Origin of the sequence: Streptomyces sp. NBC_00464 (genome assembly GCF_036013915.1) — a bacterium.
Lineage (GTDB): Bacteria > Actinomycetota > Actinomycetes > Streptomycetales > Streptomycetaceae > Streptomyces.
On record NZ_CP107899.1, the window covers coordinates 1,378,856 to 1,436,526 of the forward strand.

Sequence of the window (57,671 nt, forward strand, 5' to 3'; positions counted from 1 at the left end):
GTCAATGTTGATTCAATCAATATGGATACGGTGGACAGCATGACGGATCAAGCAGGCGCAGCCGGCTTCACCGAGCCCCCGGCGCAGCGGCTCACCACCCGCGAGACGGCCGAACGTCTGGGCGTGAAGCCCGAGACGGTGTACGCGTACGTGAGCCGGGGCCAGCTCAGCAGCAACCGCGCCCCGGGCGGTCGCGGAAGCACGTTCGACGCGGCGGAGGTCGACGCCCTGGCCCGGCGCACGGGACGCAGGGAGCCGGCCGCCCCGGCCGGCGCGCTGTCCTTCCCCACCGGCATCACGCTCATCGGGAGCGACCGGTACTTCTTCCGTGGCGTCGACGCCACGGAGCTGGCCCGGCGCCATGCGTACGAGGAGGTCGCGGAGTGGCTCTGGACCGGGGAACTGCGGCCCGGCATCCGTTTCACGGCGCCGGCCGAGGCAGTCACCGCGGCCCGCAGGGCGGTCGGTGCGCTGCCACCCCACTGCGGTTCGACGGACCGGCTGCGGGTGGCGGTGGTTGCTGCGGCCGCGGCCGATCCGCTGCGTTTCGACCTGTCGCGCGAGGCGGTGCTCGGCGGCGCCCGGAGCCTGATCCCGACGCTGGTCGCGGCACTGCCGACGGTCGCGGAGGACCGCGGAGCTGCTGACGGGGCGGCGCCGCCCCGCCTGGCACGTCAGCTGTGGCCGAAACTCACCGGCCGTCCGGCCGACGAGGCGTCACTGGCCGTACTGGACACCGCGCTGGGACTGCTGATCGACCACGATCTGGCCGCATCCACCCTGGCGGCGCGGGTCGCCGCCTCTGCCCGCGCCCATCCGTACGCCGTGGTCTCGGCGGGGCTCGGGGTGCTGGAGGGCCCTCTGCACGGCGCCGCGAGCGGGCTGGCACACCGCATGCTGGCCGAGGCCCTGGAGCGGGGCGGGGCCGCTCCGGTGGTCGCGGACCATCTGCGTACCGGACGCCGGGTGCCGGGGCTCGGGCACCGGCTCTACACCGGCGAGGACCCCCGGGCCCACACCCTCTTCGAGCTGCTCGCCGAGATCCCGCAGGCCGCGCCCGCCCTGGCCGCCGCCCGTGATGTCGTCGCCACGACCGCCCGCCACGCCCCGCTGCACGCCAATGTCGACCTGGCGCTCGCTGTGTTCTCCGTCTCCTCGGGCATGGCTGCGGAGGCGGGAGAGACGGTGTTCGCGATCGCCCGCACGGCCGGCTGGATCGCGCATGCCCTGGAGGAGTACGGGGAACGTCCGCTGCGGATGCGCCCCAGCGGGCAGTACACCGGCCCGCAGCCTCCTCAGCCGCTGCCCACCGTCGTATCGCAATAGGCGATTCCCTCAGCGCAAATTAGCGACGGTCAGCGGGAAGCACCGCGCGGCGGCTGGGCCGTTGAACCCCGCACCACCAGCTCCGGCTCGAAGAGCAGCTCGTCGGACGGCACCGTACGGCCCCCGATCTGCACGGAGAGCAGCTCGACGGCGGCCCGCCCCATGGCCTCGATCGGCTGGCGGACGGTGGTGAGCGGCGGCTCGGTGCAGTTCATGAACGCCGAGTCGTCGTACCCGACGACGGAGACGTCCGCGGGGACCGAGAGGCCCCGGCGGCGTGCCGCGCGGACCGCACCCAGGGCGAGCGGGTCACTGGCGCAGATGAAGCCGGTGACGCCCTGGTCCAGCAGCCGCATGGCGGCCGCCTGCCCGCCCTCCAGCGAGAACATCGCCCTGGCCACCCACTCGTCCGGAATGGTGGTGCCGGACGCCTCGGCGAGCACCCGGGCGGCGGCCAGCTTGCGCTGCGAGGGCATGTGGTCCGAGGGGCCGAGCACCAGGCCGATACGCTCGTGCCCCAGCGAGACCAGGTGACGCCAGGCCTGCTCGACGGCCACCGAGTCGTCGCAGGACACACAGGGGAAGCCGAGGTGGGCGATGGCCGCGTTGATCAGGACGACCGGGATCTTGCGGTCGGCCAGCACCTTGTAGTGATCGTGCGGGGCATCGGCCTGGGCGTAGAGGCCACCCGCGAAGACCACGCCCGAGACCTGCTGCTGCAGCAGCAGCTCGACGTAGTCCGCCTCGGAGACCCCGCCCTTGGTCTGGGTGCACAGCACCGGGGTCAGCCCCTGCTGCGCGAGCGCACCGCCGACCACCTCGGCGAAGGCCGGGAAGATCGGGTTCTGCAGCTCGGGCAGGACCAGCCCGACCAGCCGGGCCCGTTCGCCGCGCAGCTGGGTCGGGCGCTCGTAGCCGAGGACATCCAGCGCGGACAGAACGGCCTGCCGCGTGGCGTCGGAAACACCCGGTTTGCCATTGAGTACCCGGCTGACCGTGGCCTCGCTGACTCCAACCTTCTGCGCCACCTGGGCAAGTCGTCGCGTCATGCACGCAAGATTAGCGCAAAAAACGCAAGCTGATTGCGTGGATCTGGAAACGAGACGAATTTCGGAAAGCACCGGAATGCCCTCTACCGTCTCTACGATGAGCGCCCCACCGCCCACGGTCAGGAGACCGCGCCGACTCGGCTGGCCCCAGCGCGTCTTCTCGCAGGTGCTGCTGATGCAACTGGCCATCGCCACCGGCGTCACCGTACTCGCCACCGGCCTCTTTCTGGCACCCCTCAGCGCCCAACTCGACGACCAGGCGATGCGCCGGGCCCTGTCCATCGCGCAGAGCACGGCTGCCCAGCCGCAGATCGCCGAGGCACTGCTCACCACGGCCCCGGCGGCCCAGGGCCCCGTCCAGTCCGCCGCGGAGCGGATCAGGCGCGCCACGGGCGCCGAGTACGTCGTCGTGATGGACCGCCACGGGGTGCGCTGGTCGCATCCCGACCCTGCACGGATCGGACGGGTCGTCTCCACCGACCCCGGCAAGGCGCTGGCGGGCCAGGACGTGCGGGAAATCGACAGCGGCACGCTCGGACGCTCGGCCCGGGGCAAGGTGCCGTTGCGCGACGGGTCCGGGCACATCGCCGGTGCGGTCTCCGTCGGCATCTCTTACGACAACGTCCGCGCCCGGCTCCTCGCGGCGATCCCGGGCCTGCTCGCCTACGCGGGCGGGGCACTGGCCGTCCGAGCGCTGGCCGCCTATCTGATCTCCCGACGCCTGCAGCGGCAGACCCACGACCTGGCCTTCTCCGATATCGCCGCGCTGCTGACGGAGCGCGAGGCGATGCTGCACAGCATCCGGGAGGGGGTGGTCGCGCTCGACCGGAGCGGCCGTATCCGGCTTCTGAACGACGAGGCGCAGCGGCTGCTCGGGGTGGGGGCCGAGGCGTCGGGCCGTCCGCTGGCCGAGGTGTTCGGCACCGGGCGGACCACCGATGTGCTGGCCGGCGACGTGGCGGGCGAGGACCTGCTGACCGTGCGCGGCAGCCGGGTGCTCCTCGCCAACCGCATGCCGACGGCCGACGGAGGCGCCGTCGTCACTCTTCGCGACCGCACTGAGCTCGAACACCTCGGCCGGGAGCTCGACTCCACCCGGGGACTGATCGACGCCCTGCGCGCCCAGGACCACGAGCACGCCAACCGGCTGCACACGCTCCTCGGCCTGCTGGAGCTGGAGCTGCACGAGGACGCGAGGGAGTTCGTCACCGAGGTCGTCGGCGTCCACCGGGCCACCGCGGAGCAGATCACCGAGAAGGTCCGGGATCCGCTGCTTGCCGCACTGCTGGTCGGCAAGGCGACGGTGGCCGCGGAGCGCGGTGTCGCCCTGCGCATGGCGCCCGGCACCCTGCTTCCGGACCGGCTCGTCGACCCTCGCGGGCTCGTGACGATCGTCGGCAACCTGGTCGACAACGCACTGGACGCGGCTTCCGGATCGAAGGGAGCCCTGATCGAGGTGGGTCTGCGGGCCGAGGGCCGTACGGTGGTGCTGCGGGTCCGCGACAGCGGCCCCGGCGTCCCGCCCGGCCAGCTCGAATCGATCTTCACGGAGGGCTGGTCGACCAAGGAACTCCCGGCGCACGGCAAGCGCGGCCTCGGGCTCGCGCTGGTACGCCGGCTGGCCGAGCGGCAGGGCGGCAGCGTGGTGGTGAACACGGCGGACGAGGGCGGGGCCGTATTCACCGTCGTACTCCCCGATGCCCTGACCGCAGCGGAATCCGACATGGCGGGAGCAGCTCAGTGATCGAGGTCCTGGTCGTCGACGACGATGTCCGTGTCGCGCGGATCAATGCCGCTTACGTCTCGAAGGTGCCCGGCTTCCGGGTGGCCGCTCAGGTGCACTGCGCCGCCGACGCGCTCGCCGCGGTCGAGGCGGGGCCCGTGGACCTGATCCTGCTGGACCACTACATGCCCGACCGCAGTGGCCTTGCCGTGGTGCGGGAGCTGCGCAGTCGCGGCCACCGCACCGACGTGATCATGGTGACGGCGGCGCGCGACGTCGCCACGGTCCAGGAGGCCATGCGCCAGGGCGCCCTCCAGTACCTGGTCAAGCCGTTCACGTACGCAGGGCTGCGGACCAAGCTGGAGGCCTACGCCACGCTGCGGCGCACTCTGGAAAGCGGCGGCGAGGCCGAACAGGGCGAGGTGGACCGGCTCTTCGGCGCCCTGTGGGCGGCGGGCGAGCCCGATCTGCCCAAGGGGCACTCGACCACGACGGCCGAACTCGTCCGCAAGGCGCTCCGCGGCTCCGACGGCCCGCTCTCCGCCCAGGAGATCGCGGAGAGCGCCGGGATGAGCCGACAGACGGCCCAGCGCTATCTGAAGCTGTTGGAACGGTCGGGGCGCGTCCGGCTGACCTTGCGGTACGGCGAGACGGGGCGCCCCGAACACCGCTATGTGTGGGCTGCCAACGGCGCGTGACCGTGATCCCTACGGGCGGGGGTGCTCCGCGTCGTAGGACGACTGGCTCAGCTCGATGCCCGGGTTGTGGTCGACTGCCCACTCGGCCAGCTTCACAGCGGGCTCGATCAGAGTGCGTCCCCTCGCGGTGAGTTCGTACTCGACCCGCGGCGGGACCTCGGGGAACACCGTGCGGGACACCAGTCCGTCGCGCTCCAGCTGCCGGACGGTGCGGGTGAGCATGCGCTGCGAGATCCCGGGGATACGTTCCCGGAGCTCGGTGAAGCGCATGCGTTCGCCATCGAGGGTGGCCACCACCAGCAGGGTCCATTTGTCGCCGATGCGGTCCAGGATGCCGCGGATCGCCCGGCCTCCGTCGCCTCGGATGAGGCAGCTGTGGCGGTACTTCGACATCGGCGTCCCCTGTTCGCAAGGCACACCCGTGTGCCTTTTGTAAGCGTTCCGATAGTCACCGACTATGTGCCTGCTTACAAGTCGTCACCATGACGGAGGACACGAACATGGAGATCGCCTACTGGATCGTCGCCGGGCTCCTGGCGGCCTTCTACCTGTACGCGGGTGGCAAGAAGGCCGCACAGAGCCAGGAGCGGCTGGCGCCGATGATGGGCTGGGTGGACACGGTTCCGATGTGGCTGGTCCGGGTCATCGGCGCCGTCGAGATCATCGGCGCCGCCGGTCTGCTGCTGCCGCCGCTCACAGGGATCGCGCCCTTCCTCGCGATGGCGGCAGCCCTGGGCCTGCTCGCGCTCCAGGTGCCGGCGACCGCCCTGCACCTGTCCCGGGGTGAGGTCAAGGAGACCGGACTCAACGCCGCCCTCATCGTGCTCGCCGCGGTGACGGCATGGCTCGCCACGATCTGGTGAGGTGTGGGAGGAGGCCGTGGGCTCCTGTCACACCGCGCCGGCTCCGGTGAGTGCACGGACCTCGGTCTCCGCGTGCTTGGCCTCGTCGGGCGGCTCGGCCGAAGTCACCGTGCCGATCCAGCCGGCCAGGAAGCCCAGCGGGATGGAGACCAGGCCGGGGTTCTCCAGGGGGAAGAGCTGGAAGTCCACGCCCGGGAAGAGGGAGGTGGGACTGCCCGAGACGACCGGGGAGAGCAGGACGAGCAGAACGGCGGGAATCAGACCGCCGTAGACCGACCAGACCGCCCCGCGCGTGGTGAACTTCCGCCAGAACAACGAGAAGAGCAGCACCGGCAGGTTCGCCGAGGCGGCGACCGCAAAGGCCAGACCGACCAGGAATGCCACATTCAGGTCCTGGGCGAGCAGGCCGAGCCCGATGGCTACCACTCCGATCCCCGCCGCGGCGACCCTGGCCACGGCAACCTCGCTGTGCTCCCGGGAGCCGGGTCGCCTGAGCGAGGCGTAGAGGTCATGGGCGACGGACGCCGATGAGGCGAGGGTGATGCCGGCGACGACCGCCAGGATGGTCGCGAAGGCCACGGCGGCTACCACGGCAAACAGAATCGTTCCCCCGGTCGAGCCCTCACCGCCGCCGAGGACCAGGGCAAGCAGCGGAACGGCCGTGTTCCCGGCGGGGTTCGACTCCCGTACGTCGGCCGAGCCGACCAGCGCCGCCGCCCCGAACCCGAGCACGATCGTCATCAGGTAGAAGCTGCCGATGAGGCCGATGGACCAGACGACCGACCGGCGGGCGGCACGGGCCGTGGGCACGGTGTAAAAGCGCGACAGGATGTGCGGAAGTCCCGCCGTGCCGAGCACCAGAGCCAGGCCCAGGCTGATGAAGTCGACGCGCGCCGTCCAGCTCCCGCCGTAGCGCAGGCCCGGCGAGAGGAACTCCTTGCCGTACCCGCTCCGGTCGGCGGCCGAGTTGAGCAACTCGTTGACGTTGCCGTGGAAGTGCACGAGGACCAGCACGGTGAGCACCACGGTGCCCGCCATCAGCAGGACGGCCTTGACGATCTGGATCCAGGTGGTGGCGCGCATTCCGCCGAGCGATACGTACACCACCATGAGCGCACCGACACCGATGACCGTCCAGGACCGCGCGGCGCCGCTCGTCCCGCCGAGGAGCAGGGCGACGAGGCTGCCCGCCCCCACCATCTGCGCAACCAGATAGAGCACGGAGACGGTGACGGAGGAGGTCCCGGCAGCGATCCGGACCGGGCGCTCCGCCATCCGGGCCGCCACCACGTCGGCGAGGGTGAACCGGCCGCAGTTACGGACGAGTTCCGCCACGAGCAGCAGGACGACGAGCCAGGCCACCAGGAAGCCGACCGAGTAGAGCATGCCGTCGTAGCCGTAGAGGGCGATCACTCCGGAGATACCGAGGAACGATGCGGCCGACATGTAGTCGCCGGCGATGGCGAAACCGTTCTCCATGGGCGAGAACAGTCGGCCGCCCGCGTAGAACTCCTCGGCCGAACCCTGCCGGTTGCGGCTCACCCAGGTCGTGATGCCCAGCGTGACGGCGATGAAAGCGCTGAACAGCAGGAGCGCCAGAGTCTGGTGGTTCCCGCTCAACGCCCGATCCCCCGCGTCATCTCCTGAGTGTCCCAGCGCAGATCGAGCGCGGCCCGGTCCCTGCGCAGCCGCGCATGCCGTGCGTACGCCCCGGTGAGCAGGAACGTGGTGAGGAACTGGCCCAGTCCCGCGACCATGGCGACGTTGACCGCCCCGGCCACCGGACGGGCCATCAGACCGGGTGCGGTGACCGCCGTGACGACGTAGGCGAGGTACCAGACGAGGAAGGCGAGGGTGGCGGGGACGACGAACCGCCGGTACCGCCGGCGCACCTCCTGGAAGGCCTCGCTGCGCTGCACCTCCAGATAGATCTCCGCCGCACTGCGACCGCTCCGGGGTGCGACGGGGCCAGGCACCGCGGCGGGCGCGAAGCTCCCCGTGCCGTCCAGTTCCCCCCATCCGGAGGCCAGCGCGTCGTACCACGGGTCTTCGAGTCGCGTCGCCGCGGCCTCGCGCCCTGCTTCCTTCTCCACCGAACAACTCCCCTGGTCCACGGACCACTTCGGCCGCGTACCCAAGAATGGGCAGATCGGGAAGATCCCGGGCACTTCATTCCCCGGACTTCACCTCTTCAGGTGAAGGATGTCCCGGGCGGCTGTGCGAGTCCTCGAACGTACGCATAGCGAACCGCCTGGGCCCGGTCGCGAAGCCCCGCCTTGGCGAACAGGTTGTTGATATGGCTCTTCACCGTGGCCTGCGAAATATGCAGGCTCCGAGCGATCTCCGCGTTGGACATCCCTTCGGCGATCAGCACGAGCACCTCGGCCTCACGAGACGTCATCCCGTCGGGCAGCCCGGCCTCAGCGCCGCCGGCGGACGGCTGGGGCCCCGTGGTGACCTGCTCCAGCAGACGGCGCTGGATGGTGGGCGAGAGACCCGCCTCGCCCGAGAGCACCGCCTGAATGGCCCGCACGATCTCGTCGCCCCCGGCGTCCTTGGTGAGGTAGCCGCGGGCCCCCGCCCGGAGCGCGGGGAAGAGCGAATCGTCGTCGTCGAAGGTCGTCAGCACCACGACCTGGGTACCGGGAAAGTCCCTGCGGATACGGCGCGTCGCCTCCACGCCGTCGCAGCGGGGCATTCTCAGGTCCATCAGGACGACGTCCGGGGCGTGTTCGGCCACAAGGGCGACAGCCTCCTCCCCGTCCTTCGCCGAGGCGACCACCTCGATCCCGGGCAGCAGGCCCAGGAGCATGACGATTCCCTCACGCACCACCGACTGATCGTCGGCGACCACCACCCGCGCGCTCACGCGGGCACCCGAAGACTCACCACGAACCCCTCCTCGCCGGGACCGGCCTCCAGCGTTCCGCCCAGCAGTTCGGCGCGCTCCCTCATCCCCAGCAGACCGTAGCCGGAGCCGCTGACAGCGAGCTCGTCACCGGCACCGATACCACCCGAATCGCTGACCTCCAGGGCGATCACATCCGGCAGATACTCCAGCCGGATCAGCACCCTGGCCCCCGGTGCGTGCTTGCGCACATTGGTCAGTGCCTCCTGCGCCACCCGCCGGACCGCCTGCGAGGCCTCGGCGGTCAGCATCCGCTGCTCCCCCTCCACCCGGACCTCGGCCGGCTCCGCCACCACCAGCTGTCGCAGGAACTCCTCCACCGGCGACACCTCGCCACGCAGGGCCGAGAGCGCCTGACGGGTCTCCGCGAGGCCCTCACGGGCCATCGAACGGGCGGCGACCACCCGCTGCAGCACCTGGTCCCTGAACTCCCCAGCGGGCTCCCTCTCGATGAGCAACCGCGCTGCCTCCAGGTGCACCAACTGCGCGGAGAGGCTGTGCGCGAGCACGTCATGGATCTCCCGGGCGATCCTGGACCGTTCGTCCAACGCGGCCGTCTCGGCCTCCGCCACCCGGGCCGCCCGCTCCTGGGCCAGCAGCCGCTGCGCGCTTCCGCGAGCTTCGGCGTCCAGACGCAGGACATACCCCCCGAGGCAGAGCCCCGCCGTGGTCAAGGCCGTGCTCAGCCAGCTGTCGGTGTTCACGACGGCATACGCGCCGAGCGCCGCCGCCGTCACGGGGACGCCCGCCGCGAGCGGCAGCCGCTCCAGCGCGGTGACGGCGCAGCCGCACCAGAGCACCGCGGCAGGCACACCGGCCCCCGCCTGTTGCGCACCGAACGCCGCGAGCATCAGCAGGACCAGCAGCCCGAGCGAGGGCCACAGGCGGTTCTCCAGGCTGGTCCGGAAGAAGGCCACGGCGACCGCCGCGCAGCCCGCCACCCCGGCCAGACCGACCACGATCTCCCACGGGCCGAACAGCCCGCCGGTGAAGGTCCCCCAGAGCATCAGGGTGAGCAACCCGCCCCGTACGAACCAGCCGATCACGGCCCGTGCGCGGGTACGGCTCTCCCGCACGAGGGCCTCCCTCGACGGCCAACTCGTCCAGGCAGCGGGTGTCACACGCGGTCCTTCCTTGCCGGTCGGAACGGCACACGGTCGGCAGGCCCACGGGACGACTGCGATATCTCCGCGGCCCGCCGGGCCAGCACGGCACTGCGCACCAGCAGGGTGACCGCGAGAGCCATCATCAGGGCGGGGCCGCCCTGATGTATGCCCAGCACCACGGCAAGCCCGTACAGAGCCGTTCGCAGGATCAGGCCTCCGGTCCAGACGTAGACCGTCGCCTTGGTGCCCTTGCTCCAAAGGGTCCCGTCCTCGGCGCGCCAGAGCCGGGCCGTCCACGCCCAGCCGGCGCCGGTGACCAGACCCACGGCCAGTTCGGCACCCAGGATCACGACGGACACCGCTTCATGACGCGGATCCACCAGTCCGGGCTCACGCAGAGCCATGACGAGCAGGACGCCCGGCAGGACCCACCATCGCCGGTCGCCCGAGATCTGCTGCGCCGAGCACTGGCGGACCACGACGAAAGCGATGACCGCGACGATCACCAGTACGTTGACGAGCCCGGACATGGGCGCCTCCGAGTTGCGGGAAGTTCTGTCACTTCGACGCTACGGAAAGGACCAGGTCAGGGGATCGGCTCAGGGGTGGATCACGGGTGGAGCCGTTGTCTCCACCCGTGGGTGGAGACAACGGCTCGGTGCGGCGGCTCGGTCCGGCGGCTCGGCCGGGCGAAGTGCCGGGTTGCGGCTCGGTCCGGCGAAGTGCCTCGCGGCGGGACGCAGGCTCAGACGTCGATGCGCGAGCGGTCCAGCGTGGCCGCCGAGCTGGTGATGAACTCCTTGCGGGGCGCCACCTCGTTGCCCATCAGCAGATCGAAGACCTTCTCGGACGATTCCAGATCGCCGATGTTGATCCGCCGCAGCGTGCGATGGCGGGGATCCATCGTCGTCTCCGCCAGCTGGTCGGCGTCCATCTCGCCCAGACCCTTGTAGCGCTGGATCGAGTCCTTGTACCGGACGTTCTTCCGCTGGAGCTCCAGCAGCCGCTGGCGCAGCTCGTTGTCCGAGTACGTGTAGATGTACTTGTCCTGCCCCTTCTTCGGCTGGACCAGCTCGATCCGGTGCAGCGGCGGCACAGCGGCGAAGACCCGCCCCGCCTCGACCATGGGCCGCATGTACCGCTGGAAGAGCGTCAGCAGCAGGATGCGGATGTGGGCGCCGTCCACGTCGGCGTCGACCAGCAGCACGATCTTGCCGTAACGGGCGGCGTCGATGTCGAACGTCCGGCCGGACCCGGCTCCTATGACCTGGATGATCGCCCCGCACTCGGCGTTCTTCAGCATGTCGGAGACGGATGCCTTCTGAACGTTGAGGATCTTGCCGCGGATCGGCAGCAGCGCCTGGAACTCGCTGTTCCGTGCCAGCTTGGCGGTGCCGAGCGCGGAGTCGCCCTCCACGATGAACAGCTCGCTGCGCTCCACGTCGTCACTGCGGCAGTCGGCGAGCTTCGCCGGCAGGGAGGAGGACTCCAGAGCCGTCTTGCGACGCTGCGCATCCTTGTGCTGCCGGGCGGCGATACGGGTCCTGGCCGCTGCCACCGCCTTCTCCAGGACCGCCCTGGCCTGTGCCTTCGCGTCCCGCTTGGTGGAGGTCAGGAACGCCTTGAGCTCCTTGGCCACGACGTTGGCGACGATCCGGTTGGCCGCCGAGGTGCCGAGCACCTCCTTGGTCTGCCCTTCGAACTGCGGCTCCGCCAGCCGTACGGTCACGACCGCGGTGAGACCCTCCAGCGCGTCGTCCTTGACGATGTCGTCCTCGGCGACGCGCAGCATCTTCGCGGAACGAAGGACCTCGTTGACCGTCTTGGTCACAGAGCGTTCGAAACCGGATACATGGGTGCCGCCCTTGGGGGTGGCGATGATGTTGACGAAGGACTTCAGGTTGGTGTCGTACCCGGTGCCCCAGCGCATGGCGATGTCGACGACCAGCTCCCGCGTGACCTCGGTCGCCGTCATGTGGCCGACCTCGTCGAGTACGGGCACGGTCTCCTTGAACGTGCCCTGCCCGGTCAGACGCAGGACGTCGCAGACGGCCTTGTCCTGGGCGAGGTACTCGCAGAACTCACTGATCCCGCCGTCGTAGCGGAAGGTCTCCTCCGTCTTGCCCTCTCCGTCCAGGCCACGCTCGTCGCGCACGACGATGGTGAGACCGGGGACGAGGAAGGCCGTCTGGCGGGCCCGCTGGTAGAGCGTCTCCAGGTTGAGCTTGGCTTCCTTGAGGAAGATCTGCCGGTCGGCCCAGTACCGCACCCTGGTACCGGTGCGCGTCTTCGGGACCCGCTTGCCCTTGAGCAGCCCGTTGGCCGGGTCGAAGGGGCTGTCCGGCCCCTGCTCGGTGAACATGCCGGGAACCCCGCGCCGGAAGCTGATCGAGTGGGTCGCGCTGTTGCGGTCGACCTCGACGTCGAGCCGGGCGGAGAGGGCGTTGACGACGGAGGCGCCGACACCGTGCAGACCGCCGGAGGCGGCGTAGGAGCCGCCGCCGAACTTGCCTCCGGCGTGCAGCTTGGTCATCACGACCTCGACACCGGACAGTCCGGTCTTGGGCTCCACGTCGATGGGGATGCCCCGGCCGTTGTCGCGGACCTCGACGGAGGTGTCGTCGTGAAGGATGACCTCGATGTGGTCGCAGTACCCGCCGAGGGCCTCATCGACGGAGTTGTCGATGATCTCCCAGAGGCAGTGCATGAGGCCGCGGCTGTCGGTGGACCCGATGTACATGCCAGGGCGCTTGCGAACCGCTTCGAGCCCCTCGAGTACGAGCAGGTGCCGCGCGGTGTAGTTGGAACCGTCTTGGTCTGCTCCGGTCAGCAGCGCAGTGGACGGCACGGACGTATCGGCGGTCACGCGGTTCGCTCCTCGCTGAATTTCATTTGGGGCCCAGTGGGTAACGGGCTCGGCTTCGGTTGCCGCTGAGAGGGTACCGAGGCCTGGTAGAGCGGGTGTAACGCCACCCTCGGAGAACCCTCACACTAGTCCAGCCTCGCATACACGTTCGATCCCTCCTTCGAGTGACGCGCACATCACGTTCCCTTCCAGGCATGAACCATTTAGGCTCCGGGCACGTCCTCATGAACAACCGGCAAGCCAGCCGGCGGGACCGACCAAGACAAGCAACGCGAAACCGTAGCGCCACGCAATACGGCACATTCGCCGCGAACCGGCAACAGACAGCCATCCTGAGAAGAAGTTTCGAAGAAATGCCACGAGCGGGAACGTTTTCGGCCTGGTTGGATGTTGACCCTGGTACGACAGCTCGTCGAGCTAGAGAAGAGGCGACGTGACTACTGTTCTGACCCCCGCGAGCCCGCTGACCGCAGCAGACCGCTGTGACCGTTGCGGCGCCCAGGCATACCTGCGCGTCGTCCTGATCAGTGGCGGTGAACTGCTCTTCTGCGCCCACCATGGTCGCAAGTTCGAGCCGGAACTCAAGAAGATCGCCGCGGAAATACAGGATGAGACGGACCGACTGACGGCCGTGCAGGCCCAAGCCGCCGAAGAGGAACAACACTGACACCTCGCATCCACGACGAGCCAGGGCCCGGTCCCGCACCGGCCGACGGGCGGCTCCCCACCTGAGGGGAGCCGCCCGTTCTCATACCCGCCGACCTGCCGGTCAGACGGCCCCGTCCATCCACTCGATGGCGGCGGAGATCCGCGTGTAGACGCCCGGGCTGCCCGCAAGGCCGCACCCGTTCCCCCAGGACACGAGGCCGACGAGCCGCCCCTGGGCCACCAGAGGCCCTCCGCTGTCCCCCTGGCAGGCGTCGTAGCCGCCCTGAGGTTCGCCCGCGCAGAGCATCGCGGAGGCGTCGTACGTGCCGCTCCTGCCTCCCGGGTAGGCCCGCTCGCACGAGCTGTCCGGCAGCACGCTCACCTTCGCGAAGCGAAGCGACGTCGCGTAGTCGCCGTTGCCGGTCGTATCGCCCCATCCGTAAACGGCTGCGGGCGTGCCCGAGGTGTACGCGGAGTCACCGGTCTTCGCCATGGAGATCACGCTCTGTGCGGGCAGCGCCTCGGCGAGGGTGAGCACAGCGACGTCCCCGCTGTTGGTGGCGGCGTCGAAACCGGGATTGACCCAGGTCCCGCTCACCGCGATCTCCTTGCCATCGGTGCCATTCAGATCGTCCCGGCCCGAGATGATCCGGAGATCGCGTACCTGGGCGACATCGACACCCAGCGCCTCCCGGGTCAGACAGTGCGCGGCCGTCAGCACCTTCTTCGGCCCGACCACGACGGCGCCGCAGAACTGGCCGGCCCGGGTACCTCCGAACCGGTCACGGCTGGAGAGCGCCACCACCCACGGACTGTCCTTGACATGAGCGGGCTGGCCGCCGATGACGATGCTGTCCGCGACCGCCGGGGCGGGCGACGCGAGCGGTATCACAGCCGTTGCGGCCGTGAGGGCGAGCGCCCCGGTCATGGTGCGGACGACGGTACGGGACATACCTACTCCTGACTCTGTGATGGACTATGCCTACCCAGAGTCATTCCGCAGCCCCCGATTCGCACCCGCACAGAACCGAGGGCCCGGATCCGCATCGGATCCGGGCCCTCGGCCTACGCGCTGAACGACCTAGTCGAGATAGTCACGCAGGACCTGCGAGCGCGACGGGTGGCGCAGCTTGGACATCGTCTTGGACTCGATCTGACGGATGCGCTCACGCGTCACGCCGTAGACCTTGCCGATCTCGTCCAGCGTCTTCGGCTGTCCGTCGGTGAGACCGAAGCGCATGGAGACCACGCCCGCCTCACGCTCGGAGAGGGTGTCGAGCACCGAGTGCAGCTGCTCCTGGAGGAGCGTGAAGCTGACCGCGTCGGCCGGGACGACGGCCTCGGAGTCCTCGATCAGGTCACCGAACTCGCTGTCCCCGTCCTCACCCAGCGGGGTGTGGAGGGAGATCGGCTCGCGGCCGTACTTCTGGACCTCGATGACCTTTTCGGGGGTCATGTCGAGTTCCTTGGCCAGCTCCTCCGGGGTGGGCTCACGGCCCAGGTCCTGGAGCATCTGGCGCTGCACGCGCGCGAGCTTGTTGATGACCTCGACCATGTGCACCGGGATACGGATGGTGCGGGCCTGGTCGGCCATGGCGCGGGTGATCGCCTGACGGATCCACCAGGTGGCGTACGTGGAGAACTTGTAGCCCTTGGTGTAGTCGAACTTCTCGACGGCACGGATCAGACCGAGGTTGCCCTCCTGGATCAGGTCCAGGAAGAGCATGCCGCGGCCGGTGTAGCGCTTGGCCAGCGAGACCACGAGACGGAGGTTGGCCTCCAGCAGGTGGTTCTTGGCCCGGCGGCCGTCCTCGGCGATGATCTCCAGCTCGCGCTTGAGCTTGGGAGCGAGCTTGTCCGCGTTCGCCAGCTTGTCCTCGGCGAACAGGCCCGCCTCGATGCGCTTGGCGAGCTCGACCTCCTGCTCGGCGTTGAGGAGCGGGACCTTGCCGATCTGCTTCAGGTAGTCCTTGACCGGGTCGGCCGTGGCGCCGGCGACGGCGACCTGCTGCGCAGGTGCGTCGTCCTCGTCGTCGTCGGAGAGGACGAAGCCCTTGTTCTCGCCCTCGCCCTCCTCTTCCTCACCCTTGCCGGCCTTGACTTCCTCGGCGGCGTCGTCGCCGTCGAGGATCTCGTCGTCCTGCTTGCCGGCCTTCTTCGACGCGGTCTTCTTCGCCGCCGTCTTCTTCACGGCGGTCTTCTTGGCAGCCGTCTTCTTGGCTGCCGCCTTCTTCGCAGGCGCGGCCGCTGCGGCGTCATCGGCCACCGCGTCCACGGTCTCGGCCGACGGGGCGGCAGTGGCCGCGACGGTCCGCGTCACGGTCGTCTTGGCCGCGACGGTCTTGGTGGCGGTGCGCTTGACCGGGCTCTTCGCTGCGACGCTCTTGCGGGCGCGCTTCGACGGCTCCGCGGCACTGACCATCAGCGTCACACCCTCTTCCTCGAGGATCTGGTTGAGGCTGCGCAGAACGTTCTTCCACTGGGTTGGCGGAATCTGGTCAGCCTCGAAGGCCCGACGCACGTCATCGCCGGCGATCTGCCCATCAGCCTTTCCCCGCTCGATGAGCGCCATGACAGATTCGGACTCGGCGATCTCCGGCGGGAGCGTACGGGATGTGCTGGCCGACACGAACAACCTCTCGGAACGATGGAAACGGCTTCCGGCCCGGCCCTGAGAGGGCTGGAACCGACGACCGTCGGGCTGGGTATGTACCGACGGCGCGGGTTAGGCCTCAGAACTGCACAGCGCGCTCAATGGCTGCTGTATTCCTTCCGCGGCGGTCACCTCTTAAGTCATCGCGCTGTTTCGAGGAGTGTTACGCCCAATCCGCGTGGCCCGAGTCACACCTCATTTGCGACGAACACGACCATGGGTGACATCCCCCGCAATTGTGCCGCCGGACCGTGGGGGTCCGGCGACACATGGCTCGTACACCCTGACCGCGCTGCGGTCAGTGCTGCTCGCGCGGCCCCGGCACCACTCGCTCCACCTCGGGGTGGACGACGAGCAACTGGCGCATGGCCGCCTCGGCGCCTGCGGAGTCGCCGGCCGCCAGGGCGTCGACGATGCTCGCGTGATGCCCGAGAGAGGCCTCGTTCGGCCGGTCGCAACCGGTGACCGGGCCCCCGGAGACCTGAAGAGCGGCGGAAACGATGCCGGAAAGGTGCTCCAGCATGCGGTTGCCCGCGGCCTGGATGAGCAGGGAGTGGAATTCCGCGTCGGCGCGCGCGCAGGTGATCGCATCACCCTGCCCGAGGGCGTGCCCCATGATCTCGACCATGTCGCCGATCCGCTGCTGAAGATCCTCACGCCCATGACCGGCGGCCAGCCGGGCGGCCAGAGGTTCGATCGTCCACCGGAGCTCACCCAGCTCGCGACGCTGGTCGTCGCGCTGCGGGCCGAACGCGCGCCATTCGATGATGTCGGGATCGAGCAGGTTCCAGTCGCTGACCGGCCGGACCCGAGTGCCCACATTGGGCCGGGCACTGACCAGGCCCTTGGCCTCCAGCACGCGCAGCGACTCCCGCACAACGGTGCGGGAGACCTCGAATCGCTGACCGATCTCCTCCGGAACCAGGGGCCGGTCCGCACCGAGGTCACCGGAAACGATCATCTGACCCAGCTGCTGAACCAGCTGGCCGTGCAGGCCACGGCCCCGGCTGGCCGATCCCCGTCGGCTCATGCGGCCGAGCTCGGTATCAGGGCCGTCCCAGGGCCGGACGGCGGCACGTTCGCCGGTCGACGCCTCCGCATAGGTGTAACGGTCGAGTTCGCCCGGGCCGGCGATGCCGGTGTCGACGGCGCGGGCGGCGGTCATCATGGTGTGCGCAAGGGTACTCACGCATCCTTTGTCGGCGCGGCTCACCCACCTCTTGAGGTCTTTGGTGAAAAGCACACGAAAGGGTGATCGTCACTCACCCCACAATTGACGCCTTAATGGTATAAAACGGGCATTTCCAATGGAGTTGCGGTTGCCCGTCCACGCAGAACCCCTCCGGCGATCACCAACGCACTCTGCCGCGGAGGCTCGTGAACAGATACGCGCAGACAAGGACCGACAACGACAAGGTCAGCGCAGTTCCCACGGGATGCGCCACGACCCTCACCCCAGCCAGCGCCCACCGGTCCACTTCGTGCGGCCACTGCAGCCAGGCCAGTCCTCTGAGCCGGCCCGGGAATCCGCCCATCGAACGGGCGGTCGGCACCTTCGGCATCGCCTGGATGAGTGGAACCATCAGCACAGGAACGGCAAGCACGGCGGCAACACCGGCCGCTGTCACACGGAAGATCCCGGCAGCAAGCAATCCGGCCCAGGCGCAGCCCACCGTCAGACCCGACCAACTCGCGGCCAATGACATCGCATTCGAGGGGACCCGGACCAAGCCCCCGCCGTACACGAGGCGGAGGGACTCGGCCGAGGCCAGCATGGCAAGCAGTGCCAGCAACAGGGCGACGCCCGCCGACACGGCCAGTTTGGCGAGGAGCAGCCCGATCCGGCGAGGGACGGTGCCACGGCCGGCGGCAAGTGCGGGGTAGCGGAACTCGTCGCCGAAGGAGAGGGCACCGAGCAGCCCGGCACCGAGCGCGGCGGGGGGCAGCGGCAACAGCGAAGGCCAGGCGGCCAGTACGTTCGGCAGCGGAGTACGGCCGTTACGGGCGAGCAGGAGGGACAGCGCCGCCGAGGCGACGAGGGCTACGACGACGATCAGCGTCGTGGTCCTGACCCCGAAGAGGCGACGCAGTTCGTATCGCACCGGGCGCAGCGGGCCGCGGGCCGGTCGCCGCCTGATCGGCGGCGGCAGCTGCGCCGCGCCGGAGTTCACGGCCGGGCGCACACCGGGCTCGGGAACGCCGGCAGCGGTGGCGGGGGCAGCACCGGCTTCCGCCGAGGAGCCGGGACCTTCACAGAGGGGCCCGGATGTGGCGACGGAGCGAACAGGGCCGGAGCTGTCGCCGGGCTTGGTGTCGCCGACCTCGTCCGCGAGCTGATGAATGGGAAGGCCATGCCGGAACGCCGCGTCCCCGATTTCCGCGCAGCTGCTCCCGTAGACGGAGAGGCGGCTGCTGCTCGCTTCGGTGACGACTTCGACGGAGCGCCGGGCGGCGCGTGCCTCGCGGCTGACGATCGCAGCCAGGCGGGCGGCGTGCGGGGAACGGACCGCGACACGAGGACGCAGACGGGTGCGGGAGAAGTCCACGCCGTCCTGGTCGGCGACCAGGCGTCCGGTGTCGATGGTCACCACGTGACCGGCCGACCGGGCGGCCTCCTTGGGATCCTGCGTGGTGTACAGAACCGTGCCGCCCTGATCGGCATGGGACCTGAGCATCCCGTGCAGCCAGTCGGCCTCCCGCGCGGTGAGCCCTTCCGCGGGTTCGTCGAGGATCAGGGTGTGCGGGTCGCCGAGCAGCGCGGAGGCGAGTGCCAGCCTGCGGTCCATGCCCGGGGAGAGCGTGCCGATGCGCTGGTCCCCCAGCCCGGCGAGACCGACGGTGTCGAGCAGGGTATCGGCCCGGGATGCGGGGACTCCGGCAGCGGCGCAGAGCATGCGGAGCTGCCCGCGGGCGGTACGGGCGGGGTGCCCCGGTACGTCCCCGAGCAGCACCCCCACTTCCCGTGCCGGGTGCGCCACGCGATGCAGCGGTCTGCCCCGGAAGTACGTGATGCCCCGTCCCGGCTCAAGTTCGAGCATCAGCCGCAGGGCCGAGGTCTTGCCGGAACCGGGCGGGCCCAGCAGTGCAGTGACGCAGCCGGATCCTGCTTCGAACGTGAGGTCGTCCACGGCGGGCAAAACTCCGCGGTGGCGGGCGCTGGTGAGTCCGATGGCCTGGAGCATCGCTTCTCTCGCAGGAGGTGAGGCCGCTCGACGGCAGAAGGTACCGCAGCACGATAACCCGACATATCGGACTTTTAGCGCAACGCTGGCTCCACGGCGTTCCGGCGAACCCGCATACCTCCGAGTGAACCCGCACCCCCCTTGACCATCGCCCCCTCAGACATCGGCCATCGGCCCTCGGCCCGGAGGGGAGCCACCCCAAAGCCACACCTCACCCGTCGGCCCGGAAGGAACTACGCCAAAGCCACACCTCGGGCATCAGCCCTCAAGGGTCAGACCTCAGGCCGCAGCATCGGCGGATTCAGCACTGTGGCCGAACCCGACCGGAACAACTGGGCGGGACGGCCCCCCTGCCTGGTGGTCGTGCCGCCGGCGGGCACCAGGAAGCCGGGCGTACCCGTCACCTTGCGATGGAAGTTCCTCGGATCGAGCACCACGCCCCACACCGCCTCGTACACCCGGCGCAGCTCACCGACGGTGAATGCGGGCGGGCAGAAAGCGGTGGCCAGTGAGGAGTACTCGATCTTGGAACGGGCCCGCTCCACGCCGTCGGCGAGAATCCGGGCATGGTCGAAAGCCAGAGGCGCCTGACTCTCGCCGTCCCGTCCGTAGCCTCCCTCCGGCCCGAGCAGGTCCTCGACCGGGGCCCAGCGCGCACTGTTCGCGTCACCGCCCGCCCGCGGTGCGGGCAGATCAGGGGCCAGTGCGAGATGGGCGACGCTGACGACCCTCATACGAGGATCGCGCGCAGGGTCGCCGTACGTGGCGAGCTGTTCGAGATGGGCCCCATTGCCGACCGCGGGGGTCGCCGGGTCGTGTGCACACAGCCCCGTCTCCTCGACGAGTTCGCGCGCCGCCGCGGCGCCCAGGTCCTCGTCGGCCCTGACGAAACCGCCGGGCAGCGCCCATCTGCCCTGGAAGGGCGTCTCACCTCGGCGTACCACCAGGGCACAGAGCGCGTGACGGCGCACCGTGAGCACGACCAGGTCGACGGTGACAGCGAAGGGCGGGAAGGTCGACGGGTCGTAGGGCGGCATGCCGTGATCATAGTCGTCTGCCTGACGATAAACACTCCCTTCGTGATGCTGTTCATCGGTCACGGCGCCCGGCGGGACCGACGGTGCGGTGCCGGGATCCGGCACCGCACCGTGCTCATCGCCCGGTCCTCGTCCCGCGACGCCCCTGGGTGCGCGATTGTCCGGCCCGGCGTCGGCCCAGCGCCGTACCGGGCCGGGCGGAACCGGTCCGCGTCCGGCGCTGCCCGGCTGTCTGTGCCTGTACCGGACGGGCCCCCGCGACCCGTCCCGCACCGTGACCGCGCCGTACCGTCCGGGTGCCGCGCTCACCGCGCAGGCAGCGTCGCAGCGTCTCCGGATCGAGGCCCTGGTTGCAGGCCTCGTGCAGCAGCTGGGCAAAGGTGTATCCGGGATCCAGCCGCAGGGCGAGGCCCAGTGCCACCCTCGCCGCCGGCTCGTCACCGGTCGACCACGAGACCCAACCCGCCAGTGTGAGCGGAGCCGCCGCATGCTCCTCGTACGGCGCGACACAGCGGCGCGCCAGCGCCCGCCACAGTCTCAGCGCGGACTCCGCCTCGGGCCCTTCCATCCACTCCGCGGCCCTGTCCCGGGTCTCCCGGTCCTGGAGCCCCAGAATCGCCGTGGCCGCCTCCTCATGGCTGATCAGCCGGTCGTCGTTGAGGTCGGAGAGCGAAGGCGTTGCCGCCGGGGCCCGGCCGATGCGCTTCATGAGCCGTCGGGCCAGTTTCAGAGTGGCGTCGCTGACCTCCCTGCGGTTCTCCTCGTCGAGGAGTTTGGGCACCAGTGCGGACCCGGCCGAGTCCAGGGCCAGCTGCTGCTCCCGGCCTGTCACACCCGACTGGGGCGTCAGCCTGGCCTCCATCTCGCGCAGCGATCCCCGTACCTGAACACCGGCGTACGTCGCTGCCGCCGCCATCACAGAGGTGCCGGGCATCGCCAACGGGTTTCCCTCGGCCGGGCAGCAGCGGGCGTCGGGGCAGACGTAGGACCAGAACCTGTTGCCCGAGATGCAGAGAGCTTCGAGCACGGGCACGTCCAATGCCCCGCAGGCGGTCCGCAGCCGCTGGGCGAAGGGGCGCAGCCGTTCCATGGTCTGGTTGCCGGATTCTCCTTCGGCAGGATCCTGGCAGAGGAAGACGACGATCGCGTCCGGTCGCCCGCCGCGCCGCTCGCTCCCCTTGATCAGGCACTCGGCGAGCTGCTCGGCGACGGATGGCCACTCCTGCTCGGACTGCGGAATACCGAGCCTCAGGCGCCCGCCGAAGCGGCCACGGCCGCCGTGCAGGGCAACCATGACCACGCTGTCGTTCGGATGGAATCCCATGAGATACGGGAGGGCGTCGGCCAGCTCTGCGGGCCCACGCAGGGTGATCTGCTGCTCGTCGGACGGGCCGGTGGATTCGTGGTGCTTGTTCATGGGATGACCGTCCCCCGGCCGGGCAAATTCCGCGACCCCCTGTGGATAACTTATCCACAGGGGCCGCGCGGTCGTTCGCGGTTTGTCGTACCCATCGGGTTGCATGGGGGGATGACCAACGCAGACCGTACAGAGCTCAGGGCTTCGGCCGATTCCGTACTGGCACGACTTGTCGGGGACGCCTCCGGCACTGCCCGGCTGCGCGAGGACCAGTGGCGGGCCATCGAGGCACTCGTCGCCGACAAGCGCAGAGCGCTGGTCGTTCAGCGGACCGGCTGGGGAAAGTCCGCCGTGTACTTCGTCGCCACATCGCTGCTGCGCGCGCAGGGCAGTGGGCCCACCGTGATCGTCTCGCCCCTGCTGGCGCTGATGCGCAACCAGGTCGCGGCCGCGGCCAGGGCCGGCATCAGCGCGCGGACGATCAACTCGTCCAACACCGAGGAGTGGGACACCGTGCAGGCCGAGGTGGCCGCCGGCGAAGTGGATGTGCTGCTGGTCAGCCCCGAGCGGCTCAACAATCCCGATTTCCGCGACCAGGTCCTGCCCAGGCTCGCCGCCGCGACCGGGCTGCTCGTGGTCGACGAGGCGCACTGCATCTCCGACTGGGGCCACGACTTCCGGCCCGACTACCGGCGGCTTCGGACCATGCTCGCCGATCTGCCCGCAGGCGTGCCCGTGCTCGCGACCACCGCCACCGCCAATGCCCGCGTGACAGCTGACGTCGCGGAACAGCTGGGCACAGGCGCGGGGACGGACGCGCTGGTCCTGCGCGGGCCGCTGGACCGGGAGAGCCTCAGCCTCGGTGTCCTGCAACTGCCCAATGCCGCGCACCGGCTGGCCTGGCTCGGCGACCACCTCAAAGAACTCCCCGGTTCGGGGATCATCTACACCCTGACGGTCGCGGCGGCCGAGGAGATCACCGCGTACCTCCGCCAGTGCGGTCATACCGTCGCCTCGTACACCGGCCGTACGGAGAACGCCGACCGGCAGCAGGCCGAGGACGATCTGCTCGCCAACCGCGTCAAGGCCCTGGTGGCGACCTCCGCGCTGGGCATGGGATTCGACAAGCCCGACCTCGGCTTCGTCGTCCACCTGGGCTCGCCCTCCTCCCCCATCGCGTACTACCAGCAGGTGGGCCGTGCGGGCCGCGGTGTCGAGCACGCCGAGGTGTTGTTGCTCCCGGGCAAGGAGGACGAAGCGATCTGGCAGTACTTCGCGTCGGTCGCCTTCCCCCCGGAGGAGCAGGTCCGGCGCACGATCGATGCGCTGGCCCAGGCGGGCCGGCCGCTCTCGCTGCCCGCTCTGGAACCGCTGGTCGACCTGCGGCGCACCCGCCTGGAGACCATGCTCAAGGTGCTCGACGTCGACGGCGCGGTCCGCCGGGTCAAGGGGGGCTGGGTCGCCACGGGCGAGCCCTGGGTCTACGACTCCGAGCGGTACGCCTGGGTGGCGCGCCAGCGGGCCACCGAGCAGCAGGCGATGCGCGACTACGCGACGACGGACGGCTGCCGGATGGAGTTCCTTCGCCGCCAGTTGGACGACGAGGAAGCGACCGCATGCGGACGTTGTGACAACTGTGCCGGAGCCCGTTTCGACGAGGCCGTCTCCGCGGCCGCCCTGGACACCGCGCGGGGCGAGCTCGGCCGGCCCGGCGTCGAGGTGGAACCCCGCAAGATGTGGCCGACCGGCCTGGCCGCGGTGGGCGTCGATCTCAAGGGCCGGATCCCCGCAGGCGAGTTGTCCGGCACCGGCCGGGCACTGGGACGCCTCTCCGATATCGGCTGGGGCAACAGGCTGCGCCCCATGCTCGCGGCCCAGGCGCCGGACGCTCCGGTACCGGACGATGTGGCCGAAGCCGTGGTGACCGTGCTGGCCGACTGGGCCAGGGGGCCGGGGGGCTGGGCGCCCGGTGCGGTGGACGCCGTCCCCCGGCCGGTCGGCGTCGTCACCGTGGCCTCGTACAGCAGGCCGCAGCTCATCCAGTCCCTCGGCAGCCGTATCGCCGAGATCGGGCGAATGCCACTGCTGGGCAGCGTCGGCCATGCTCCGGGAGCCGAAGGGGCCCGGATCTCGCAGACCAACAGCGCCCAGCGGGTCCGGTCACTCCATGAGCGGCTCGTCGTGGGGCCCGAGCTGGCCGAGGCCCTGGCGGCGGCCGACGGGCCCGTCCTGCTCGTGGACGATCTCTCGGACACCGGCTGGACCCTCGCGGTAGCCGCCCGGCTTCTGCGGCGGGCCGGCGCTGACGGCGTGTTTCCGCTGGTCCTCGCCGTTCAGGCGTGACAGGTGGCGTCATCCGTTGCCGGACTGGGCAGGGATATCCGTGTCATTACGGCTGATTACCGTCAGCTGCGCCAATTGCTCGTTGCCGCCTGCCGATACGCCAGGAAGAATTGGACTCGCTCCCCGCACGGTCTATTCGCGGGCCCGGAAGGGCTGTGCCGCGGCGCGCCCTCACCCGACCCTGCCCGCATCGTGGGCGCGTATGCGAAGGGAGGACCGTGACCTTCGGATTCGCTCCGTCCGCAGCCACTTCCATGTCGCCGGCCGCCGACTCCGCCAACCGCCTGGGCAGAATGCTCGAACCGGCCGAGTGGGCAGCGGCGGGCATACCGCTGCTGCGCAGCCCGCGCGAGGTGGTCAGCGGTCTGCACGCCAGGCACCGGCCGACCCCGCAAACCGCGGTCGTCGCCGTGCTCGACCACGAGGAACGCCTGACGGCCAGCGCCTCGTTCGCCCGTCGTTCGGTGACGGCGGACGGCTGGGAATTCCGTAACTCCCTGCTGGCGCACCTGCGCCGCGTCATCCCGCACGATCTCCGCCGCCGCACTCCCGTCCGTACCGCGGTACTGCTCTACTGCCGCGAGGGGGACGAGCGTTGGACGGAGGAGGACGGGGCCTGGATGTGGGGGCTGCGCGACGCCTGCACCCTGCACGGGTTGCGGTGCGGCGCGTACATCACGCTGACCCGCGGCGGCTGGCAGGTGCTCGGCGAGGGGCGCGGTGGCCGTCGCCCCAACTCCACGTCGCAGCCGTCCGCTCTCGCGGACACCGCGCGGGGCCAGGACCCTGGCCCTCTGCGCACGGGCGGCGGCGCGGTCCAGGCGTTGAACCGCACCGCGGCTCGCTGACCCGGGCCGTTGGGCCCGGCCGCCCTGATGGGCAGCCGGGTCACCACGGACCGGCAGGCGGTGCGGCTCGGACAGCCACACCTAACACGGCGATATCCGCCGCAGCTCAGACACCCGCGCCGAGCAGGGCGGTGACCCGCTGCGGGTCACCGCAGACGATCAGCAGGGCTCCGGCGCGGCTCTGCGCCGCGGACAGCGCACGGGCGGCGGTGTCGTCGTCGACGGCACCGTTGACCGCGATGATCACCACCGGTCGCGACGTCACCCGGTCCGCCGCTGCGGCACCGGCGAAGAACACGTCGTCGCCCGCTTCGTGCTGTGCCCAGTAGGCGGCTTCACCGAAGGAGAGCTCGTGCGTCGCCCACGGGTGCTGCTCACCAGTGGTGAGCACCAGGATGTCGCCGGGTGCTCGGCCGGAGTCGAGCAGCAGGTCCACCGCCTCGTCGGCGGCGTCGAGCGCACCTTCGACCGCGGCAGGGATCACCTGGAGCTGGGGTGCGGAACGATTCTCCGGCCGGGCCGCCTGGGGCCGGACGGAGTTGGAGTGCGGGCGCGGCGCCGGGGGCGCGGGCCTCGCGGGGCCGGGACCCGGACGACCGGGGCGCGGCATGGCCGCGGAACGCGGACCGGGTACGGGACGGGGGGTCGACGCGGTGCGGCCGGTGGCCGGCGTGGCGCGGGGACCCTGGGCGCTCTCGTGAATCTGAGGCTCCTCGGGGATGAGAGGCATGGGTGGTTGTCTATCAAACGCCGACGCGCGAGGCATCAGCGGGTGGGCACATGTGCGCGATCAGAAGTCGAAGCCGAGCTGGCCCCCGCTTTCCAGTGCGGCCGCCTCGGCGGAGAAGCGGACCTTCTTGAGGTGCTGCCACCTGGGCAGCGCGTCGAGGTAGGACCACGAGAGGCGGTGATGGGCGGTGGGGCCCTGCTCCTCCAGCGCGGCCCTGTGCACAGGGGACGGGTAGCCGGCGTTGGCAGCGAAGGCGAAGTCCGCGTACTCGCCGGAATCCGCGCCCAGTTCGGCCATCACGGCGTCCCTGCGGACCTTCGCGATCACCGAAGCCGCGGCAACCGCGATGCAGGACTGGTCGCCCTTGATGACCGTGCGCACCTGCCAGGGCGGGCCCAGGTAGTCGTGTTTGCCGTCCAGGATCACCGCGTCGGGTCGCACCGGCAGCGCTTCCAGGGCCCGCACGGCGGCAAGCCGGAGCGCTGCGGTCATTCCGAGCTCATCGATCTCCTGCGGTGTGGCGTCGCCGAGGGCGTACGCGGTGACCCAGCGCTCCAGCAGCGGCGCGAGCTCCGCGCGGCGCTTCGGGCTGATCAGCTTGGAGTCGGTGAGCCCGGGAGGCGGCTTACGGAGGCCGGTGACCGCGGCACACACGGTGACCGGTCCGGCCCACGCTCCGCGTCCGACCTCATCGACACCGGCGATGGTCTTGGCACCGGTGGTGGCGCGCAGTGAGCGCTCGACGGTGTGCGTGGGTGGTTCGTACGGCATGGCGCCAGCAAGCGTACGCCGATGGGGGCGTCCAGAACACCCCGGGGCGCACCTGGGCCGTCCCCGTCCGGCAACCCGGCGCCGGACGGGGACGGGGAGGCCCTTCACGCGAAGACGTGGAAGCCCCTCGGCAAGAGACGTGGAAGCCCCTCGCGCAGAGACGTGGAGGCCCCTCGTACGGGACGTGGAGCGAGGCGCGACGCGGAAGCCTCAGCGCGGGTCGGCGCGGAAGAACGGGACCGCGACCTGATCGATCAGGTCGGCGATGTCCTCATCGGTCCATTCACTTCCGCACACCTTGCTGCGATACATCATCATCGCGGGGATGACATCGAAAGCCAGCCCGCGCAGCGCGTCGGCACGCACCTCGCCGCGATCGACACCCCTGCTCACCACTTCTCTGATGAGAGCGGTCGTCGGCCCGATCACACCATTGAGGATCACCGACTGGAACCGTTCGGCCGTGTCCGCATCACATTCGTGAAGGACTGCTCGCAGCGCGGAGCCCGACTTGGAGAGCATGGCGTCACGGAGTCCGCAGCACAGCTGGTAGAGGTCCTCGCGGATGTTCCCGTAGTCCGGCGCATCACTGATGGCCGGCAGGGCGCTGCGCAGCGCGTCCGCGACCAGGTCCTCCTTGGAGGGCCAGCGCCGGTAGATCGCGGCCTTGCCCGTCTGGGCACCGGCCGCGACGCCCTCCATCGTCAGCCCGCTCCAGCCGACCGTACTCAGCCGCTCCAGCGCGGCATCGAGGATCGCGCGTTCGAGCACGGGCCCGCGGCGGCGCAGGGACACCACCGGCTGCCGGGCGGCGGCGGCCGATCGCGAAGTAACCATGAGCTTCTCTCCATCGGAACAGGTCGGCACGCCCGCACCGGCCGGCGCTCAGGACCGGGCGGACAGTGGCTGGACGGGCGTCGCAACGGATCGGCCCGGGACTGAGCAGGCCCCGGACCGGACGGCGGGATCCGGACGCGGCACGACAACGAAGGATTCAGTGAACGCTTGCGTTCACTGAAGGGGACTCACTAACGTTGACGCGACAGTGAACGGATCCGTTCACTAATTCACTTGTGGGGGACCCATAGTGACAACCTCTCAGTTAGAAGCACAAAGCGCACCGGGCGCAGCACGACGGCAGGGACGCCCGGGGGTCGCCCTGGCCGTCATCGCCGCCTGCCAGTTGATGGTTGTGCTCGACTCCACGATCGTCAACATCGCCCTCCCGCACATCCAGGATGCGCTCAGCTTCTCGACCACCGATCTCTCCTGGGTCCTCAGCGCCTACACGCTCACCTTCGGCGGCCTGCTGCTTCTCGGCGGCCGCGCCGGAGACATTCTGGGCCGCCGCCGCGTCTTCATGACAGGCATCCTGGTCTTCACACTGGCCTCGCTGCTGGGCGGATTCGCCCAGGAACCCTGGCAGTTGCTCGCGGCCCGCGCACTCCAGGGCATCGGTGGCGCCATCGCCTCGCCGACGTCACTGGCCCTGATCACCACCACGTTCCCGGAAGGCCCCGAGCGCAACCGCGCGTTCGGTGTCTTCGCCGCGGTATCCGCCGGCGGCGGGGCGATCGGCCTGCTGGCGGGCGGGCTGCTCACCGAATGGCTCGACTGGCGCTGGGTCTTCTTCGTCAACGTGCCGATCGGTGTGCTGATCGCCGTCCTGGCGCCGCTGTACATCAATGAGTCGAAGAAACATCCGGGCCGCTTCGACATCTCGGGGGCACTGACCTCGACGCTCGGAATGGCCTCGCTCGTGTACGGGTTCATCCGGGCCTCCGAGGAGGGCTGGCGGGACTCCCTCACCCTGGGCTCGTTCGGCGCCGCGGTGATCCTGCTCGCCTCGTTCGTCCTCATCGAGATGCGCGCCAAGGAACCGATCACTCCGCTGCGGATGTTCGCCGACCGCAATCGTTCCGGAACGTACGTGATCATGCTCTGCCTGGCCGCGGCCATGTTCGGCATGTTCTTCTTCATCGTGCTGTTCGTGCAGAACGTACTGGCGTACAGCCCCATCGAATCGGGCCTTGCCTTCCTGCCGGTGACCGTCGCGATCATCGTGGGAGCGGGACTCTCACAGCGGTTCCTCCCGGTGCTCGGACCGAAGCCCTTCATGGTCACGGGCTCGGCGCTCACCGGTGTGGGTCTGGTCTGGCTCACGTTCATCTCGCCGGACAGTTCCTACCTGTCCGGGGTCCTGGGCCCGATGCTCGTGTTCGGCTTCGGCATGGGGCTGAACTTCGTGACTCTCACCCTGACGGCGGTCTCCGGAGTCGCCCAGCACGAGGCCGGGGCAGCCTCCAGCCTCCTCAACGCGAGCCAGCAGGTCGGCGGTTCGCTGGGCCTCTCCATCCTGGTCACGGTCTTCGGTACGGCGAGCCGCACCGAGGCGGAGAAGCAGGTTCCGCAGTTCCTGGCGCAGGCCTCGCCGGAGCAGAAGGCGGAGTTCGGCAAGACGCAGGAACTGCCCGGGAGCTGGGGCCACGCCGTGCTCTCCCAGGGCATCTCGACCGCGTTCCTCGCCGCGGTGGCCATGGCCGGCCTCGCCCTGCTGACCGCACTGTTGGTGATCCGGGTGCGCAAGAGCGATCTGGAGGCACTGAGCGGAAAGGCGTCTGCGGGGGGACCGGCCGCTTAGCACCCGGAGCCGGATCGCACCGGGCGCGGGCCGCCCCCGAGGGGACGGCCCGCGCCCGGTGCGGTGCACTCTGCCGATCAGTACGGGTCGTACGGGTCGTAGGAGTCGTCCACGCCCTCGCGTTCGCTCCCGTTCTCCCCCGCCCCCAGCCCACGGCAGTCGCGCGCACTGAACGCGGGGTCCCGGTCCCCGAGGATGTCCCGAGCCCTCGCCTCGCCCCAACTCGTGGCATACCAGGGCTCGTCCGAGTCACGCAGCGTCCGCTGGATCTTCTCCAGGGCGCAGGAGCGCAGCGGCTCCGGCAGGGTGTCGAGGGCGGGCACGGCATCGGCCGAGAGGCCGCTGAGGTACTCGATGTCGATCGAGTGATCGCTGCGGTGGTAGCGCTCGACGTTCTGTTCCGCGATCAGGCCGTCGGGCGAGATCAGTCCGAAGGCCAGGACGCCCACGGCCGCGCTCGCCGCGACGGCTCGCGGCAGCAGCTTCGCGCCGAAGACACCGGCTGCCATGATCAGTACGAGCACCACACCCAGCCACAGCTCGACCGCTGCCACGGAAATCCGCAGCCTCGTCAGGCCGTACGCATCGACGTAGAGGTCCATGCGTCGCAACGCGGAGGCGACGACGACGAGTGTGAGCAGGCACAACGTGCCGAGCACTCCGCGGACGAGCGTACGGTCGCGTGCTCCGCCGCGCGGCGCCCAGCGCAGTGCGAGCGCGATGACCAGCAGAGTGAGCAGCGTGGCCCAGAGCAGCTGCCAGAATCCCTCGCGGGCGTACTCGGAGTAGCTGAGATCGGTCTCCGCCATCACCTTGTCGTACCCGCCGAGGAGCACCGTGAGCTGAATGGCGAGGAAGGCGGCGAAGAGCAGGTTCAGGACGACCAGCGGCAGGGCCCATTCCAGCCGCCCGCGCGCCTTCCCCGGACGTACCGTCAGCCCGTCCCAGCGCACGGGGGCCGCAGCGGTGTACGCGGCGGCGAGCGCGCCGACGAGGCCGAGCGCGCCGAGGAAGAACCGCCACGGCCCGTCGCCGACGGACACATCGGGGATCAGGCTGCCGAGTACATCGGCGAACGCGGCGTCGGCGCTCGCGAAGAGCGCCCCGAACACCACGAGCAGGACGACCGCCACGACCGTGGACCTGAAGGCCACGCCCCAGCGGCCCCGGGAGCCCGACATCCGGTCGCGTACACCGCGGGCGCCCCAGCCCAGCGCTTCGGCGACGGAGGTGAGCAGGCCCAGCGAGCCGAGAAATATCCCGAGCCAGCTACGGCTGCCGTGCAGCGCGAGCGAGCCGAGGGCGAAGGCGGACACGATGGCGAGGAAGCTCGGCCAGCCCGCGTCGCGGAGTGCGGGGACGACGAGCAGAGCCAGCCCGCCGACCGCCCAGACAGCGGTCCAGGGGCGCAGCCGGCGTGCCGTCGCGCGGGCGGCGAAATACGCCGCGAGCGCTGCGGGAAGCGCCACGACGAGCAGGTTCAGGCCGATGCCCTCGCCGAGCAGCAGGGCACTGAGCAGTCCGGTGGCGAGTACGGCCCAGAGCGTGGCGCCCGGAATGGCTGCCGGCGTGACCGGGCGGAGCCGCGAGATCTCCGAAGGAGTCTGCTTGGTCTGCCCCCACGGATTGGGCTGCGCCGGCCGCACCTGCTGCGCGTAGGCGGGGACCCTCGGGGGTTCCGGCGGCCCGGGCGTCGAAGGCTGCGGTGCGGTGGAGCGCGGCTGCGGGACCCCGGGGCGCTCGGGCTCCCGCGGGCCCGCGCCGGTCGGTGGCGCCCCGGAACCGTCGTCCGGCCGAGCCTTCGCGGGCCTCTCGGCCGACACCGGCCGGGCCTCCCCGGGCGTGGTCGCCGGTTCGGAGACCCCCGACGCCCGGGACAGCCCCGACTGCCCGGACGCCGCTGGCGGCTCGGCTGCTCCTGACGCCCCGGGCACTCCCGACGGCTCGGCCGCCCCCGATGCTCCGGGCGCACGCTCCGGCCGGGGTGATTCTGACGTGTGATCTGACACGGGACCCCTCCCCACCGAGGTCCGCTCACGCGAGCCCTGGCCAGCGCGGCCCCCCGGCGTCTCATTCGGTGCACACCCGTCATGATGATCACTGCGGGCGGCGTGGCCGAAAGAGTAACCCCCCGTGACGGACGTCACCCGTACGGAGTAATGCTGTGGCAGTTCCGTGACAGTCGGCAGTCGGCAGTCGAAGGCTGCTTACCGCGACATCCAGGCGGGCAGCTCTTCCGTCTGTGCCGTCCACTGCGCCGGCGGCGCCCCCGCCGTGCCTGCCGCGACCACTCCGCCGACGATCGCGCACGTCGTGTCGACGTCACCGCCTGCCTGTGCGGTCACCCAGAAGGCCTGCTCGAAGTCGCCGAGGCTGCGCGCCGCGGACCAGAGAGCGAAGGGGACGGTGTCGTGCGCACTGGTACGGCGCCCGTTGCCGAGGACGGCGGCGACCGTGCCCGCGTCCTTGTAGTCCAGCATGTCACGGGCCCTGCGCAGTCCGGCGCCGACCGCGCTGCGCGGCACGAGCGCGATCACGCCGTCCAGAAGATCCGTCGGGCTCGGTGGTCCGGTGGGCGAGGCCGCCAGCGAGGCGGCCGCCGCGACCGCCATCGCACCGACGACGGCCTCCCGGTGCTGGTGCGTGGTGTACGAGGAGATCTCGGCCTGGTGCGTGGCCTGCTCGGGATCGTCCGCGTACCAGGCGCCGAGCGGCGCGATGCGCATCGACGAGCCGTTGCCCCACGAGCCCTGGCCCTGGAAGAGCGAGGAGGCCAGCTCGCGCCAGTCGCCACCCTCCCGGACCAGCCTGAGCAGGCGGTTCACGGCGGGGCCGTATCCCCGGTCGAAGTCGTGGTGCACTGCGAAGGAGTGGGCGAGGGCGTCCTGGTCGATACGGCCGTGCTGCCCCAGCACAGCCAGCACCGAGGCGGCCATCTCGGTGTCGTCGGTCCACTGCCAGGGCCCGGGGGGCAGGGCTCGGTCCTTCAGGAGCGGATAGTTGGCGGGCACAAAGAACTGGGAGCCCAGGGCGTCTCCCACGGAGAGGCCACGCAGGCTGGCAAGGGCGCGTTCGAAGCGCTGGTCGGAAGCGGATTCGGTCATCGCCTCCACTCTATCCGGTGATGCCGTACGGCTCAGGGGTACGCCAGCGCTCGAACGGCCTGTCCAGCGTGTAACGGCCGTCCTTGCCGAGTACCAGCGTCCGGGATTCCCCGTTGCCGGGATTGGACAGCGATTCGAATTCGGCCACGGACCAGTGGAACCAGCGCATGCAGAACAGCCGCATCGTCAGTCCGTGCGTGACCAGCAGGACGTTCTGCGGGTGGTCGGGGTCCTCGAAGCTCCGGTACAGGCTCTCCAGGAACGCACCCACCCGGTCGTACACGTCCGCACCCGACTCGCCCTGCGCGAAGCGGTAGAAGAAGTGCCCATAGGCGTCCCGGTACGCCTTCTGGAGGCGGACGTCGTTCCGGTCCTGCCAGTTCCCCCAGTCCTGCTCGCGCAGCCGGGGCTCCTCGCGCACCCGGACGCTTTCGAGATCCAGCCCGAGGGACCGGAACGTCTCGTGCGTACGGCGATAGGGCGAGACGTACACACTCACCCGCTCCCCGTCGAAGAGCTCGCGCAGCCGCACCCCCGTCTCACGGGACTGCCGCAGCCCGGCCGGGGTGAGCCTCAGTGCGTGGTCGGGCTCGCGCTCGTACACGGTGTCATCGGCATTGCCCTCGGACTCGCCGTGCCTGACGAGGACAATGCGTTGCGGTCTTGCCATGTACCGACCCTAGATCGAGTCGCCGCCGTTCGAGCAGTTGTCCGGAACTCGACCGTGCATGTCGCCGAGGAAATCGCGGTCGCCCCGGCCGGGTCACACGGTCCAGGCCGGTTCGAGCTGGACGACATCGCCGGCCAGCGAGACCACGTCGTCCTCGGTCTGCGCCCGCTGCGAGAGCCGGTCCACGCTCCCCGGCCGGTACTTGCCGCGCTCGGCGCTCGACTGCCACATCGACAGAACCAGAAACTCGTGTCCGGGCGCCTCGCCGAAGACGCCGCGCAGCATCCCGGGTGATCCGGCCATCGCGGGATTCCACACGCGCTGCTGCATCAGCGCAAAGTGCTCCACCCGGTCCTCATGGACCCTGCTGTGCGCGACCCTGACCACATCCGCGTCGGTGAAGTGGGGTTCGAAGCCGGTCTTCACGTCGAAGCGGTACTCGAACAACTTGACCTGGATGTCGTTGCACGTACCGGCCTGCGCGGCAGCCAGGGCGTCATGGCCGCGCGCCATGAACGAGTCGTAGAAGACCCTGTTCTCCCAGAACGCGAAGACATGGGCGACCTCCGGCCGGCTGCGGCTCCAGCCACCGCCCTGACCCCTGAACCCCGGCTCACCCAGTAGCCCCGCCCACTTCCGCTGCTCCCGCTCGAAACCGCGACGGTCACCCACATTGCAGCGAATCCACTTGACCAGCACTGCATCATCGTACGGGTGACGGACGTGGCGTGGGTCACGCTCTGTCGGAGTGCATCAGAACCGGTCATGGCCGATCACACAATGATCGCCATGACCTCGCTGCATGCCAACCCGCTGTTCGAACGCCTCGATTCGGCAGAACGGATCCTCGTCGCCGGTGCGGGCGGAGGCTTCGACATCTACGCCGGGCTCCCCCTCGCGCTCTCCCTGATCCACCGGAACAAACAGGTGCAGTTCGCCAATCTGTCCTTCAGTGCGCTCGAAGGGCTCCCCCTCGACTCCTGGCTCGCCCCCGACCTCGCCGTCATCACCCCCGAAACCTCCCTCCACCAGCCGTACTTCCCGGAGCGGACCCTCGCGCAGTGGCTCACCCTGCACGGCTACCCGGGCCGCGTCCACGCCCTGTCCCGTACGGGCGTGCAGCCGCTGCGCGACGCCTACCGTGCGCTGATCGAGCGGTACGACATCGACGCGGTCGTTCTCGTCGACGGGGGTACCGACATCCTGATGAGGGGCGACGAATCCGGCCTGGGGACCCCGGAGGAGGACCTGACCAGCGTCGCGGCGCTCTCCGCGATCGAAGGACCGGACCGGCTGGTCGTCTCCATCGGCTTCGGCGTCGACGCCTACCACGGCGTGAGCCACGGACTCGTCCTGGAGAACATCGCCGCGCTCGAACGCGACGGCGCGTACCTGGGCGCGTTCTCCGTGCCCCGTACGACCCGCGAGGGCGCGCTGTTCCTCGACGCGGTGGCCCATGCCCAGGAGCACACACCCGATCATCCGAGCATCGTCAACGGATCGATCGCCGCGGCGGTCCGGGGAGAGTTCGGAGACGTCAGGTTCACCTCGCGCACCAGCAACAGCGAGCTGTTCATCAATCCACTGATGTCGCTGTACTTCGCCTTCGAACTGGAGGGAATCGCCCGCAACTGCCTCTATCTGGACCGCATCGAGCACACCCACCTCATGCGTCAGGTCAGCAGCGCGATCGAGGCGTTCCGGGACGAGGTGCGCGGCCGCCCGCCGCGCCGGATCCCGCATTGAGACACCGGGTCCCCCACGGTGGCGCGATTACGCCCCTCACCCCCAAGCCGGTTGGTTCCAGCGGCCGTTACGGACATGATCGGGTGATAGAACCGGACCGACGGCCCCGCGCGAAGGAGCGAAGTCCGATGAGCACTCCCAACAAGGACATCGAGAAGATCGAGGTCAGGGTCAAGTGGGATCCCAGCCCGCACGGCGAGCCCGCCAACGACCTCGACATCATCGCGGCGACCTATCCGGCCGAGGAGCCGTACGGCAGCCCCGCGTATCTCGTGCACTTCGACAGCCGCGCGCCCGACGGCACCATCACACTCAACCGCGACAGCAGGACCGGTCAGGGCCTGGGGTACGACGAGGTCATGACGCTGGAGCTGGACCGGCTCTCGGAGGCGTACTCCCGGGTCGTGGTCGGTGTCGCCATTCAGCAGCGCGACGGCCACAAGGCGTTCGGGGCGATAGAGAACACCGCCGTGCAGATCCGTGAGGGTTACACCGTCCTGTCCGAGGACGACTTCTCGGCGGTCGGTGCGGCGACTGCGGCCGTCATCGCCGAGTTCGTGAGGGACTCCTCCGGGGTCTGGAACTTCCACGACACGGTGCGCGGATTCGACGGGGACGCCGACTCGTTCGCCGCGGCCATGGGAAGCCGTCCGCCCGGAGCGTGACGCGCCGGGCGGACAAGCGAAGGGGGCGGGCAGGAACTCCACGATCGGAGTCCTGCCCGCCCCCTTCGGCAAGGCCGTAGCCCCTCTCGGGGCATCCGGTTCGGTCAGCTGCAACCGCTGGTCGAGCCGCAGCCCTCGCAGATGTAGCAGGAACCGGCGCGCTGCATCTTCGTACCGCAGGAGAAGCAGAGCGGCGCGTCGGCACTGATGCCGAGCTGCATCTCGACCAGTTCGGCCGAGGTGTGCGCCGTCTTCGGAGCCGGCGTGCCGGCCTCCTGCACCGGGGCCACGGCCTTCAGCGGCTCCGGCTGCCGCACCGGGGCCGACTGGGCCAGGCTCTCGGCCTCCAGCTGCTCCTCCTCGAACGTCGGCTCGTAGGAGCCGGTGTCGAGGTGGCGCTGACGCTCCTCGGCGGAGTGGATACCGAGTGCCGAGCGGGTCTCGAAGGGCAGGAAGTCCAGCGCCAGGCGGCGGAAGATGTAGTCGACGATCGACTGCGCCATCCGCACGTCCGGGTCGTCCGTCATGCCGGCCGGCTCGAAGCGCATGTTGGTGAACTTCGAGACGTACGTCTCCAGCGGAACGCCGTACTGCAGGCCCACCGAGACGGCGATGGAGAAGGCGTCCATCATGCCCGCGAGGGTCGAGCCCTGCTTGGACATCTTCAGGAAGACCTCGCCGAGACCGTCGTCCGGGTAGGAGTTGGCGGTCATGTAACCCTCGGCGCCGCCCACCGTGAAGGAGGTGGTGATGCCGGGCCGGCCCTTGGGCAGACGCTTGCGGACCGGGCGGTACTCGACGACCTTCTCGACCGCGGTACGGATGGTGTCCTCGGCCTTGGCCGTGACGGCCTCCTTCTCCTTCTCCTTGGTCTTCGCGGAGAGGGGCTGGCCGACCTTGCAGTTGTCGCGGTAGATCGCGAGCGCCTTGACGCCCATCTTCCACGCCTCGAAGTAGACCTCTTCGACGTCCTCGACGGTGGCCGTCTCCGGCAGGTTCACCGTCTTGGAGAGCGCACCGGAGATCCACGGCTGGATGGCCGCCATCATCCGGACGTGGCCCATCGCGGAGATGGAACGCTCGCCCATCGCGCAGTCGAAGACCTCGTAGTGCTCGGTCTTCAGGCCGGGGGCGTCGATCACGTTGCCGTTCTCGGCGATGTGGGCGACGACCGCCTCGATCTGCTCCTCCTGGTAACCCAGGCGGCGCAGGGCCTGCGGGACGGTGCCGTTGACGATCTGCATCGAGCCGCCGCCGACCAGCTTCTTGAACTTGACCAGGGCGAGGTCGGGCTCGAGGCCGGTGGTGTCGCAGGACATCGCGAGACCGATGGTGCCGGTGGGCGCGATGACCGAGGCCTGCGCGTTACGGAAACCGTTCTTCGCGCCGAGGCGGATGACGTCCTGCCAGGCCTCCGTCGCGGCGGCCCAGACGGGGTTGTCCAGGTCGTCGGCGTGCACGGCCACCGCGTTGGCGTCGGCGTGCTGCTTCATCACGCGCTGGTGCGGCTCGGCGTTGCGGGCGTAGCCGTCGTACGGGCCGACGACCGCGGCCAGCTCGGCGGAGCGCTTGTACGAGGTGCCGGTCATCAGCGAGGTGATGGCACCGGCGAGCGCGCGGCCGCCGTCGCTGTCGTACGCGTGGCCGGTCGCCATCAGCAGGGCGCCGAGGTTGGCGTAACCGATGCCCAGCTGACGGAAGGCGCGGGTGTTCTCACCGATCTTCTCGGTGGGGAAGTCCGCGAAGCAGATGGAGATGTCCATCGCGGTGATGACCAGCTCGACGACCTTGGCGAAGCGCTCGGACTCGAAGGACTGGTTGCCCAGGCCGTCGTCCTTGAGGAACTTCATCAGGTTCAGCGAGGCGAGGTTGCACGAGGTGTTGTCCAGGTGCATGTACTCGCTGCACGGGTTCGAGCCGTTGATCCGGCCGGACTCCGGGCAGGTGTGCCAGGCGTTGATGGTGTCGTCGTACTGGATGCCCGGGTCGGCGCAGGCCCAGGCGGCCTCGGCCATCTTGCGGAAGAGGGACTTGGCCTCGACCTCTTCGATGACGTCGCCGGTCATCCGGGCGCGCAGCCCGAACTTACCGCCGGACTCGACGGCCTTCATGAACTCGTCGTTCACGCGGACCGAGTTGTTGGCGTTCTGGTACTGGACGGACGTGATGTCGTCGCCGCCCAGGTCCATGTCGAAGCCCGCGTCACGCAGGGCGCGGATCTTCTCCTCCTCCTTCACCTTGGTCTCGATGAAGTTCTCGATGTCGGGGTGGTCGACGTCGAGAATGACCATCTTGGCCGCGCGGCGGGTGGCGCCACCGGACTTGATCGTTCCGGCGGACGCGTCGGCGCCCCGCATGAAGGAGACCGGTCCCGAGGCGTTGCCGCCGGAGGAGAGGAGCTCCTTGGAGGAGCGGATACGGGAGAGGTTCAGGCCGGCACCGGAGCCGCCCTTGAAGATCATCCCCTCTTCCTTGTACCAGTCGAGGATCGACTCCATGGAGTCGTCGACGGCCAGGATGAAGCAGGCGGAGACCTGCTGCGGCTGGGGAGTGCCGACGTTGAACCAGACCGGCGAGTTGAAGCTGAAGATCTGGTGCAGGAGGGCGTACGCCAGCTCGTGCTCGAAGATCTCGGCGTCCGCGGGAGAGGCGAAGTAGTTGTAGTCCTCGCCGGCCTTCCGGTACGTCTTCACGATCCGGTCGATCAGCTGTCGCAGACCGGTCTCGCGCTGAGGGGTGCCGACAGCCCCACGGAAGTACTTGCTGGTGACGATGTTGACCGCGTTCACCGACCAGAAGTCGGGGAACTCGACGCCACGCTGCTCGAAGTTGATCGAGCCGTCGCGCCAGTTGGTCATGACGACGTCACGGCGCTCCCACGCCACCTCGTCGTACGGATGCACGCCGGGAGTGGTGTGGATGCGCTCGATACGCAGGCCCTGCTTGGTCGCAGTCGACTTGGCTCCCTTGTTGCGGGAACCTCGTGCCGGGCCGCTCGCCGTCTCTGTCATGCCGCCTCCCATATGTGGGCAAAAACGCCCTGAAGTGCCGAGAACTTCCCCGGCACAGTGTGTGTCTGATACTTCGGACGCCGTCATGCGTCATCCGGAGCAGGTCCAGGTGCCGGCCCGCAGCCGATCTTCGGATCAGTGGGGCCGACGAGTGCCGCTCAGTCGGCGGCGACGGCGGGAACGGGAACCTCAAGGGTCTCGCCGGTCCCGCATCCTTGTACGGGAGGCCGTCGCTCGCGGAGTTCCACGATGGCGGCCTCGAAGTCTTCGAGGCTGTCGAACGCCCGGTATACGGACGCGAACCGCAGGTACGCGACGAGGTCGAGCTCCTGCAGGGGGCCGAGGATGGCCAGACCCACGTCGTGAGTGGTCAGCTCGGCGCTGCCGGTGGCGCGCACCGCTTCCTCGACCCGCTGGCCGAGTTTGGCGAGGGCGTCCTCGGTGACCGGCCTTCCCTGGCACGCCTTGCGTACGCCGGAGATGACCTTGGTGCGGCTGAAGGGCTCGGTGACACCGCTGCGCTTGACCACCATGAGCGAGCAGGTCTCCACCGTCGTGAAACGGCGGGAGCAGTCGGGACACTGCCGACGTCGGCGGATCGAGGTCCCGTCGTCGGTGGTGCGACTGTCGACGACCCGGCTGTCGGGGTGCCTGCAGAAGGGGCAGTGCATGGCTCCCAACCCTCCTTCACAGCACGACTGAATAGCCTCTTCAGGCCCGGTGAGGGGCCCTCGAAGCGGTCTCAAGCATAGGCGATGACCGCACCCCCGATGGACGGGGACCACAACCTCTGGGCGGTCGTGACAATCCAACCACTAGATCTTGGGTTTGGCCGCGCATTTGGCCCTGTCGCGTGTCGCGCGCCCCGGGCGGCCGGAAGGCAGCGTACGGCCGACCACGAGGGTACGGGAAGCGGGCGGCGCCACCGATTGCGGGGCGGGCACCCACGGACCGCACCCGGGGGCGCACACGCGGACACGGGTCCACCCCGCGCACCGGCGCCGCGAGCGCGGCCGCTACCGTAATAGTCCGAATTGCCGGTCGGTCCGCACGGGGAAGCCCAAGGGCCGGCCCGACGGCGGAGCGTCCCTCCCAGCCCATACACCCGACCTTGAACACTCGACAGACTTTTATTCGTTTTTCACTCGAACGTGTGTTTGGCGCAACCTTTCGAAAGCTACTACCGTTGTCCAGCTAGGGAGACCATTCGAGAGGGGCCGACGTGACCACCACCGCAGACAGTGCCATCATCACTGCCCAGGACCGCTCCCAGAGCCGACTCGAGCCGGTGCATGCCATGAATGACTCAGTCACGAACACGGAGGGGCCGGAGCCCGCGCGCCCAGCGCGCTCGCTGCCCGGACGACCTCCTGGAATCCGGGCGGACAGCTCGGGGCTCACGGACCGGCAGCGGCGAGTGATCGAGGTCATCCGGGACTCCGTACAACGGCGGGGTTACCCCCCGTCGATGCGGGAGATCGGTCAGGCGGTGGGCCTTTCCAGCACGTCCTCCGTCGCACATCAGCTGATGGCCCTGGAGCGCAAGGGCTTCCTGCGCCGCGACCCCCATCGCCCCCGGGCGTACGAGGTGCGCGGTTCGGACCAGCCGAGCACACAGCCCACGGACACCACCGGCAAGCCCGCGGCATCGTACGTGCCGTTGGTCGGCCGGATCGCGGCCGGTGGGCCGATCCTCGCCGAGGAATCGGTCGAGGACGTGTTCCCCCTCCCCCGCCAGCTGGTCGGGGACGGAGAGCTCTTCGTGCTGAAGGTTGTCGGTGACTCGATGATCGAAGCGGCGATCTGTGACGGGGACTGGGTCACCGTACGACGCCAGCCCGTGGCGGAGAACGGCGACATCGTGGCCGCCATGCTGGACGGCGAGGCCACGGTCAAGCGGTTCAAGCGCGAGGACGGCCATGTGTGGCTGCTCCCGCACAACTCCGCGTACCAGCCGATCCCCGGCGACGAGGCGACGATCCTCGGCAAGGTCGTGGCGGTGCTCCGGCGGGTGTGAAGCCCCGCTCGGTCGGCCGGGGCCCCTGGTATCCGTACAGCGGATACCAGGGGCCCCGGCCGTTTCCTCGCGTCCTGCGCGGGACTAATTCGCGTCGGCCTTGGCCGCCGCGTCGATCGCGGCGAGCGAGCGGCGTGCCTGGTTCGGGTCGGTCGTGTACCAGAAGTCGGGGAGCGAGGCCCGCAGATAGCTGCCGTACCGGGCATTGGCCAGGCGCGGGTCGAGCACCGCGACGACGCCCTTGTCCCCGGTGGCTCGGACGAGCCGGCCGGCTCCCTGGGCCATCAGCAGGGCCGCATGCGTGGCGGCCACGGCCATGAAGCCATTGCCCCCGGCCTCCTCGACCGCCTTCTGCCGAGCGCTCATCAGCGGATCGTCGGGCCGCGGGAACGGAATCCGGTCCATGATCACCAACTGGCAGCTCGCACCGGGGACGTCGACGCCCTGCCAGAGCGAGAGCGTGCCGAAGAGGCAGGTCTCCGGATCGGCCGCGAAATTCTTGATCAGCTCCCCCAGGGTCTCCTCGCCCTGGAGAAGGATCGGCTTCTCCAGCCGGCCCCGCAGCTCCTCGGCGGCGGCCTGGGCCGCCCGCATGGAGGAGAACAGTCCGAGCGTGCGCCCGCCGGCGGCCTCCACCAGCTCGGCGAGCTCGTCCAGCATGTCCGTGCGGGAGCCTTCGCGCCCCGGGGTCGCCAGATGCCGGGCGACGTACAGGATCCCCTGCTTCGGGTAGTCGAAGGGCGAACCGACGTCGAGCCCCTTCCACTGCGGGACGTCATCGCCCGCGGTGCCCTCCGGGGAGAGCCCGAGGGACGCCCCCACCCCGTTGAAGTCCCCGCCGAGCTTGAGCGTGGCCGAGGTGAGGACCACGGAACGGTCGGCGAAGAGCTTCTCGCGCAGCAGCCCGGAGACGGAGAGCGGGGCGACCCGCACGGAGGCACCGAAGCGGTCGTGACGCTCGTACCAGACGACGTCGTACTCGGAGCCCTGTGTGATGCGCTCGGCCACGCCGTGGATCGTCTCGATCGAGGCCATCGCCTGCTTGCGGACGGCGTCCTCGTCCTGGACGGACTTGTCGCGGGTGGAACCGAGCGCGGTGATCACCGTACGAGCGGCGTCGCGCAGCGCCATCAGGGCGTACCCGAGGTCCTCGGGCACTTCCTCCAGCCTGCCGGGCAGGGCCAGCTCCATCACCCGTTCGAAGCCCTCCGAAGCCGTCTGCAGGGCATCGGCGGCCTTCTCGTTGACCAGCTTCGCCGCACGGCGCACCGCGCGGTTGACCTGGCCGGGGGTGAGCTCGCCGGTGGCCACTCCGGTGACCCGGGAGACCAGCTCGTGCGCCTCGTCGACGATCAGCACCTCGTGGCTCGGGAGCACCGGGGCGCCCTCGATGGCGTCGATGGCCAGCAGCGCGTGGTTCGTCACCACCACATCGGCGAGCTTGGCCCGCTCCCTGGCCTGCTCGGCGAAGCACTCGGCCCCGTACGCGCATTTGGTGGCGCCCAGGCACTCGCGGGAGGAGACGGAGATCTGTGCCCAGGCCCGGTCCGAGACACCGGGGGTGAGGTCGTCCCGGTCGCCCGTCTCCGTCTCGTCCGCCCAGTCCCGCATGCGCAGCAGGTCCTGGCCGAGCTTGCTCGACGGGGCCGCCGCCTCGAACTGGTCGAAGAGCCCTTCTTCCTCCTCCTGCGGCACACCTTCATGGAGGCGGTGCAGACAGAGGTAGTTCGACCTGCCCTTGAGCATGGCGAACTGCGGGCGTCGGCGCAGCAGCGGATGCAGGGCGTCGACCGTACGCGGAAGATCGCGCTCCACGAGCTGGCGCTGGAGCGCCAGGGTCGCCGTGGCCACCACGACGCGCTCGCCGTGTGCCAGGGCGGGCACCAGATAGCCGAGCGATTTGCCCGTGCCGGTGCCCGCCTGGACGAGCAGGTGGGAGTGGTCGTCGACCGCCTCGGCGACGGCATCGGCCATGGAGGCCTGGCCGGGTCGCTCCGTACCGCCGACGGCGGTCACGGCGGCGTGCAGGAGCTCGGGGAGGGATGGCTTCGTCATAGCCCGACCAGCCTACGGGGCGCCGCTGACAACAACGGTCACTCCCGGACTCAGGCGGAGAGGTGGAGCGGATTGGCCACCGTGCCGTGGACTGCGGCGTGCGGGCGCTCGGGCCGGTCGCGGTAGCCGTCCAGGTGCAGGCGGTTGCGGTTCAGACAGAGGCGTTCGATGCGGGGCGTCAGCATGTCGAACATCTCGAACCGCTCCTTCAGCTCCGGGAACCGGGCGTGGTGGCGCAGGATCTCCGCCCGGACGAGTGACCAGAATTCGCTCTCCGGGACACCGAGCTGTTCCTCGCAGAGCGGTGACAGGAAGCGGAAGACGCCGGTGAAGAGACCGGAGTGGATGAACTGGGTGAGGAAGGCGGGTTCCTCGGTGAGCAGGACACTCCGCACGTCCTGCGGCATCGTGTCGTGCTCGGGCAGCGGGCGGGCGCTGACGTTCACGTCGTCGACGAAGTCCTTGATCGCCAGGCGTACCGGGACGTCGTGGTCGTCGAAGACGACGATGGCGTTCTCACCGTGCGGGGAGAAGACGGTGCCGTAGCGGTACAGGAAGTGCAGCAGCGGCGGGAGCAGGGCGGCGAAGAGCCGGGTGAGCCAGGCGGTGGGCGTCAGCCCGGAGCGGGCGACCAGCTCGGCGGTGAAGGCGCGGCCCTGCGGATCGGTGTGCAGGAGCGAGGCGAGGGTGCGGGCCCGCTCACCGGGGGCGAGGCGCGGCAGGAGGGGCTCGCGCCAGATCGCTCCGAGGATCTCCTTGAACTGGTACGGCGTCTCCGGGAGGTGGTCGTAGAGCGGATGCTCGACCGTGACCGAGGCGACTTCGCCGAGGAGGATGACGCCGCAGGTGTCGCGCAGGAACGGATCGTTGTCCCGCATCCCCTGCACCCAGCTGGTGACGGCGGGGGCGGCGAGGGTCCGTTCGGTCGGCAGGCCCCGCCAGACCAGCGTGTTGAGGATGGACAGCGGGAGCTTGACCGTGTGCCGGTCGGGCCGTGCCAGGTTGGCGAAGGTGCGAATGGACTGCTGCGGCAGCCGCAGGTCCGGGTCGGCGTGCAGGGGGACGATGTCGCCGGCGGCGATGGCCGGGGCGAACAGGGGAACGATCCACTCGTCCCACTGCCAGGGGTGGACGGGCAGACAGTAGTAGCTGTCCGGGTCCAGGCCCCGGCCGCGCAGCGTGGCGGCGAAGGACGCGCGGACGGCGGGGTCCAGCTCCTGGGCGTAGAGCTGACCGGCGTCGGCGAGCGCACCCACACCCCGGTAGGCGGCGATCCGGGAGGAGACGGCGATCCACGGCAGCGTGACCGGTGTGCGGGCCTCGGGGGTGAAGCGGGCCGCGTCGGTGGCGGAGAAGCCGAGTCGCCCCTTGTTGGCGACGATCCAGGGATGGCCCGTCTGGTGGCCCTCCAGTTCGGCGTAGTCGAGATCGGCCAGCTCTGCGGCGCCGAGTGCGCCGTGGTCGAGGCGGGCGTCGGCGGTGAGCGTGGTGGTGAGCTCGCGGACGAGATGGCCGAGGGTGGCACCGTCCAGCCTGAGAAGGCGGCGGGCGCGGGCGAGGAACAGCAGCGGATCGCGGAAGGGGACGCTGCCCGCGACCTGGTCCGGCGCCGGCGCCGCTGTCCCCGCCTTGCTGCCGGACCCGGCGGTTGCTGCGGCCTCCGTCGCCAAGCTGTCCACCGCGCGGGCGGTCGCTTCGGCCTCCGTCACCGCGCCGTCCACCGCGCGGGCGGTCGCATCCGCCTCCGTCGCCGCGCTGCTCGCCTCGCGGATCGAGTCGGGGGCGACGCGCCAGCTGCCGTAGACCCCCCGCCGGGCGGTGAAGCTCAGGCTGCCGCCGTCGTCGAGCACGAGGGTGTACGTATCGCCCCCGGCGGTTCGTGGAACGGGCTGGACTACTTCCTCGTAGGCGAATTCGCCGAGCATCTTGGCGAGCAGCCGGGCGGCGGCCCGGTCCCAGACCGCCCGGTTCAGTTCCGGGGTGCTGAGCAGCGCCGGCGACTGGGCTGCGTCACGGCTCACGGGATATTTCGGCACGGGGACTCCTCGGGAGGGAACCGGCGGGGTTCGAGCGGTGCGGGCGGGGCAGCGGAAAGTTCACAGCTGGTCACGGTGGGCTCGGTCGCGGACCATCAGCGCGGCCCGCTTGTCCGGGAGTTCGACCTCGGCGGAGTAGCGGAATCCGGCGCCCAGGAAGGCGGAGACTGACGGGGTGTTGCGCAGGTCGGGCTCGGCGACGACCCGTGTGCACCGGGGGCGGTTGTCGAGAACGAGCTCGGAGACGGCCCGCAGGAGGGTGGTCCCGATCCCGTGGCCCCGCTGGTCCGCGTCACCGATGAGGAGATGGATCCCGGTGTCGTGCGGCCGGACCCCGCAGTGACGGGCCAGGGGGTCGAGGTCGGCCCGGTAGATCTCCCAGTAGCTCATCGGGACACCCGAGAGCACGCCCAGACAAGGCACGCTGCGTCCGTCGCCGTCGAGTTGGGGCGTCAGGTGCCCGGCGGTGACGGTCTCGGCTCCGGCGAGTTCCCAGAAGGCCGCGACGGCGGGGTCGTTCATCCAGCGGCTGATCAACGCGAGATCGCGTTCCAGGCGCACGGGGACGAGCTGGAACACTCCGGCCCGGGTCGTGACGGGCTTCCACTCCGCCGGACGGTCGAGCAGACCGGCGTTCCGCGGTCCGCCCTGCGGTCCGCACCGGGGCCCGGGGGCCTCCTCCCCCAGGAGCGCGAGCAGTTCGTCGGTGAGCCGCAGCTCCAGTGTGTCCTCGGCACCCGGCCCGGCCTCGGGAGCGGGGCAGGGTCTGTGGTGGGTGGGCGCATCGGCGGGAGGCACGGTGGCGCTCTCCTCTCTCGTCGCTCGGCGTCCAAGGCCGGGACAGGTTCGGCGCTCGGCGTCCGGGACGGGACGGGTTCGTCGGCCGGGACGCCGGCCGGGACGTTCAACGGTCGGCGTCCCGGCCGGCACGGGGTGGGGTGGGGTGGGTTCCTCAGCCGCACAGGGGGTTGGCGATGGTGACGTACACGGACTGGGTGTCCACCGGTCCGACGAGTTCGTCGAGGCCGCGCAGGCGCGTCAGCATGTTGGCCTTGCAGCGCAGGCGGGGGGTTTCCAACAGCTGTGCGGGGAGCGGGGATCCCAGTGCGGTCGCCGATCCCAGGAAGCGCCGGAAGGCGGCGAGGAGCACCTGCTCGTCGGCGAGCTGCTGGGCGCCGAACGCCCCGATCAGTCCGAACACGTTGTTGATGCCGAGGTAGTACGCGAAGCGTTCGTCGGTGACGGCGTCGGAGACGAAGGTGTCGCTGACCGATCCGATGCCGGGGAGCCTGCGGTCGAGAGAGGCGCGGTGTGAGTCACGGAAGTAGTAGCCCTGATTGTCGCGGTAACGGCCGCCGACCGGCCAGCCCTCGGCATCGAGCAGGACCAGGGTGTTCTGCTGATGGGCTTCGAGGGCGACCCCCGCGTGGCCGTCGAGCCAGAGCACCGGCTGCACCACCCGGTCCAGGTAGCGCAGGAACCACTCGGCGGCGACGGCGGTCGTGGTCCGGCCGGTGGCAGCGCCGAGCCGGCACACGATGTCGGCCAGGCGGGACCGCATGCCCGCCCGGTCCGGCCAGGGCCGCGGCGCGGTGAGCCCGGCGATGCAGACCGCGTCGTCGTACCGGTCGAAGGGGTTGTGGCGCAGCATGACATCGAGGCCCTGGATGTGTTCGCCCTCGGGGCTGTCCACCGCGAGCCACGCGGGGTCCCGGACGATGTCGAATCCGGGATGGACCGCGTGCCACTGTCGGGCGAGGCCGCTGCGCAGCAGCCGGTGGACCTCCACGCCGCGGTGGAGTTCCTTGCGGAGGTTCTCCCGGCGGGAGTTGGTGATGCGTACGCCGAGGGAGAGCTTCAGCATGAGGTCGACGCCGGGCCGTTGCACGGTGCGGACCGAGGAGGTGGGGTGCCAGTGCTCGCCGTACGGGCCCAGGTCGTGCAGCAGGCCGGAGTCGGTCAGGGCGGCGACTTCGGGCCGCGTCGCCAGTTCACGGGCCTGCCAGGGGTGGAGCGGGATCGGTGTCGTGTGCGCGGGGAGGCACAGGCCCTCGGCGTGGCGGGCCACCAGTTCCGCGGCCGGGACCGGGCGGCCGTGGTCGGTCCAGGCGGAGTCGGTGGCCAGTACGGACCGGTCGACGGCCATCCAGTGGAGCGGGAAGGAGCCGTGCGACTCGGGTGAGTAGAGGCGGGACTCCGCGTCGGAGAGGCCTTCCCTGCTCTTGGGCGAGGGGTGGAACGGGTGGCCGAGGAGGAGTGACTGTTCCGCGGTGAGGAAGAGGTCCGCCTCGGCGGGCGCGGCGGGCCGGCGCCGTTGTCCGTCGATGAATCCGGCGGTCCGCCGCACCGAGTCGGCCACCCTGGCCACCATGTCGGCGCCCTCGTTGTGGTCGGCCTCGCGGCCCAGGAGGGCGGCGACGGTGACGGCGTCGGCGGTCGGGGCATCCTCGGGGGCCTGTTCCAGGCGGGGCGGACCGAAACGGTGCCAACCGGTGGCGGACCAGTGGCGGACGGGGACGAGCAGGGCGTTGCCGCTCGCGGGGAGCGGGATGCGGAGGGTGTTCCCCTCCGGGCGGGGCAGGTCGCATTCGCGGGCCCAGCAGCGCAGCAGGTTCTCGATGCCCGCCACGTCGGCGGCGCGGAGCGGGTCGGGATGGTCCAGTGGATCGGGGTGGGCCGGCGGGTCGAGGTCGTCCAGCGGGGCGGGTGCCGGTGCGGGGCAGGCGGTCGCGGTCCGGTGGGCGTGCCACTGACCGTGCGGCACCTCCTTCTGGCGCGGCACGGTCGACGCTTCCACGGCGAGGTGGCCGGGGGTCCCGGCCTCTCCCCGGTGGTGGCTTGAGGGAGGGCCGTCGGCCTCGGGCGCGGGGGTGGGGTTCACGGCGGTCTTTCCTGTGATGGTTTCCGGGGTCAGCGGATCGACCCGGTCGCGGTCCGTCGGTGCGGTGAGCGTTCGGCAGCTGCCAGGGCGTCGGCAAGGCGGTCGACGACCGCTGTCGCCTGTTCGTCGGTGAGCGTGAGGGGCGGGAGCAGGCGTACGACCGTGGAGTGACGGCCGCCGAGTTCAACGATGAGCCCGCGGCGCAGGCACTCCTGCTGGACGGTCCTGGCGAGGACGGGATCCGGCGGTGCCTCGCCGCCCGCGCCCACCGGGGCGGCCTCGGGGTCGACGATTTCCACGCCGATCATCAGTCCCCGCCCGCGGACGTCGCCGATGCACGGGTGCCGGGAGGCCAGCGACCGCAGGCTCGTCAGCATCCGGGCGCCGAGGGCGGCGGCCCGATCGGCGAGCCGGTTCTCCCGCACATAGGCGAGGGTGGCGGTGCCGGCGGCCATGGCGAGCTGGTTGCCGCGGAAGGTACCGGCGTGGGCGCCCGGCTGCCAGGTGTCGAGCTCGGAGCGGTAGACGATCACGGCGAGCGGGAGGGAGCCTCCGATGGCCTTGGACAGCACCATCACGTCCGGCACGATGCCGCTGTGCTCGACGGCCCAGAAGGCACCGGTCCGGCCGACTCCGGTCTGGACCTCGTCGGCGATCAGGGGGATGGACCTGGCTGCGGTGATCTCCCGCATCCGGCGCATCCAGCCGTCCGGGGCGGGGTTGACGCCGCCTTCGCCCTGGACCGGTTCCAGGATCATGCCCGCCGGTGCGGGTGTTCCGCTCTTGGGGTCGTCCAGCACGCTCTCGGTCCAGCGCGCGGCAAGTTCCGCACCGTGCTCGCCGCCGGTACCGAAGGGGCAGCGGTAGTCCTGCGGGAACGGAAGCCGGGTCACCCGTACGTCCTCTGCGCCCCCCGAAGCGGCGAGGGCGCCCGCCGTCATGCCGTGGTACGCGCCGGTGAAGGCGAGCAGACCGCTGCGGCCGGTGGCGGCGCGGACCAGGGTGAACGCCGCCTCGACCGCGTCGGTGCCGGCCGGCCCGCAGAACTGGATCCGGGCGTTGTCGGCGAACTCCCGTGGCAGGGTGGCGAACAGCTCCGTGGTGAAGGCGTCCTTGACCGGCGTGGCCAGATCAAGCACATGCAGCGGTGCACCCGAGTCGATGACCTTCTTGATCGCCTCCAGGACGACCGGATGATTGTGCCCGAGAGCCAGCGTCCCGGCTCCGGACAGGCAGTCGAGGTAGCGCCGCCCGTCCGCTCCCTCGATGGTCAGTCCGCGCGCCCGTACCGGCACGATCGGCAGCGAACGCGCATAGGTGCGGGCGGCCGATTCACGCAGCGCCTGGCGGCGCAGGATGCCCTCGTGCGGCGCGAGCGGTGGTGCCGGAGCTGGTTCGGTCACGGCCACGGCTGTTGATCCTCCCGCTGTAACAGTTGCGTTGCACGTCAGCACGATTCCGCAAGGACGGACTGCGGGGGTGAACGCTGTCTCCGTGTCCCCCGTATGTACCAACGACGCCGGGCGCGGGGGATCACGGGTAAATCCGAAGATCCTTACGGGCCGGAACCAGGGCCCTGCCGCACGCCGTCCACAGCTGCACCGGCATAGTGGGGGACCGCGCCGTGGCTCCGGGACACCCTCCCGGCCACTGTGGCATGCCCGCAAAGGCGCACGGACCGCCGCTCGTTGGAGCCGGCCCGTGTGCCGTACAGCAGTGCAGAAGTACAACAGCGCAGAAGCAGAGCGCTGCAGAAGTGCAGTACAGAAGTGTTGGGTTACGAAGTCCCAGGGGGATCACCAGATGCGACTCATTCGACCAGGATTCACCGCACGCCGTGAGGGAAGCGCTCGCCGCTTCCCCTCCCCCGTGCTTGCCGCCGCGGCGGTCACCGCCGTCCTCGCCCTCACCGCGACGGCCTGCGGGCCGAGCGAGGACGATGCGAGCACCGAGCCGAGCAGCAGTTCCGCGGGCCAGACGTCGGACGGCAAGATCACCATTCCGGATGATCTGAAGGACCGGCTCAAGGAACACGGGATCGACCTCGACCAGTGGAAGGGCGGCGAGTGGAAGAACTGGGACAAGGACAAGTGGCTGCGTGAGGCCAAGGACTACATCAACCCGATCATCGAGGGCCTCTGGGACCCGGACCGGATGCGGGACGCCGACAAGGCGCCCGAGCAGCCGGTCGACAACGACATCTCCGGCGACGAGGGCGTGACGGACCCGACACCCGCTCCGGTCAGGGCCGTTGGCGTGCAGACGCCGTACCACGACAACGCCGCCGAGTCGGGGAAGCTGTTCTTCGACGGCCCCGAGGGCTCGATGGTCTGCTCGGCGACCGTGGTGAAGGACCCGGCGCACCCCGGCAAGTCCAACATGGTGTGGACCGCGGGCCACTGCGTGCACGCGGGCAAGAAGGGCGGCTGGTACCGCAACATCGCCTTCGTGCCGTCGTACAACAACAGCGGCCTGTCGACCGACGAACTCCGGAACAACCCGCCCAAGGAGAAGGTCGCCCCGTACGGCGTGTGGTGGGGCTCGTGGGCGCAGACCTCCGAGCAGTGGATCGACCAGGGCGCCTCGGCCGGCGGCCTGGGTGCCCCGTACGACTTCGCCGTGCTGCACGTGACGCCGGAGAAGGGCTCGACCGGGAAGTCCCTGGAGGAGACGGTCGGTTCGGCGCTGCCGGTCGACTTCAACGCCCCGGCCGTACCCAAGATCGCGGACATGACGGCCACCGGCTTCCCGGCCGCTCCGCCCTACGACGGCCAGAAGCTCTTCCAGTGCAAGGACAAGCCGGGCCGGCTCTCGCTCACCAGGGACGACCCGACGATGTACCGCCTCGGCTGCACGATGACCGGCGGTTCCTCCGGTGGCGGCTGGGTCGCGACGGGCCAGGACGGCAAGCCCGCACTGGTCTCGAACACCTCCATCGGCCCGGTGACGGCCGGCTGGCTGGCCGGACCGCGCCTCGGCAAGGAGGCCAAGGGCGTCTACGACTCGGTCAGCGAGAAGTACGCGGGGCAGTAGAACAGACACGGACGGCCCGCTCCCCCGAAGGGGAGCGGGCCGTCCGTCTGTGTATCCGCGGTCAGTGCACGGCGGGTACGAACACGGCAAGGTCCGAAGCAAGCTCCTCGTGCACCCGCGCCTTGAGCAACGTGCCCTCCGCCGTGTGCTCCTCGGAGATCACCTCGCCCTCGGCGTGCACGCGGGAGACGAGTCCGCCCTGGGTGTACGGCACGAGCGCCTCGATCTCGACCGACGGCCTCGGCAGCTCCCTGTCGATGAGCGCGAGCAGTTCGTCGATACCGGCGCCGGTCCGTGCCGACACCGCGATCGCGTGCTTCTCGTTGCGCAGGAGCCGCTGGAGGACCAGCGGGTCGGCCGCGTCCGCCTTGTTGATCACCACGATCTCGGGCACGTCCAGCGCACCCACCTCGCGGATCACCTCGCGCACCGCGGCGAGCTGCTCCTCCGGCACCGGGTGCGAGCCGTCCACCACGTGCAGGATGAGATCGGACTCGCCGACCTCCTCCATGGTGGAGCGGAACGCCTCGACCAGGTGGTGCGGCAGATGCCGTACGAACCCGACGGTGTCGGCGAGCGTGTAGATCCGCCCGCTCGGTGTCTCGGCCCGGCGCACGGTCGGGTCCAGGGTGGCGAACAGTGCGTTCTCCACCAGCACACCCGCGCCGGTCAGCCGGTTGAGCAGCGAGGACTTGCCCGCGTTGGTGTAGCCCGCGATGGCGACCGAGGGCACCTTGTTGCGCTTGCGTTCCTGGCGCTTGATCTCGCGGCCGGTCTTCATCTCCGCGATCTCCCGGCGCATCTTCGCCATCTTCTCGCGGATCCGTCGCCGGTCGGTCTCGATCTTGGTCTCACCGGGACCACGGGTCGCCATGCCGCCACCGCCGCTGGAACCGCCGCCGCCCATCTGACGGGAGAGCGACTGACCCCAGCCGCGCAGACGCGGCAGCATGTACTGCATCTGTGCCAGCGAGACCTGCGCCTTGCCCTCACGGGACTTGGCGTGCTGCGCGAAGATGTCGAGGATCAGGGCGGTCCTGTCGACCACCTTGACCTTGACGACGTCTTCGAGGTGAATCAGCTGGCCGGGGCTGAGCTCACCGTCGCACACGACGGTGTCGGCCCCTGTTTCGAGAACGATGTCGCGCAGCTCGAGTGCCTTGCCGGAACCGATGTAGGTGGCCGGGTCGGGCTTGTCGCGGCGCTGGAAGACGGCGTCGAGCACCTGGGCTCCGGCCGTCTCGGCGAGTGCCGCGAGCTCTGCGAGGGAAATCTCCGCGTCGTGCACGGTGCCCGAGGTCCAGACACCGACCAGCACCACGCGCTCCAGGCGCAGCTGCCGGTACTCGACCTCGGTGACGTCCTCGAGCTCGGTGGAGAGTCCCGCCACACGCCGCAGCGCGGCACGGTCGGAGCGGTCCAGCTGGTCGCCGTCCCGCGCTCCGTCGATCTCGTGGCTCCAGGCGACGTCCTCTTCCATCAGGGCGTCCGCCCGAAGGCTTTCGGTGAGGCTCTCGGTGACGTTCTCCGTGGCACTCTGCGCGTCCTGCGCGTCCTGGGGAAGGGAAGAAGAGGAGGTCATTGGATCCTTACGTCGGTAGAAGTCGGTTACATCAGTCACAACGCGTGACCTCCCGGGATCATTCCCACGGGGGAATTCTCCGGTTCCGGCCGCCGCGGCGACTCGTCGATAGTGGCATGGCGGGACCGGCCCGTCACGCGGGTTTACCGTTGCCGCGCCGGTGTCGTGCTGCGCCAGTCCGGATGCCCCGGCATGGGCGGCGTCTTCTTCCCGTACAGCCATCCGTCGAAGAACGCGGTCAGGTCGCGTCCGGCCACCCGGGACGCCAGAGCGGTGAAGTCGGCCGTGGCGGCGTTGGAGTCGCGGTGCTTCCTCACCCAGAGCCTCTCCAGCCGGTCGAAGTCGCCCTTGCCGATCTCCTGGCGGAGCGCGTAGAGGACCAGTGCGCTTCCGTCGTACACCACCGGCCGGAACAGGCTGATCTTCTCGCCCGGTGCCGGCGCGGCGGGGCGGGCCGGCGGACCGCCCTCGGCGCGCCAGCCGTCCGAGCGGCTGTAGGCGTCACGCATCCGACGCTCCAACGGCTTGTCGGCGTGGTCCTCGGCGTAGCGCGCCTCGTACCAGCTGGCGTGCCCCTCGTTGAGCCAGAGATCGGACCAGGTCCGCGGTGAGACGCTGTCGCCGAACCACTGGTGGGCGAGCTCGTGGACCATGACCGAGTCGACGTACCACTCGGGGAAGCCGTCGTCGGTGAACAGCCGGCGCTCGAAGAGGGAGAGGGTCTGGGTCTCCAGCTCGAACCCGGTCTCGGTGTCGGCGACGAGTACGCCGTAGTTCTCGAACGGATAGCGACCGACCTGCTGTTCCATCCATGCCAGCTGGCCGGGGGTCTTCTTCAGCCAGGGTTCGAGCCTCTCCCGGTCGGCGGCCGGCACGACGTCGCGCACGGGCAGTCCGTGCGGACCGGTGCGCTCGACGACGGTGGACCGCCCGATGCTGACCTGGGCCAGTTCGGTGGCCATGGGGTGGTCGGTGCGGTAGGTCCAGGTGGTGCGGTCGCCCTGTCTGATCCGCCCGGTGCGCAGGCCGTTGGCCACCACCGTCAGATCCTGCGGGGCGGTGACGCGGAAGGTGAAGTACGCCTTGTCGGCGGGGTGGTCGTTGCTGGGGAAGACCCGGTGGCCGGCGTCGGCCTGGTTGGCCATGGCGAGCCCGTCGGCGGTCCGCACCCAGCCCCCGCTGTCCTGGTCGCCCGCGGGGTCGCTGGTGTGGTGGACGGTGATGCGCAGGGGCACTCCGGCCGGGAGGCTGCCCGGTGGCTCGATGATCAGGTCCTCGTCCTGGGTCGTGAAGTCGGCGCGCAGACCGTTGACTTCGACGGAGCGCACGGTGCCGCGGGTGAAGTCGAGATTGATCCGGTCCAGCGGCTCGGTCGTGCGCGCGTCGATCGTGGTGACGGCGTCCAGCGGTTCGCTGTTGCGGCCTTCGTAGCTGAGGCCGATGTCGTACGCGAGTACGTCGTATCCGGGGTTGCCCAGATACGGAAAGAGCGGGTCCCCGATGCCGAGGGGCACCGGTGCGGGCAGGGTTGCGGCAACGAGGGTGGCCGATGCGGTGGCCAGCAGGGCGGCCCGCAGACGGCGGGAGAGGAACGGCATGGACTACGGCTACCAGCGCCGCCCTGCCATGACGGGACGGCGCGCGCCGCGCCACCCGAACGAGATCCGCCGTCGCGGATGGTGCGCACCCGGGTCAGAGCGCGGCGGCCGGCTGCTGGGCGCGGCTCACGTCGTACACCCCCGGTACGTCACGCATGGCGCGCATCAGCGCGGGCAGTCCGGCGGCATCGGGGAGTTGCAGGGTGTACGTGTGGCGCACGCGCTGTTCGCTGGGGGGTTCGACGGTGGCGGAGATGACGGCCGCGTCCGCGCCGGCGATCGCCTCGGTGAGGTCGGCGAGCAGCCGGGGCCGCCCGAAGGACTCCGCGACCAGGGTCACCCGGCATTCGGCCGCATCGCCCCAGCTCACGACGACCGGCACCCGGCCGACGGCTGCCATCCTGGCCACGACGGGACACTCCAGCCGGTGCACGGTGACGGCGCCGCCGCGCACCGTGAATCCGGTGACGTCGTCGGGGGGTACGGGGGTGCAGCAGCCCGCGAGCCGCACGGTGGTGTCGGGCCGCTCGACCACCGCGCTCACCGGCCGGCCGGCCGCACCGGCGGATCCCGGCCGTGCGGGCCGGGGGGACCGGGCCGGCTGCGGGCCGGGCCTGCGGCCGTCGGGCGGGTTTCCGGCGGCGGCTTCCGGGTCCTGTGGATGGGCGTCGAGCCAGCCGGTGATGGCGATGCGGGCGGTGGGCGTCGTCACGTGGTCGAGCCAGTCGGGCGAGGGCCCGGACGCGGCGTCCTCGGCGAGGAGCGGCTGGACGGTGTCGCCGTCGCCGAGCACGGTGCTGAGTGTGGCCAGCCGGCCGTTCACCCTGGCCCCGATACAGCTGTGTGCGGCGTCCCCGTACTGTGCGTAGGCGGCGTCGACGCAGGTGGCGCCCACGGGCAGGCCGAGCGTGCCGCCGTCGGTGCGGAAGACGGTGATCTCGCGGTCCTGGGCGAGATCGGCGCGCAGGGTGGTCCAGAAGGTGTCGGGGTCGGGGGCGGACTGCTGCCACTGGAGGAGTCGGGAGAGCCAGCCGGGGCGGGTCGGGTCGGCCCGTTCGCCGTCGGCGGGTTCGGTGCTCGGTGCCGTGCCGTCCGCGGCGTAGGGATTGCCGAGCGCGATGACGCCGGCCTCGGCGACCTTGTGCATGCGGTGGGTGCGGATGAGGACTTCGGCGACCTCGCCGTCCGGGCCCACCACCGCGGTGTGCAGCGACTGGTACAGGTTGAACTTGGGTGAGGCGATGAAGTCCTTGAACTCGGAGATCACCGGGGTGAAACAGGTGTGGAGCTCGCCGAGGACCGCATAGCAGTCGGCGTCCTCGCCCACGAGCACCAGCAGGCGTCCGAAGTCGCTGCCGCGCAGTTCGCCGCGTTTGATCCGGACGCGGTGCACGGAGACGAAGTGGCGTGGCCTGACGGCCACTTCGGCGGTGATGTCGGCTTCCCTGAGGACCGCGGCCACGTTGCCCGCGATGGCGGTGAGCGGGTCGGCGGCGGTCGCGGCGGAGATCACGGCGCGGGTGTGCGCGTACTCCTCGGGGTGGAGGATGGCGAAGACGAGGTCCTCCAGCTCCGTCTTGAGCGCCTGGACACCGAGCCGTTCGGCGAGCGGGATCAGGACGTCGCGGGTGACCTTGGCGATCCTGGCCTGCTTCTCGGGGCGCATCACGCCGAGCGTGCGCATGTTGTGCAGCCGGTCGGCGAGCTTGATCGACATCACCCGGACGTCGTCGCCGGTGGCGACGAGCATCTTGCGGAAGGTCTCCGGCTCGGCGGCGGCCCCGTAGTCGACCTTCTCCAGTTTGGTCACGCCGTCGACGAGGTAACAGACCTCCTCACCGAACTGCTCCCGCACCTGGTCGAGGGTCACCTCGGTGTCTTCGACCGTGTCATGGAGAAGGGACGCGGTCAGGGTGGTGGTCTCGGCGCCGAGCTCGGCGAGGATGAGGGTGACCGCGAGCGGGTGCGTGATGTACGGCTCGCCGCTCTTGCGCATCTGTCCACGGTGCGAGCTCTCCGCGAGGACGTAGGCCCGGTGCAGCACGGCGAGATCGGCGTCGGGATGGTGGGCCCGGTGAGCCTCGGCGACATGGCCGATGGCGTCCGGCAGCCGGTCCCGGGAGACCGGGCCGAGCAGGGCGACCCGGCCGAGCCTGCGGAGGTCGATCCGGGGACGGCCCCGCCTGCGGATGGGAGCACCTGGGTTGGTGGCCTCTGCGCTCATGGGGCACCTCCGGCAACGTCGACCGGCGGTGGGAAGGTGCGGTCGCGCCTCCGGGCCGGTGCTTGATGCTACCGACCCCACCACGTGGCGGAGTCCGGCTCTCGCCCAGCGTGAAACGGATCACCCATTCGAGCGAAGCTCTATGACGTGAGCGTGTCGAGCCAGACGGGATCGATCATGCCCTCGGCGACGATCACGGCCGCTCCGGTCATCTCGATCTCTCCGTCCGGATGCTCGGTGATCACCAGGGTGCCGCCCGGAAGATCGACGGTGTACGTGACCGGAGCCCCGGTCTCCGCCGGGTCCGCAGCGTCCCGTCGTGCCGCGGCGACGGCCACGGCGCAGGCGCCGGTGCCGCAGGAGCGGGTCTCGCCCGAGCCCCGCTCGTGGACCCGCATCGCGACGTGCCGAGGCCCGCGGTCCACGACGAACTCGATGTTGACCCCGTCGGGGTAGACAGCGGCGGGCGCGAAGGACGGCTCGCGGAACAGATCCCCGGCGTGGGCCAGGTCGTCGACGAACGCGATCGCGTGCGGATTGCCCATGTTCACGTTGCGGGCGTCCCAGCTGCGGCCTCCGACGGTGACGGTGACGCCGTCGGCGGGAAGCAGGGCGCGGCCCATCGAGACGGTCACGTCGCCGTTCTTGGCGAGGTGCACCTTCTTCACGCCGCCGCGAGTGGCGACCGCGAGGTCGCCCTCCTCCACGGCACCGGCGCGCTGGAGGTAGCGGGCGAAGACGCGCACGCCGTTGCCGCACATCTCGGCGATGGATCCGTCGGCGTTGCGGTAGTCCATGAACCACTCGGCCTCGTCGGCCATGGCCTGCGCCTCGGGGTGCGCGGCGGACCGCACGACGTGCAGCAGTCCGTCACCGCCGATGCCGGCGCGACGGTCGCACAGCCCGGCGACGAGGGACACGGGCAGGTCGAGGGCGTTGTCCGGGTCGGGAACGATCACGAAGTCGTTCTCGGTGCCGTGGCCCTTGAGGAAGGCGATCTGCGAGGTGGTCACAGGACAACTGTACGAGCCCACGCCGACAGCTCGGAGAACCGGCCCGCCGGAAGGGGAGCGTCGCCCGGACCGCCAGCACGCCCCGGTCCGGTCCGGTCCTCGGTTCCGCAGTCCTCAGTTCTGCAGTCGTGCCACGCGCCAGACGGCCAGCGCGACCAGTACGGCGCACACCGCGACGTACAGCGCGATCACCCGCCAGTCGGCCCGCTCCCCGGACCCCCGGGACGGCAGTCCCGGCCAGGTGTGTCCGACGCGGCGGGCGGCCATCATGCCCCAGCCCGCGGCGCAGCAGCTGATCAGCAGTCCCAGCATCGCGACCACTGGGCCGCCGTCGCCCACCTCGAAGGCGAGCGGGAAGGCGAACATCAGCGATCCCAGAGCGGCGAGCATGACGATCGGCGCGAGCTGCCAGATTCGCATCCGGCGGGCGGGACGCAGCTCGACCTCGACCTCGGGGGTCACGGCGAACTCATCGGGCCCGTCGGGGCTCAGACGTCCTGCTTCGTGCTGCGTGTCCGGTGCGTCTTGTTCTGTGTCGCGAGGGCCGGCCTCCATCGCCACGCGCCCTCCCAACTCGGACTGGTCGATCGATGCTCGATGATGGCACGCCGCAGGTCGCCGAATTGACTGGCAGGGCTTCCCGATGCCATCACGTGATCAGGCTGTAACCGCTCGTTCGACCAACGCCAGCGCCCGGCCCGGGAGTTCCCCGCGGTGCTCCGCGGCACCGTTCAGCCACTGGACGCGCGGGTCGCGGCGGAACCAGGAGTCCTGACGGCGCGCGAAGCGTTTGGTGGCGCGCACGGTCTCGGTGCGCGCCTCGTCCTCGGTGCACTCCCCCGCCAGGGCGGTGAGCACCTGCTGATAGCCGAGCGCCCGGGAGGCGGTGCGCCCCTCCCGCAGGCCCAGCGCCTCCAGGGCGCGCACCTCGTCCACGAGTCCGGCCTCCCACATCCGGTCGACCCGCATCGCGATGCGCTCGTCGAGCTCCGGGCGGGCCACGTCGACGCCGATCTGGACGGCGTCGTAGACCGCATCGTTACCCGGGAGGTTGGCGGTGAAGGGCTTGCCGGTGATCTCGATGACCTCAAGGGCCCGCACGATGCGCCGGCCGTTGCTCGGCAGGATGGCGCGGCCCGCCTCGGGGTCGGCCGCGGACAGCCGCTCGTGCAGCGCTCCGGAGCCGTGCTCGGCCAGCTCCGCCTCCAGCGCGGCCCGGACGCCGGGGTCCGTCCCGGGGAACTCCAGGGCGTCGATCGCGCCCTTCACGTACAGCCCGGAACCGCC

46 protein-coding genes (1 of these 46 cut by a window edge) are annotated in these 57,671 nt (G+C 70.2%); 12 read left to right on the top strand and 34 right to left on the bottom strand.

Annotation, left to right across the window (positions count from 1 at the left end; genetic code table 11):
• Nucleotides 1-39: 39 nt before the first annotated feature.
• On the top strand, nucleotides 40-1,326 hold the full coding sequence (locus tag OG912_RS05910; protein WP_327708491.1) for a citrate synthase: 1,287 nt from the start codon (nucleotides 40-42) through the stop codon (nucleotides 1,324-1,326).
• Between the two features lie 29 nt (nucleotides 1,327-1,355).
• Here OG912_RS05910 and OG912_RS05915 read toward each other — a convergent pair whose 3' ends face one another.
• Nucleotides 1,356-2,375 (bottom strand): LacI family DNA-binding transcriptional regulator, encoded by a 1,020-nt coding sequence (locus OG912_RS05915; protein WP_326739296.1) that lies wholly within the window; start codon nucleotides 2,373-2,375, stop codon nucleotides 1,356-1,358.
• 97 nt (nucleotides 2,376-2,472) lie between these two features.
• On the opposite strand from OG912_RS05915, the gene OG912_RS05920 reads away from it, so the two are divergent.
• Entirely contained in the window at nucleotides 2,473-4,119 is a 1,647-nt protein-coding gene (locus OG912_RS05920) for a sensor histidine kinase (RefSeq protein ID WP_327708492.1), read from the top strand.
• Nucleotides 4,116-4,796: a DUF7342 family protein gene (locus OG912_RS05925; protein WP_327708493.1), complete on the top strand. Its 681-nt coding sequence runs from the start codon at nucleotides 4,116-4,118 to the stop codon at nucleotides 4,794-4,796. The genes OG912_RS05920 and OG912_RS05925 overlap by 4 nt, the downstream gene beginning before the upstream one ends.
• Before the next feature lie 9 nt (nucleotides 4,797-4,805).
• On the opposite strand, the gene OG912_RS05930 is transcribed toward OG912_RS05925, so the two are convergent.
• On the bottom strand, nucleotides 4,806-5,189 hold the full coding sequence (locus tag OG912_RS05930) for a winged helix-turn-helix transcriptional regulator (RefSeq protein ID WP_327708494.1): 384 nt from the start codon (nucleotides 5,187-5,189) through the stop codon (nucleotides 4,806-4,808).
• A gap of 107 nt (nucleotides 5,190-5,296) precedes the next feature.
• Here OG912_RS05930 and OG912_RS05935 point away from each other — a divergent pair, with 107 nt between their 5' ends.
• Entirely contained in the window at nucleotides 5,297-5,659 is a 363-nt protein-coding gene (locus OG912_RS05935; RefSeq protein WP_327713349.1) for a DoxX family protein, read from the top strand.
• 27 nt (nucleotides 5,660-5,686) lie between these two features.
• Here OG912_RS05935 and OG912_RS05940 read toward each other — a convergent pair whose 3' ends face one another.
• From OG912_RS05940 to OG912_RS05965, 6 genes are all read right to left on the bottom strand, one after another.
• Complete coding sequence (locus OG912_RS05940) at nucleotides 5,687-7,279, bottom strand: solute symporter family protein (protein WP_327708495.1); 1,593 nt, start codon at nucleotides 7,277-7,279, stop codon at nucleotides 5,687-5,689.
• Nucleotides 7,276-7,752 carry a DUF485 domain-containing protein gene (locus OG912_RS05945; RefSeq protein WP_327708496.1) on the bottom strand — a complete coding sequence of 159 codons (477 nt, stop codon included), beginning with the start codon at nucleotides 7,750-7,752 and terminating at the stop codon, nucleotides 7,276-7,278. The genes OG912_RS05940 and OG912_RS05945 overlap by 4 nt, the downstream gene beginning before the upstream one ends.
• Nucleotides 7,753-7,850: 98 nt before the next feature.
• Entirely contained in the window at nucleotides 7,851-8,528 is a 678-nt protein-coding gene (locus OG912_RS05950) for a response regulator transcription factor (protein ID WP_327708497.1), read from the bottom strand.
• Nucleotides 8,525-9,688: a sensor histidine kinase gene (locus tag OG912_RS05955; RefSeq protein WP_327708498.1), complete on the bottom strand. Its 1,164-nt coding sequence runs from the start codon at nucleotides 9,686-9,688 to the stop codon at nucleotides 8,525-8,527. Before OG912_RS05955 ends, OG912_RS05950 begins: the two co-directional genes overlap by 4 nt.
• Nucleotides 9,685-10,203 (bottom strand): DUF1453 domain-containing protein, encoded by a 519-nt coding sequence (locus OG912_RS05960; RefSeq protein WP_327708499.1) that lies wholly within the window; start codon nucleotides 10,201-10,203, stop codon nucleotides 9,685-9,687. The genes OG912_RS05955 and OG912_RS05960 overlap by 4 nt, the downstream gene beginning before the upstream one ends.
• Before the next feature lie 215 nt (nucleotides 10,204-10,418).
• Entirely contained in the window at nucleotides 10,419-12,539 is a 2,121-nt protein-coding gene (locus OG912_RS05965; RefSeq protein WP_327708500.1) for a DNA gyrase/topoisomerase IV subunit B, read from the bottom strand.
• A 433-nt stretch (nucleotides 12,540-12,972) separates the two neighbouring features.
• Between OG912_RS05965 and OG912_RS05970 the strand changes: the two genes are divergently transcribed.
• On the top strand, nucleotides 12,973-13,206 hold the full coding sequence (locus OG912_RS05970; protein ID WP_024489001.1) for a DUF7455 domain-containing protein: 234 nt from the start codon (nucleotides 12,973-12,975) through the stop codon (nucleotides 13,204-13,206).
• A 102-nt stretch (nucleotides 13,207-13,308) separates the two neighbouring features.
• Here OG912_RS05970 and OG912_RS05975 read toward each other — a convergent pair whose 3' ends face one another.
• From OG912_RS05975 to OG912_RS06000, 6 genes are all read right to left on the bottom strand, one after another.
• Nucleotides 13,309-14,139, bottom strand: coding sequence for a S1 family peptidase (locus OG912_RS05975; protein WP_327708501.1), 831 nt, complete (start codon nucleotides 14,137-14,139; stop codon nucleotides 13,309-13,311).
• 129 nt (nucleotides 14,140-14,268) lie between these two features.
• Nucleotides 14,269-15,816, bottom strand: coding sequence for an RNA polymerase sigma factor (locus OG912_RS05980; protein ID WP_326739286.1), 1,548 nt, complete (start codon nucleotides 15,814-15,816; stop codon nucleotides 14,269-14,271).
• 322 nt (nucleotides 15,817-16,138) lie between these two features.
• On the bottom strand, nucleotides 16,139-17,008 hold the full coding sequence (locus OG912_RS05985) for a FadR/GntR family transcriptional regulator (protein ID WP_327713350.1): 870 nt from the start codon (nucleotides 17,006-17,008) through the stop codon (nucleotides 16,139-16,141).
• Between the two features lie 181 nt (nucleotides 17,009-17,189).
• Entirely contained in the window at nucleotides 17,190-19,022 is a 1,833-nt protein-coding gene (locus OG912_RS05990) for an ABC transporter ATP-binding protein (protein ID WP_327708502.1), read from the bottom strand.
• Nucleotides 19,023-19,294: 272 nt separating this feature from the next.
• A complete protein-coding gene (locus OG912_RS05995; protein ID WP_326739284.1) occupies nucleotides 19,295-20,059 on the bottom strand; it encodes an NUDIX hydrolase in 765 nt (254 codons plus the stop codon).
• A 115-nt stretch (nucleotides 20,060-20,174) separates the two neighbouring features.
• Complete coding sequence (locus OG912_RS06000) at nucleotides 20,175-21,476, bottom strand: DUF4192 domain-containing protein (protein WP_327708503.1); 1,302 nt, start codon at nucleotides 21,474-21,476, stop codon at nucleotides 20,175-20,177.
• Between the two features lie 111 nt (nucleotides 21,477-21,587).
• Between OG912_RS06000 and OG912_RS06005 the strand changes: the two genes are divergently transcribed.
• Nucleotides 21,588-23,759 carry a RecQ family ATP-dependent DNA helicase gene (locus OG912_RS06005; RefSeq protein WP_327708504.1) on the top strand — a complete coding sequence of 724 codons (2,172 nt, stop codon included), beginning with the start codon at nucleotides 21,588-21,590 and terminating at the stop codon, nucleotides 23,757-23,759.
• A 218-nt stretch (nucleotides 23,760-23,977) separates the two neighbouring features.
• Nucleotides 23,978-24,607: a hypothetical protein gene (locus tag OG912_RS06010; protein WP_327708505.1), complete on the top strand. Its 630-nt coding sequence runs from the start codon at nucleotides 23,978-23,980 to the stop codon at nucleotides 24,605-24,607.
• 106 nt (nucleotides 24,608-24,713) lie between these two features.
• On the opposite strand, the gene OG912_RS06015 is transcribed toward OG912_RS06010, so the two are convergent.
• From OG912_RS06015 to OG912_RS06025, 3 genes are all read right to left on the bottom strand, one after another.
• Nucleotides 24,714-25,337 (bottom strand): hypothetical protein, encoded by a 624-nt coding sequence (locus tag OG912_RS06015; RefSeq protein WP_327708506.1) that lies wholly within the window; start codon nucleotides 25,335-25,337, stop codon nucleotides 24,714-24,716.
• A gap of 60 nt (nucleotides 25,338-25,397) precedes the next feature.
• On the bottom strand, nucleotides 25,398-26,108 hold the full coding sequence (locus OG912_RS06020; protein WP_327708507.1) for a ribonuclease HII: 711 nt from the start codon (nucleotides 26,106-26,108) through the stop codon (nucleotides 25,398-25,400).
• Nucleotides 26,109-26,318: 210 nt separating this feature from the next.
• Nucleotides 26,319-26,945, bottom strand: a complete 627-nt coding sequence (locus OG912_RS06025) for a TetR/AcrR family transcriptional regulator (protein ID WP_327708508.1) — start codon at nucleotides 26,943-26,945, stop codon at nucleotides 26,319-26,321.
• A gap of 250 nt (nucleotides 26,946-27,195) precedes the next feature.
• Here OG912_RS06025 and OG912_RS06030 point away from each other — a divergent pair, with 250 nt between their 5' ends.
• Nucleotides 27,196-28,749, top strand: coding sequence for an MFS transporter (locus OG912_RS06030; RefSeq protein ID WP_327708509.1), 1,554 nt, complete (start codon nucleotides 27,196-27,198; stop codon nucleotides 28,747-28,749).
• Between the two features lie 77 nt (nucleotides 28,750-28,826).
• On the opposite strand, the gene OG912_RS06035 is transcribed toward OG912_RS06030, so the two are convergent.
• From OG912_RS06035 to OG912_RS06050, 4 genes are all read right to left on the bottom strand, one after another.
• Nucleotides 28,827-30,395, bottom strand: coding sequence for a DUF4153 domain-containing protein (locus OG912_RS06035; protein ID WP_443061075.1), 1,569 nt, complete (start codon nucleotides 30,393-30,395; stop codon nucleotides 28,827-28,829).
• A gap of 561 nt (nucleotides 30,396-30,956) precedes the next feature.
• A complete protein-coding gene (locus OG912_RS06040; RefSeq protein ID WP_327708510.1) occupies nucleotides 30,957-31,853 on the bottom strand; it encodes an ADP-ribosylglycohydrolase family protein in 897 nt (298 codons plus the stop codon).
• 10 nt (nucleotides 31,854-31,863) lie between these two features.
• The gene (locus tag OG912_RS06045) at nucleotides 31,864-32,523 is read right to left on the bottom strand and encodes a histidine phosphatase family protein (RefSeq protein ID WP_327708511.1); all 660 of its coding nucleotides are present in this window, start codon (nucleotides 32,521-32,523) and stop codon (nucleotides 31,864-31,866) included.
• Between the two features lie 93 nt (nucleotides 32,524-32,616).
• Nucleotides 32,617-33,222: a YdbC family protein gene (locus tag OG912_RS06050; RefSeq protein ID WP_327708512.1), complete on the bottom strand. Its 606-nt coding sequence runs from the start codon at nucleotides 33,220-33,222 to the stop codon at nucleotides 32,617-32,619.
• Nucleotides 33,223-33,312: 90 nt separating this feature from the next.
• Here OG912_RS06050 and OG912_RS06055 point away from each other — a divergent pair, with 90 nt between their 5' ends.
• Together OG912_RS06055 and OG912_RS06060 are read left to right on the top strand one after the other, a co-directional pair.
• A complete protein-coding gene (locus tag OG912_RS06055; RefSeq protein ID WP_327708513.1) occupies nucleotides 33,313-34,269 on the top strand; it encodes a DUF1152 domain-containing protein in 957 nt (318 codons plus the stop codon).
• Between the two features lie 128 nt (nucleotides 34,270-34,397).
• The gene (locus OG912_RS06060) at nucleotides 34,398-34,934 is read left to right on the top strand and encodes a TerD family protein (RefSeq protein ID WP_327708514.1); all 537 of its coding nucleotides are present in this window, start codon (nucleotides 34,398-34,400) and stop codon (nucleotides 34,932-34,934) included.
• 104 nt (nucleotides 34,935-35,038) lie between these two features.
• Here OG912_RS06060 and OG912_RS06065 read toward each other — a convergent pair whose 3' ends face one another.
• Together OG912_RS06065 and nrdR are read right to left on the bottom strand one after the other, a co-directional pair.
• Nucleotides 35,039-37,945 carry a vitamin B12-dependent ribonucleotide reductase gene (locus OG912_RS06065; protein WP_326739271.1) on the bottom strand — a complete coding sequence of 969 codons (2,907 nt, stop codon included), beginning with the start codon at nucleotides 37,943-37,945 and terminating at the stop codon, nucleotides 35,039-35,041.
• Between the two features lie 158 nt (nucleotides 37,946-38,103).
• Nucleotides 38,104-38,616, bottom strand: a complete 513-nt coding sequence (nrdR, locus tag OG912_RS06070; protein ID WP_148021323.1) for a transcriptional regulator NrdR — start codon at nucleotides 38,614-38,616, stop codon at nucleotides 38,104-38,106.
• A gap of 551 nt (nucleotides 38,617-39,167) precedes the next feature.
• On the opposite strand from nrdR, the gene lexA reads away from it, so the two are divergent.
• A complete protein-coding gene (gene lexA, locus OG912_RS06075) occupies nucleotides 39,168-39,962 on the top strand; it encodes a transcriptional repressor LexA (RefSeq protein ID WP_219573501.1) in 795 nt (264 codons plus the stop codon).
• Between the two features lie 84 nt (nucleotides 39,963-40,046).
• Here lexA and OG912_RS06080 read toward each other — a convergent pair whose 3' ends face one another.
• The 5 genes from OG912_RS06080 to OG912_RS06100 all read right to left on the bottom strand — a co-directional run bounded on the left by OG912_RS06080 (nucleotide 40,047) and on the right by OG912_RS06100 (nucleotide 48,343).
• On the bottom strand, nucleotides 40,047-42,017 hold the full coding sequence (locus OG912_RS06080) for an ATP-dependent DNA helicase (protein WP_327708515.1): 1,971 nt from the start codon (nucleotides 42,015-42,017) through the stop codon (nucleotides 40,047-40,049).
• Between the two features lie 50 nt (nucleotides 42,018-42,067).
• The gene (locus OG912_RS06085; RefSeq protein WP_327708516.1) at nucleotides 42,068-44,053 is read right to left on the bottom strand and encodes an IucA/IucC family protein; all 1,986 of its coding nucleotides are present in this window, start codon (nucleotides 44,051-44,053) and stop codon (nucleotides 42,068-42,070) included.
• 60 nt (nucleotides 44,054-44,113) lie between these two features.
• Nucleotides 44,114-44,851: a GNAT family N-acetyltransferase gene (locus tag OG912_RS06090; protein ID WP_327708517.1), complete on the bottom strand. Its 738-nt coding sequence runs from the start codon at nucleotides 44,849-44,851 to the stop codon at nucleotides 44,114-44,116.
• A 154-nt stretch (nucleotides 44,852-45,005) separates the two neighbouring features.
• Nucleotides 45,006-46,934: an IucA/IucC family protein gene (locus tag OG912_RS06095; protein WP_327708518.1), complete on the bottom strand. Its 1,929-nt coding sequence runs from the start codon at nucleotides 46,932-46,934 to the stop codon at nucleotides 45,006-45,008.
• Nucleotides 46,935-46,963: 29 nt separating this feature from the next.
• Complete coding sequence (locus OG912_RS06100; protein WP_327708519.1) at nucleotides 46,964-48,343, bottom strand: diaminobutyrate--2-oxoglutarate transaminase family protein; 1,380 nt, start codon at nucleotides 48,341-48,343, stop codon at nucleotides 46,964-46,966.
• A 394-nt stretch (nucleotides 48,344-48,737) separates the two neighbouring features.
• On the opposite strand from OG912_RS06100, the gene OG912_RS06105 reads away from it, so the two are divergent.
• Entirely contained in the window at nucleotides 48,738-49,967 is a 1,230-nt protein-coding gene (locus OG912_RS06105) for a trypsin-like serine peptidase (protein ID WP_326739265.1), read from the top strand.
• Nucleotides 49,968-50,028: 61 nt separating this feature from the next.
• Here OG912_RS06105 and hflX read toward each other — a convergent pair whose 3' ends face one another.
• From hflX to miaA, 6 genes are all read right to left on the bottom strand, one after another.
• On the bottom strand, nucleotides 50,029-51,549 hold the full coding sequence (hflX, locus tag OG912_RS06110; RefSeq protein ID WP_326739264.1) for a GTPase HflX: 1,521 nt from the start codon (nucleotides 51,547-51,549) through the stop codon (nucleotides 50,029-50,031).
• Between the two features lie 143 nt (nucleotides 51,550-51,692).
• On the bottom strand, nucleotides 51,693-53,147 hold the full coding sequence (locus OG912_RS06115; protein WP_327708520.1) for a M1 family metallopeptidase: 1,455 nt from the start codon (nucleotides 53,145-53,147) through the stop codon (nucleotides 51,693-51,695).
• Nucleotides 53,148-53,241: 94 nt separating this feature from the next.
• A complete protein-coding gene (locus tag OG912_RS06120) occupies nucleotides 53,242-55,371 on the bottom strand; it encodes a RelA/SpoT family protein (RefSeq protein ID WP_327708521.1) in 2,130 nt (709 codons plus the stop codon).
• A 140-nt stretch (nucleotides 55,372-55,511) separates the two neighbouring features.
• Complete coding sequence (gene dapF, locus OG912_RS06125) at nucleotides 55,512-56,384, bottom strand: diaminopimelate epimerase (protein ID WP_327708522.1); 873 nt, start codon at nucleotides 56,382-56,384, stop codon at nucleotides 55,512-55,514.
• 114 nt (nucleotides 56,385-56,498) lie between these two features.
• Nucleotides 56,499-56,939: a hypothetical protein gene (locus OG912_RS06130; RefSeq protein WP_327713352.1), complete on the bottom strand. Its 441-nt coding sequence runs from the start codon at nucleotides 56,937-56,939 to the stop codon at nucleotides 56,499-56,501.
• Nucleotides 56,940-57,041: 102 nt separating this feature from the next.
• Nucleotides 57,042-57,671 carry the 3' portion of a tRNA (adenosine(37)-N6)-dimethylallyltransferase MiaA gene (gene miaA, locus OG912_RS06135; protein WP_327708523.1) on the bottom strand. 309 nt of this gene lie beyond the right edge of the window, so the window shows 630 of its 939 coding nt (coding positions 310-939); its start codon lies off the right edge, out of view — the gene reads right to left on this strand; the stop codon is at nucleotides 57,042-57,044.

Coding starts and splice junctions, on each gene's coding strand:
- hflX (WP_326739264.1), bottom strand. CDS start 51,549: ATGACCTCCTCTTCTTCCCTTCCCCAGGACGCGCAGGACGCGCAGAGT.
- OG912_RS05930 (WP_327708494.1), bottom strand. CDS start 5,189: ATGTCGAAGTACCGCCACAGCTGCCTCATCCGAGGCGACGGAGGCCGG.
- OG912_RS06015 (WP_327708506.1), bottom strand. CDS start 25,337: ATGCCTCTCATCCCCGAGGAGCCTCAGATTCACGAGAGCGCCCAGGGT.
- OG912_RS06115 (WP_327708520.1), bottom strand. CDS start 53,147: ATGCCGTTCCTCTCCCGCCGTCTGCGGGCCGCCCTGCTGGCCACCGCA.
- OG912_RS06000 (WP_327708503.1), bottom strand. CDS start 21,476: ATGAACAAGCACCACGAATCCACCGGCCCGTCCGACGAGCAGCAGATC.
- nrdR (WP_148021323.1), bottom strand. CDS start 38,616: ATGCACTGCCCCTTCTGCAGGCACCCCGACAGCCGGGTCGTCGACAGT.
- OG912_RS05975 (WP_327708501.1), bottom strand. CDS start 14,139: ATGTCCCGTACCGTCGTCCGCACCATGACCGGGGCGCTCGCCCTCACG.
- OG912_RS06080 (WP_327708515.1), bottom strand. CDS start 42,017: ATGACGAAGCCATCCCTCCCCGAGCTCCTGCACGCCGCCGTGACCGCC.
- OG912_RS06105 (WP_326739265.1), top strand. CDS start 48,738: ATGCGACTCATTCGACCAGGATTCACCGCACGCCGTGAGGGAAGCGCT.
- OG912_RS06065 (WP_326739271.1), bottom strand. CDS start 37,945: ATGACAGAGACGGCGAGCGGCCCGGCACGAGGTTCCCGCAACAAGGGA.
- OG912_RS06130 (WP_327713352.1), bottom strand. CDS start 56,939: ATGGAGGCCGGCCCTCGCGACACAGAACAAGACGCACCGGACACGCAG.
- OG912_RS06045 (WP_327708511.1), bottom strand. CDS start 32,523: ATGGCAAGACCGCAACGCATTGTCCTCGTCAGGCACGGCGAGTCCGAG.
- OG912_RS06120 (WP_327708521.1), bottom strand. CDS start 55,371: ATGAGCGCAGAGGCCACCAACCCAGGTGCTCCCATCCGCAGGCGGGGC.
- OG912_RS06020 (WP_327708507.1), bottom strand. CDS start 26,108: ATGCCGTACGAACCACCCACGCACACCGTCGAGCGCTCACTGCGCGCC.
- OG912_RS06060 (WP_327708514.1), top strand. CDS start 34,398: ATGAGCACTCCCAACAAGGACATCGAGAAGATCGAGGTCAGGGTCAAG.
- OG912_RS05915 (WP_326739296.1), bottom strand. CDS start 2,375: ATGACGCGACGACTTGCCCAGGTGGCGCAGAAGGTTGGAGTCAGCGAG.
- OG912_RS06055 (WP_327708513.1), top strand. CDS start 33,313: ATGACCTCGCTGCATGCCAACCCGCTGTTCGAACGCCTCGATTCGGCA.
- OG912_RS05960 (WP_327708499.1), bottom strand. CDS start 10,203: ATGTCCGGGCTCGTCAACGTACTGGTGATCGTCGCGGTCATCGCTTTC.
- OG912_RS05985 (WP_327713350.1), bottom strand. CDS start 17,008: ATGATGACCGCCGCCCGCGCCGTCGACACCGGCATCGCCGGCCCGGGC.
- OG912_RS06005 (WP_327708504.1), top strand. CDS start 21,588: ATGACCAACGCAGACCGTACAGAGCTCAGGGCTTCGGCCGATTCCGTA.
- OG912_RS05920 (WP_327708492.1), top strand. CDS start 2,473: ATGAGCGCCCCACCGCCCACGGTCAGGAGACCGCGCCGACTCGGCTGG.
- OG912_RS06025 (WP_327708508.1), bottom strand. CDS start 26,945: ATGGTTACTTCGCGATCGGCCGCCGCCGCCCGGCAGCCGGTGGTGTCC.
- OG912_RS05995 (WP_326739284.1), bottom strand. CDS start 20,059: ATGCCGCCCTACGACCCGTCGACCTTCCCGCCCTTCGCTGTCACCGTC.
- OG912_RS06040 (WP_327708510.1), bottom strand. CDS start 31,853: ATGACCGAATCCGCTTCCGACCAGCGCTTCGAACGCGCCCTTGCCAGC.
- OG912_RS05990 (WP_327708502.1), bottom strand. CDS start 19,022: ATGCTCCAGGCCATCGGACTCACCAGCGCCCGCCACCGCGGAGTTTTG.
- OG912_RS05935 (WP_327713349.1), top strand. CDS start 5,297: ATGGAGATCGCCTACTGGATCGTCGCCGGGCTCCTGGCGGCCTTCTAC.
- OG912_RS05910 (WP_327708491.1), top strand. CDS start 40: ATGACGGATCAAGCAGGCGCAGCCGGCTTCACCGAGCCCCCGGCGCAG.